Source organism: Mycolicibacterium chlorophenolicum, assembly GCF_001044235.1.
GTDB lineage: Bacteria > Actinomycetota > Actinomycetes > Mycobacteriales > Mycobacteriaceae > Mycobacterium > Mycobacterium chlorophenolicum.
This window is the reverse complement of sequence record NZ_JYNL01000064.1, coordinates 57,672-112,965: the sequence shown is the minus strand read 5'-3', so window position 1 is coordinate 112,965 and position 55,294 is coordinate 57,672. Positions and strand designations below refer to the sequence as shown.

The 55,294-nt window shown below is 69.4% G+C and carries 57 protein-coding genes, 1 tRNA gene and 1 other RNA gene (2 of these 59 only partly in view); 27 read left to right on the top strand and 32 right to left on the bottom strand.

The window, feature by feature from the left end:
• The 3 genes in view from MCHLDSM_RS22780 to MCHLDSM_RS22770 are tightly spaced (at most 46 nt apart) and all read right to left on the bottom strand, a layout consistent with a single transcriptional unit that may run on beyond the window.
• A protein-coding gene (locus tag MCHLDSM_RS22780) for an arylsulfatase (protein ID WP_048472876.1) crosses the window boundary here: on the bottom strand, window positions 1-1,928 show its 5' portion. It extends 433 nt beyond the left edge of the window; only the first 1,928 of its 2,361 coding nucleotides appear in the window; its start codon is at window positions 1,926-1,928; the stop codon falls past the left edge of the window.
• A gap of 46 nt (window positions 1,929-1,974) precedes the next feature.
• On the bottom strand, window positions 1,975-3,045 hold the full coding sequence (locus MCHLDSM_RS22775) for an ATP-dependent DNA ligase (protein ID WP_048472138.1): 1,071 nt from the start codon (window positions 3,043-3,045) through the stop codon (window positions 1,975-1,977).
• A gap of 27 nt (window positions 3,046-3,072) precedes the next feature.
• Window positions 3,073-4,602: an amino acid permease gene (locus tag MCHLDSM_RS22770; RefSeq protein ID WP_048472137.1), complete on the bottom strand. Its 1,530-nt coding sequence runs from the start codon at window positions 4,600-4,602 to the stop codon at window positions 3,073-3,075.
• Between the two features lie 123 nt (window positions 4,603-4,725).
• On the opposite strand from MCHLDSM_RS22770, the gene MCHLDSM_RS22765 reads away from it, so the two are divergent.
• From MCHLDSM_RS22765 to MCHLDSM_RS22745, 5 genes are read left to right on the top strand one after another with little or no spacing between them, the layout of a single operon-like run.
• Window positions 4,726-5,763: a putative nucleotidyltransferase substrate binding domain-containing protein gene (locus tag MCHLDSM_RS22765; protein WP_048472875.1), complete on the top strand. Its 1,038-nt coding sequence runs from the start codon at window positions 4,726-4,728 to the stop codon at window positions 5,761-5,763.
• Window positions 5,764-5,769: 6 nt separating this feature from the next.
• Window positions 5,770-6,549, top strand: coding sequence for a Fic/DOC family protein (locus MCHLDSM_RS22760; RefSeq protein ID WP_048472136.1), 780 nt, complete (start codon window positions 5,770-5,772; stop codon window positions 6,547-6,549).
• 45 nt (window positions 6,550-6,594) lie between these two features.
• Entirely contained in the window at window positions 6,595-8,244 is a 1,650-nt protein-coding gene (locus tag MCHLDSM_RS22755) for an acyl-CoA synthetase (protein ID WP_048472135.1), read from the top strand.
• Window positions 8,245-8,269: 25 nt separating this feature from the next.
• Window positions 8,270-8,605: a hypothetical protein gene (locus MCHLDSM_RS22750; protein WP_048472874.1), complete on the top strand. Its 336-nt coding sequence runs from the start codon at window positions 8,270-8,272 to the stop codon at window positions 8,603-8,605.
• A gap of 47 nt (window positions 8,606-8,652) precedes the next feature.
• Window positions 8,653-9,726 carry an acyltransferase family protein gene (locus MCHLDSM_RS22745; RefSeq protein WP_048472134.1) on the top strand — a complete coding sequence of 358 codons (1,074 nt, stop codon included), beginning with the start codon at window positions 8,653-8,655 and terminating at the stop codon, window positions 9,724-9,726.
• Window positions 9,727-9,728: 2 nt separating this feature from the next.
• On the opposite strand, the gene MCHLDSM_RS22740 is transcribed toward MCHLDSM_RS22745, so the two are convergent.
• Entirely contained in the window at window positions 9,729-11,132 is a 1,404-nt protein-coding gene (locus tag MCHLDSM_RS22740; RefSeq protein ID WP_048472133.1) for an FAD-dependent oxidoreductase, read from the bottom strand.
• Between the two features lie 137 nt (window positions 11,133-11,269).
• Between MCHLDSM_RS22740 and MCHLDSM_RS22735 the strand changes: the two genes are divergently transcribed.
• The 4 genes from MCHLDSM_RS22735 to MCHLDSM_RS22720 all read left to right on the top strand — a co-directional run bounded on the left by MCHLDSM_RS22735 (window position 11,270) and on the right by MCHLDSM_RS22720 (window position 14,871).
• Window positions 11,270-12,310, top strand: coding sequence for an ATP-dependent DNA ligase (locus MCHLDSM_RS22735; RefSeq protein ID WP_048472132.1), 1,041 nt, complete (start codon window positions 11,270-11,272; stop codon window positions 12,308-12,310).
• Window position 12,311: 1 nt separating this feature from the next.
• Window positions 12,312-13,361: a non-homologous end-joining DNA ligase gene (ligD, locus tag MCHLDSM_RS22730; RefSeq protein ID WP_048472131.1), complete on the top strand. Its 1,050-nt coding sequence runs from the start codon at window positions 12,312-12,314 to the stop codon at window positions 13,359-13,361.
• 257 nt (window positions 13,362-13,618) lie between these two features.
• Window positions 13,619-14,122, top strand: a complete 504-nt coding sequence (locus MCHLDSM_RS22725) for a hypothetical protein (protein ID WP_048472130.1) — start codon at window positions 13,619-13,621, stop codon at window positions 14,120-14,122.
• On the top strand, window positions 14,119-14,871 hold the full coding sequence (locus MCHLDSM_RS22720; RefSeq protein ID WP_048472129.1) for a thioesterase II family protein: 753 nt from the start codon (window positions 14,119-14,121) through the stop codon (window positions 14,869-14,871). The genes MCHLDSM_RS22725 and MCHLDSM_RS22720 overlap by 4 nt, the downstream gene beginning before the upstream one ends.
• Here MCHLDSM_RS22720 and MCHLDSM_RS22715 read toward each other — a convergent pair.
• From MCHLDSM_RS22715 to MCHLDSM_RS22695, 5 genes are all read right to left on the bottom strand, one after another.
• Window positions 14,828-15,727, bottom strand: coding sequence for a DMT family transporter (locus MCHLDSM_RS22715; RefSeq protein ID WP_048472128.1), 900 nt, complete (start codon window positions 15,725-15,727; stop codon window positions 14,828-14,830). The genes MCHLDSM_RS22720 and MCHLDSM_RS22715 overlap by 44 nt on opposite strands.
• 55 nt (window positions 15,728-15,782) lie before the next feature.
• Window positions 15,783-16,853, bottom strand: coding sequence for an NAD(P)H-dependent amine dehydrogenase family protein (locus MCHLDSM_RS22710; RefSeq protein ID WP_048472127.1), 1,071 nt, complete (start codon window positions 16,851-16,853; stop codon window positions 15,783-15,785).
• A gap of 15 nt (window positions 16,854-16,868) precedes the next feature.
• A complete protein-coding gene (locus MCHLDSM_RS22705) occupies window positions 16,869-17,882 on the bottom strand; it encodes a S1C family serine protease (protein WP_048472126.1) in 1,014 nt (337 codons plus the stop codon).
• Between the two features lie 53 nt (window positions 17,883-17,935).
• Window positions 17,936-18,706 (bottom strand): lipid uptake coordinator LucA, encoded by a 771-nt coding sequence (locus MCHLDSM_RS22700; protein WP_048472125.1) that lies wholly within the window; start codon window positions 18,704-18,706, stop codon window positions 17,936-17,938.
• Window positions 18,707-18,776: 70 nt separating this feature from the next.
• Window positions 18,777-18,862 (bottom strand) — tRNA-Ser (locus tag MCHLDSM_RS22695).
• A gap of 60 nt (window positions 18,863-18,922) precedes the next feature.
• Here MCHLDSM_RS22695 and ffs point away from each other — a divergent pair.
• The 3 genes from ffs to MCHLDSM_RS22685 all read left to right on the top strand — a co-directional run bounded on the left by ffs (window position 18,923) and on the right by MCHLDSM_RS22685 (window position 22,323).
• Window positions 18,923-19,017: signal recognition particle sRNA small type (gene ffs, locus MCHLDSM_RS35415), an RNA gene on the top strand.
• 39 nt (window positions 19,018-19,056) lie between these two features.
• Entirely contained in the window at window positions 19,057-20,355 is a 1,299-nt protein-coding gene (locus MCHLDSM_RS22690) for an aspartate aminotransferase type Ic (RefSeq protein ID WP_048472124.1), read from the top strand.
• A 27-nt stretch (window positions 20,356-20,382) separates the two neighbouring features.
• The gene (locus MCHLDSM_RS22685; RefSeq protein ID WP_048472123.1) at window positions 20,383-22,323 is read left to right on the top strand and encodes a DNA polymerase III subunits gamma/tau; all 1,941 of its coding nucleotides are present in this window, start codon (window positions 20,383-20,385) and stop codon (window positions 22,321-22,323) included.
• A gap of 8 nt (window positions 22,324-22,331) precedes the next feature.
• Here the strand turns inward: MCHLDSM_RS22685 and MCHLDSM_RS22680 are convergent, their stop codons facing one another.
• The 3 genes from MCHLDSM_RS22680 to MCHLDSM_RS22670 are packed head-to-tail and all read right to left on the bottom strand — an operon-like array spanning window position 22,332 to window position 25,454.
• Window positions 22,332-22,712 carry a phage holin family protein gene (locus MCHLDSM_RS22680; protein ID WP_048472122.1) on the bottom strand — a complete coding sequence of 127 codons (381 nt, stop codon included), beginning with the start codon at window positions 22,710-22,712 and terminating at the stop codon, window positions 22,332-22,334.
• A gap of 31 nt (window positions 22,713-22,743) precedes the next feature.
• On the bottom strand, window positions 22,744-24,066 hold the full coding sequence (locus MCHLDSM_RS22675) for a class I SAM-dependent methyltransferase (RefSeq protein WP_048472121.1): 1,323 nt from the start codon (window positions 24,064-24,066) through the stop codon (window positions 22,744-22,746).
• On the bottom strand, window positions 24,063-25,454 hold the full coding sequence (locus MCHLDSM_RS22670) for an FAD-binding oxidoreductase (protein WP_048472120.1): 1,392 nt from the start codon (window positions 25,452-25,454) through the stop codon (window positions 24,063-24,065). Before MCHLDSM_RS22670 ends, MCHLDSM_RS22675 begins: the two co-directional genes overlap by 4 nt.
• 67 nt (window positions 25,455-25,521) lie before the next feature.
• Here MCHLDSM_RS22670 and MCHLDSM_RS22665 point away from each other — a divergent pair, with 67 nt between their 5' ends.
• On the top strand, window positions 25,522-25,983 hold the full coding sequence (locus tag MCHLDSM_RS22665) for an SRPBCC family protein (RefSeq protein WP_048472873.1): 462 nt from the start codon (window positions 25,522-25,524) through the stop codon (window positions 25,981-25,983).
• Between the two features lie 7 nt (window positions 25,984-25,990).
• Here the strand turns inward: MCHLDSM_RS22665 and MCHLDSM_RS22660 are convergent, their stop codons facing one another.
• Window positions 25,991-26,740 (bottom strand): Rv3717 family N-acetylmuramoyl-L-alanine amidase, encoded by a 750-nt coding sequence (locus MCHLDSM_RS22660; protein ID WP_048472119.1) that lies wholly within the window; start codon window positions 26,738-26,740, stop codon window positions 25,991-25,993.
• Between the two features lie 111 nt (window positions 26,741-26,851).
• Between MCHLDSM_RS22660 and MCHLDSM_RS22655 the strand changes: the two genes are divergently transcribed.
• The 3 genes from MCHLDSM_RS22655 to MCHLDSM_RS22645 all read left to right on the top strand — a co-directional run bounded on the left by MCHLDSM_RS22655 (window position 26,852) and on the right by MCHLDSM_RS22645 (window position 28,826).
• Window positions 26,852-27,193, top strand: coding sequence for a YbaB/EbfC family nucleoid-associated protein (locus tag MCHLDSM_RS22655; RefSeq protein ID WP_048472118.1), 342 nt, complete (start codon window positions 26,852-26,854; stop codon window positions 27,191-27,193).
• A 4-nt stretch (window positions 27,194-27,197) separates the two neighbouring features.
• A complete protein-coding gene (recR, locus tag MCHLDSM_RS22650; protein ID WP_043413292.1) occupies window positions 27,198-27,809 on the top strand; it encodes a recombination mediator RecR in 612 nt (203 codons plus the stop codon).
• Between the two features lie 129 nt (window positions 27,810-27,938).
• The gene (locus MCHLDSM_RS22645) at window positions 27,939-28,826 is read left to right on the top strand and encodes a type IV toxin-antitoxin system AbiEi family antitoxin (RefSeq protein ID WP_048472117.1); all 888 of its coding nucleotides are present in this window, start codon (window positions 27,939-27,941) and stop codon (window positions 28,824-28,826) included.
• Here MCHLDSM_RS22645 and MCHLDSM_RS22640 read toward each other — a convergent pair.
• The gene (locus MCHLDSM_RS22640; RefSeq protein WP_048472116.1) at window positions 28,823-29,539 is read right to left on the bottom strand and encodes a type 1 glutamine amidotransferase; all 717 of its coding nucleotides are present in this window, start codon (window positions 29,537-29,539) and stop codon (window positions 28,823-28,825) included. The two genes, MCHLDSM_RS22645 and MCHLDSM_RS22640, sit on opposite strands and share 4 nt — an antisense overlap.
• A complete protein-coding gene (locus MCHLDSM_RS22635; RefSeq protein ID WP_048472115.1) occupies window positions 29,536-30,759 on the bottom strand; it encodes a Mur ligase family protein in 1,224 nt (407 codons plus the stop codon). The genes MCHLDSM_RS22640 and MCHLDSM_RS22635 overlap by 4 nt, the downstream gene beginning before the upstream one ends.
• Before the next feature lie 77 nt (window positions 30,760-30,836).
• Between MCHLDSM_RS22635 and MCHLDSM_RS22630 the strand changes: the two genes are divergently transcribed.
• A complete protein-coding gene (locus MCHLDSM_RS22630) occupies window positions 30,837-31,838 on the top strand; it encodes a DEDDh family exonuclease (RefSeq protein ID WP_048472114.1) in 1,002 nt (333 codons plus the stop codon).
• A 1-nt stretch (window position 31,839) separates the two neighbouring features.
• On the opposite strand, the gene MCHLDSM_RS22625 is transcribed toward MCHLDSM_RS22630, so the two are convergent.
• The 11 genes from MCHLDSM_RS22625 to MCHLDSM_RS22575 all read right to left on the bottom strand — a co-directional run bounded on the left by MCHLDSM_RS22625 (window position 31,840) and on the right by MCHLDSM_RS22575 (window position 42,773).
• Entirely contained in the window at window positions 31,840-32,094 is a 255-nt protein-coding gene (locus MCHLDSM_RS22625) for a hypothetical protein (RefSeq protein WP_048472113.1), read from the bottom strand.
• 67 nt (window positions 32,095-32,161) lie between these two features.
• Window positions 32,162-32,545: a PLDc N-terminal domain-containing protein gene (locus tag MCHLDSM_RS22620; RefSeq protein ID WP_048421069.1), complete on the bottom strand. Its 384-nt coding sequence runs from the start codon at window positions 32,543-32,545 to the stop codon at window positions 32,162-32,164.
• Window positions 32,546-32,612: 67 nt separating this feature from the next.
• On the bottom strand, window positions 32,613-34,424 hold the full coding sequence (gene leuA, locus MCHLDSM_RS22615) for a 2-isopropylmalate synthase (protein WP_048472112.1): 1,812 nt from the start codon (window positions 34,422-34,424) through the stop codon (window positions 32,613-32,615).
• Between the two features lie 168 nt (window positions 34,425-34,592).
• The gene (locus MCHLDSM_RS22610; RefSeq protein ID WP_048472111.1) at window positions 34,593-35,252 is read right to left on the bottom strand and encodes a helix-turn-helix domain-containing protein; all 660 of its coding nucleotides are present in this window, start codon (window positions 35,250-35,252) and stop codon (window positions 34,593-34,595) included.
• An 11-nt stretch (window positions 35,253-35,263) separates the two neighbouring features.
• Window positions 35,264-36,448: an NAD(P)/FAD-dependent oxidoreductase gene (locus MCHLDSM_RS22605; RefSeq protein ID WP_048472110.1), complete on the bottom strand. Its 1,185-nt coding sequence runs from the start codon at window positions 36,446-36,448 to the stop codon at window positions 35,264-35,266.
• Window positions 36,445-37,773: an FMN-binding glutamate synthase family protein gene (locus MCHLDSM_RS22600; RefSeq protein WP_048472109.1), complete on the bottom strand. Its 1,329-nt coding sequence runs from the start codon at window positions 37,771-37,773 to the stop codon at window positions 36,445-36,447. Before MCHLDSM_RS22600 ends, MCHLDSM_RS22605 begins: the two co-directional genes overlap by 4 nt.
• Window positions 37,770-38,462, bottom strand: coding sequence for a GltB/FmdC/FwdC-like GXGXG domain-containing protein (locus MCHLDSM_RS22595; protein ID WP_048472108.1), 693 nt, complete (start codon window positions 38,460-38,462; stop codon window positions 37,770-37,772). The genes MCHLDSM_RS22600 and MCHLDSM_RS22595 overlap by 4 nt, the downstream gene beginning before the upstream one ends.
• Complete coding sequence (locus MCHLDSM_RS22590; protein ID WP_048472107.1) at window positions 38,450-39,358, bottom strand: class II glutamine amidotransferase domain-containing protein; 909 nt, start codon at window positions 39,356-39,358, stop codon at window positions 38,450-38,452. The genes MCHLDSM_RS22595 and MCHLDSM_RS22590 overlap by 13 nt, the downstream gene beginning before the upstream one ends.
• 29 nt (window positions 39,359-39,387) lie before the next feature.
• Entirely contained in the window at window positions 39,388-40,698 is a 1,311-nt protein-coding gene (gene glnT, locus MCHLDSM_RS22585) for a type III glutamate--ammonia ligase (protein WP_048472106.1), read from the bottom strand.
• A gap of 115 nt (window positions 40,699-40,813) precedes the next feature.
• Window positions 40,814-42,067: an ammonium transporter gene (locus tag MCHLDSM_RS22580; protein ID WP_048472105.1), complete on the bottom strand. Its 1,254-nt coding sequence runs from the start codon at window positions 42,065-42,067 to the stop codon at window positions 40,814-40,816.
• Window positions 42,068-42,176: 109 nt separating this feature from the next.
• Window positions 42,177-42,773, bottom strand: coding sequence for a nitroreductase family protein (locus tag MCHLDSM_RS22575; RefSeq protein WP_048472104.1), 597 nt, complete (start codon window positions 42,771-42,773; stop codon window positions 42,177-42,179).
• Window positions 42,774-42,857: 84 nt separating this feature from the next.
• On the opposite strand from MCHLDSM_RS22575, the gene MCHLDSM_RS22570 reads away from it, so the two are divergent.
• Genes MCHLDSM_RS22570 through MCHLDSM_RS22560 form a run of 3 tightly spaced genes read left to right on the top strand, consistent with a single transcriptional unit; the run spans window position 42,858 to window position 46,271 of the window.
• On the top strand, window positions 42,858-44,123 hold the full coding sequence (locus MCHLDSM_RS22570) for an aspartate kinase (RefSeq protein WP_048472103.1): 1,266 nt from the start codon (window positions 42,858-42,860) through the stop codon (window positions 44,121-44,123).
• Between the two features lie 2 nt (window positions 44,124-44,125).
• A complete protein-coding gene (locus MCHLDSM_RS22565) occupies window positions 44,126-45,157 on the top strand; it encodes an aspartate-semialdehyde dehydrogenase (protein ID WP_048472102.1) in 1,032 nt (343 codons plus the stop codon).
• Between the two features lie 58 nt (window positions 45,158-45,215).
• Window positions 45,216-46,271: a DUF4185 domain-containing protein gene (locus tag MCHLDSM_RS22560; RefSeq protein ID WP_048472872.1), complete on the top strand. Its 1,056-nt coding sequence runs from the start codon at window positions 45,216-45,218 to the stop codon at window positions 46,269-46,271.
• Window positions 46,272-46,289: 18 nt separating this feature from the next.
• Here the strand turns inward: MCHLDSM_RS22560 and MCHLDSM_RS22555 are convergent, their stop codons facing one another.
• Window positions 46,290-46,697: a hypothetical protein gene (locus tag MCHLDSM_RS22555; protein WP_131722681.1), complete on the bottom strand. Its 408-nt coding sequence runs from the start codon at window positions 46,695-46,697 to the stop codon at window positions 46,290-46,292.
• 71 nt (window positions 46,698-46,768) lie between these two features.
• Entirely contained in the window at window positions 46,769-46,939 is a 171-nt protein-coding gene (locus MCHLDSM_RS38205; protein WP_156455015.1) for a hypothetical protein, read from the bottom strand.
• A gap of 294 nt (window positions 46,940-47,233) precedes the next feature.
• On the opposite strand from MCHLDSM_RS38205, the gene MCHLDSM_RS22550 reads away from it, so the two are divergent.
• The 3 genes from MCHLDSM_RS22550 (at window position 47,234) to MCHLDSM_RS22540 (ending at window position 49,908) form a co-directional block, all read left to right on the top strand.
• A complete protein-coding gene (locus MCHLDSM_RS22550; RefSeq protein WP_048472100.1) occupies window positions 47,234-47,869 on the top strand; it encodes a stage II sporulation protein M in 636 nt (211 codons plus the stop codon).
• Window positions 47,870-47,941: 72 nt separating this feature from the next.
• Window positions 47,942-48,376, top strand: a complete 435-nt coding sequence (locus tag MCHLDSM_RS22545) for a hypothetical protein (protein WP_048472871.1) — start codon at window positions 47,942-47,944, stop codon at window positions 48,374-48,376.
• Between the two features lie 83 nt (window positions 48,377-48,459).
• Entirely contained in the window at window positions 48,460-49,908 is a 1,449-nt protein-coding gene (locus MCHLDSM_RS22540) for a catalase (protein ID WP_048472099.1), read from the top strand.
• Between the two features lie 67 nt (window positions 49,909-49,975).
• Here the strand turns inward: MCHLDSM_RS22540 and rpsR are convergent, their stop codons facing one another.
• Genes rpsR through rpmB form a run of 4 tightly spaced genes read right to left on the bottom strand, consistent with a single transcriptional unit; the run spans window position 49,976 to window position 50,920 of the window.
• Window positions 49,976-50,218, bottom strand: a complete 243-nt coding sequence (gene rpsR, locus MCHLDSM_RS22535; RefSeq protein WP_048472098.1) for a 30S ribosomal protein S18 — start codon at window positions 50,216-50,218, stop codon at window positions 49,976-49,978.
• A complete protein-coding gene (gene rpsN, locus MCHLDSM_RS22530) occupies window positions 50,215-50,520 on the bottom strand; it encodes a 30S ribosomal protein S14 (protein ID WP_048472097.1) in 306 nt (101 codons plus the stop codon). The genes rpsR and rpsN overlap by 4 nt, the downstream gene beginning before the upstream one ends.
• Complete coding sequence (rpmG, locus tag MCHLDSM_RS22525) at window positions 50,520-50,684, bottom strand: 50S ribosomal protein L33 (protein WP_048472096.1); 165 nt, start codon at window positions 50,682-50,684, stop codon at window positions 50,520-50,522. Before rpmG ends, rpsN begins: the two co-directional genes overlap by 1 nt.
• Complete coding sequence (gene rpmB, locus MCHLDSM_RS22520; protein ID WP_048472095.1) at window positions 50,684-50,920, bottom strand: 50S ribosomal protein L28; 237 nt, start codon at window positions 50,918-50,920, stop codon at window positions 50,684-50,686. The genes rpmG and rpmB overlap by 1 nt, the downstream gene beginning before the upstream one ends.
• Window positions 50,921-51,018: 98 nt before the next feature.
• Between rpmB and mrf the strand changes: the two genes are divergently transcribed.
• The 4 genes from mrf to egtB form a co-directional block, all read left to right on the top strand.
• Window positions 51,019-52,173 carry a ribosome hibernation factor-recruiting GTPase MRF gene (gene mrf, locus MCHLDSM_RS22515; RefSeq protein WP_048472094.1) on the top strand — a complete coding sequence of 385 codons (1,155 nt, stop codon included), beginning with the start codon at window positions 51,019-51,021 and terminating at the stop codon, window positions 52,171-52,173.
• A gap of 17 nt (window positions 52,174-52,190) precedes the next feature.
• Window positions 52,191-52,841 (top strand): sensor domain-containing protein, encoded by a 651-nt coding sequence (locus tag MCHLDSM_RS22510; protein ID WP_048472093.1) that lies wholly within the window; start codon window positions 52,191-52,193, stop codon window positions 52,839-52,841.
• Window positions 52,842-52,973: 132 nt separating this feature from the next.
• Entirely contained in the window at window positions 52,974-54,248 is a 1,275-nt protein-coding gene (egtA, locus tag MCHLDSM_RS22505; RefSeq protein WP_082169032.1) for an ergothioneine biosynthesis glutamate--cysteine ligase EgtA, read from the top strand.
• Window positions 54,245-55,294: the 5' portion of an ergothioneine biosynthesis protein EgtB gene (gene egtB, locus MCHLDSM_RS22500; protein ID WP_048472092.1), read on the top strand. The gene runs 240 nt beyond the window's last position; 1,050 of the gene's 1,290 nt are visible here — the first part of the coding sequence; its start codon is at window positions 54,245-54,247; its stop codon lies off the right edge, out of view. Before egtA ends, egtB begins: the two co-directional genes overlap by 4 nt.

The following is a 55,294-nucleotide window of genomic DNA, read 5'->3' as shown; positions in this document are numbered from 1 at the left end:
CCCTGGGCGATGATCACCCCCTGCGCCCCGGAATCGGGCACCTCGATCTCCGCGGTCACCGAGTGCGACTTGTTCTTCAAGTTCAGCACGCAGTTCTCCGAGAGATGCCCCATGCCGGCGAACAGCAGCTGGGTGTTGCCCCTGATCAGCACCGGACGCCCGGCCAGATCGGAGTTCATCCGGCTGGCGGTGTCGTCATCGAGCGGCAACACGTTGTAGCGGGTGGCCTCGATCAACCAGAGTCTCTGTAGCTCATGGAGTTTCTCCGGCATCTCTGCGGCCAGATTCCGCGCCTGGCTCCAGTCGGCGGTGGTGTCGTAGAGCTCCCAGACGTCGTCGTCGAACGCAGGCTTGTCCACCCCCACCAAGAGCCACGGCGTGCCGTGTTTCGTCACCGCCGTCCAGCCCTTGTGGTAGATCCCGCGGTTGCCCAGCATCTCGAAGTACTGGGTCTCGTGGCGATCCGCCGCCTCGGCGTCGTCGAACGAGTACATCATGCTCACCCCCTCGATGGGGTGCTGCTGTACACCGTTGACGAACAGCGGCTCGGGCAGTCCGGCGGCCTCCAGGATGGTCGGTGCCACATCGATCACATGGTGGAACTGCCAGCGCATCTCGCCCTTGGCACGAATCGCGTTGGGCCAGTGCACGATCGTGCCGTTGCGGGTGCCGCCCCAGTGGGAGGCCACCTGCTTGGTCCACTGATACGGCGTGTCCATCGCGTGCGCCCAGCCGACGGCGTAGTGGTTGTAGGAGTCGGGTCCGCCGAACTGGTCGATGCGGTCGGCCATGAACTGCGGGGTCTCGATCGCCGCCATGCCGTTGAAGTTGAGCATCTCGTTGTAGGTGCCGTTGATCGTGCCCTCGGCCGATGCGCCGTTGTCGCCGATGATGTAGTAGATCAGCGTGTCGTCGAGCACGCCGAGGCTCTGCAGGCCGTCGACGAGCAGGCCGACGTGATGGTCGGCGTACTCGAGGAAACCGGCGTAGACCTCCATCTGCCGGCGCAGCACCGGCTTGAGCTCGTCGGGCATGTCGTCCCAGGCCGGGATCTCGGCGTGCCGCACGGTCAGCTCACACTCCGGCGGGATCACCCCGAGTTCCTTCTGGCGCGCGAACGTCCTCTCCCGCAGGGCATCCCAACCATCGTCGAAGCGGCCGCGATACTTGTCGGCCCATTCCTTGGGGACGTGGTGCGGGGCGTGGGTCGCGCCCGGGGCGAAGTAGACGAAGAACGGCTTGTCCGCGGCGAGCGCCTTCTGCTGACCGATCCAGGCGAGTGCCTTGTCGGTCATGTCGGCCATGAAGTGATACCCCTCCTCCGGGGTGCCGGTCACCTCGATCGGATTGGTGCCCTCGAACAGCGTCGGATACCACTGGTTGGCCTCGCCGCCGATGAACCCGTAGAAGTACTCGAACCCGCCGCCGCCGGAGGGCCAGGCGTCGAACGGCCCCACCGGGCTGGTCTCCCACACCGGCACCTCGTGGCACTTGCCGAACTGTGCGGTGTTGTAGCCGTTGAGTTTCAGGGTGCGCGCGATCGGCGACATGGTGTTGGGCAGCACCGAGCAGTACCCGGGCGCACCGGTGGCGATCTCGGTGATCCCGCCCATGCCCGCCGAATGGTGGTTACGCCCGGTCAGCAGGGCCTGCCGAGTCGGGGAGCACAGCGCGGTGGTGTGAAAACGGTTGTAGCGCAGTCCGTTCGAGGCCAGCCGCTCCGCGACCGGGGTCGAGCACGGGCCACCGAATGTGCTGGACGCGCCGAAGCCGACGTCGTCGAGCAGGATCACCAGGACGTTCGGGGCGCCGTCGGGCGGGCGGATCGGCTGGATCGGCGGATAGCTGGTGTCGGGGTCTTTGGCGTCATAGGTGATCAGCCCCGTACGGGGCGGTGTCGGGATGGGGAGATGGGTCCGCTGGATCACGCTGTCCTCACTCGTGCCCGCCGGCGACTTCTTCACCGATCGTGCTTCACGCAGACCCTAAACCGGGAACGATGTCCGTGAGCCGGAAAGTGACGGGTCGGTCGAGTTGGTCATAGGTGCAGGAGCGCGGATCGCGGTCGGGTCGCCACCTGTTGAACTGCGCGGTGTGGCGGAATCGGGAGCCCTCCATGTGGTCGTAGCGCACCTCGACGACGCGCTCCGGGCGCAGCGGCACGAACGACAGGTCCTTACCGGCGTTCCACCGGGACCCGCCGCCGTAGCGGCGCACCACGTCCGGGTCCACGTGCGCCGCCCAGTTCCACGGGTGCTCGTCGAACGTCGTCACCAGCGGCTGCAGCTCGGTGAACAGCGCGCGCCGGCGCGCCATCGGGAACGCGCCGATGACGCCGACCGACGCCAGCGATCCGTCGGCGGCGTAGAGCCCCAGCAGCAGCGACCCGATCGCGTCCGGGCCCGACTTGTGCAGGCGGTACCCGGCGACGACGCAGTCCGCGGTGCGCTGATGCTTGATCTTGAACATCACCCGCTTGTCGGGCTGGTAGGGCAGCGTCGGCGGCTTGGCGACGACGCCGTCCAGACCCGCACCCTCGAACTCATCGAACCAGCGATGCGCGGTGGCCAGGTCGGTGGTCGCCGGGGTGACGTGGAACGTCGGCCCGCACCCGGCCAGCGCGTCGACGAGCGCGGCCCGCCGTTCGGCGAACGGCAGCGCCGTCAGGTCACGCTCACCCAGCGCCAGCAGATCGAACGCGATGAACGCCGCCGGGGTCTGCTCGGCCAGCATCCGCACCCGCGACGCGGCCGGATGCAGGCGCAGTTGCAGCGCCTCGAAGTCCAGGCCCGCGCCCGAAGCGATGACGATCTCGCCGTCGATGACGCAGCGCTGCGGCAGTTCGGCCCGGGCCGCGGCCGCGATCTCCGGGAAGTAACGCGTCATCGGCCGAACGTTCCGGCTGCCGAGCTCCACGTCGTCGCCGTCACGGAACAGGATCGACCGGAACCCGTCCCACTTCGGCTCGTACCAGGCATCCGGCGGGATCTCGGTGACCGACTTCGAGAGCATCGGCGACACCGGCGGCATCACGGGGAGTCTCATCGACTCCCATTCTGACCCGGGTGGGTGTCAGCCCTTCCGGCCGACGAGCGCGTCGACGGGGTCCGGGGCGCCGTCGCGGTCCTTGACCACCCGGTAGGCGACGTAGCCGACGACGAGCGTCAGCGCGACGAAGATGACCGCGAAGTACTGCAGGAACAGCGAGTCGCCGGCCGGGTTGTAGACCTCCTGACGCGGCCACCCGATGTTGATCACCAGCAGACCGCCCATCACGACGGCGATCAGGTTGACCGGGATTCCCCACCGGCCCAGGTCCATGATCGGCTTGCCGTAGGACAGGCTGGTCCCGCGCAGCCGGTGCACGAGCGCCGGCACGGTCACCATCAGGTAGGCCAGGTAGACGATCACCACCGACACGGACGCGATCGCGGCGAACACGCTCGACTGCCCGAGGTTGACCAGCAGCACCGCGATGGCCAGGGTGCTGACCGCGATGCCGGTGATGACGGGTGTGCCGGTGCGCTTGTTGACCCGCGCCAGGAACGAGCCGAACGGGAGGCGGTTGTCGCGGGCCATCGAGAACATCACCCGTGAGGCCGACGCCTGGATGGCCAGGGTGGCCGAGAAGATCGCGACCGCGACGAGGCCGAGCAGCGTCTTGCCGAGCCAGGTGTCGAGCTGGCTCTCGATCACCCACGCCATACCGCCGTGGGCCAGATCGTCGCCGAGCTCGGGGGCCGACATCAGGGCGGCGAGGATCATCAGGCCGCCGCCGAGGAACGACACGAGCAGCGCGTTGACGATCGCTTTCGGGGCGGTCTTGCGGGGGTTGCGGGTCTCCTCGCTGAGCTCGGCGGCGCTGTCGAAGCCGTACATCACGTAGGCGGCCATCAGCATCGAGGCCAGGAACGCGGGCAGGTAGCTCACGCCGGTGCCGTGGCCGCCGGTGTCGAGGACGGCCTGGGCCGGGCTGCGTTCGGCGGTCAGGAACATCGCGCCGATGATCAGCACGACGCCGATGATCTCCAGCGTCACGCCGGTGACGGTGATGCGGGCCATGAACCGCACGCCGGCGGCGCTGATGATCGTGCACAGCACGATCGTGACGGCGCCGAGGATGATGCCGTTGGTGGCGCCGTCGACCGACAGCGGGTCCATGTCCTGGCCGACGAGCTGGAAGCCCGACCAGATCGGCGGCAGCACCGTCTGCATGGCGATCGCCAGTGCGGCGATCGACACGATGTAGCCGACCAGCATGAACCAGCCGGCGAACCAGCCGACCGCATTGCCCGCGAGCCGCCGCGACCACTGGTAGATCGCGCCGGCCACCGGGAACTTGCCCGACAGTTCGGCGAACACCAGGCAGACGCAGAACTGGCAGACGAAGACGATCGGCCAGGTGAAGAAGAACGCGGGGCCGCCGAGCGCGAACCCCAGCGGGAAGAACGCGAACACCGTGGTCAGGATCGACACGAACGAGAATCCCGACGCGAACGCCGCGTACCCGCCGATGCCGCGGTGCAGCTCCTGGGTGTAGCCGAGTTCCTCCAGCGTGGAGGCGTCCTCCTGCGACGAGATGGCGGGATCGATGGCGGTCATACTGCGCTCCTGGTGTCGGACATTCCTGTCGTGCGACAGAAAAGTACAAACCGTTCGTGTGCTCGCCGTTTCCTCGATGTCACGACTGTGTGACCAGGCGCCGGTCGGGTGACAATCTCGGTCATGTCGTTGGTGCTGCCGTCCGGGCGCGATCTCGCCGAGACCGTCGCGGCGCTCGACGCCGCCGCCGACGAGGCCGACCTGCGCGCCGGGATGGAGCGGGCGGCCGCGACGGTCACCGGCGAGTCCCGCGCTCACGCGCCGGCGCTGGCGGCGGCGTGGTCGACGGTGCTGCGGCACGGCATGGCCGCCGGGGTTCGGCTGGCCGGACCCGCGGACTGGACATGGTTCGTGTCGGGCAGCGTGGCCCGGGGAGAGGCGGTGCCCGGGTCGGACGTGGAGACGATGATCGTGCTCGACGACGGGGTCGACGACGACGGGAAGGCCGCGCTGCTGTCCCGCGCCGCGGAGGTGCACGCCCTGGTGGAGGGGTGTGGCATCCACGGCGACGCGAACGGTGTGCTGGCCGGCCGGTCCCGGTTCTGCCGGCGGCGGGGCAGCTGGACCGAGGGGATCGAGCGCTGGGCGGCCGAGCCGCAGCAGGACCGCGGCGTCGTGATGACCGGGCTGATGGCCGACGCCGACGGCCTACCGGGTGCGTGCGCCGACGACTTCCTGCGCGCGGCCGCGGTGGCGGCCGCCGGGCGGCACTATCCGGTCCGGCAGGCGATGGTGCAGGACGCCACCGCGGTGCGGGCCACGGTGCCGTCCCGGTTGAAGCTGTTCGTCAGCGGCAGCGACGCCGTCGACGTCAAGCGCGCCGTGATCGACCCGGTGGTGAAGATCGCCCGCTGGGCGGCGCTGTCGACCGGCTCCGCCGCGCTGTCCACCCGGGAGCGGCTCGCCGCCGGCGAGGCCGGCGGTGTGCTGGACGCCGACGACGCCGCCACACTGCGCGACTGCCACCTGTGGTTGATGCGTTTCCGTTGGCGGACACACGTTTCCGCGTTCCTGGCCGGCCGGACCGCGGGGGACGTGATCTCCCTCGGTGAGCTGCCACCGCAGGACCGGGCCGCGCTGCGCAGCGTCGCGCGCGAGGTGTCCGGCGTGATGCGCAAGCTGTCGTACCTGTCGTCGATTTCGGCGTTCGGGGAGCGGTAGGCCGACGTGTCCGGCGATCCCGTACTTCACGCGGTGGCGACGACGGTCGCGGTGCACCGCATCGAGGGGTGGTGCCCCACCGACGATCACGTCGACGCGCTGGGCGCCGTGGCCCGCGGCGACCTGCCGTTCGCCGACTTCCTCGCGACCCACCGCGCCCGCCATCCGCCGCCGGCGCGGCACCGTCGCAGGATCCGGTTGCGCCGGCCCGCGCCGTATCTCGTTCCCGGAACGACGTTGTTGCGCAACGAGTTCGGCGTGACGACGACCGAAGCGCTGGCCGACCTGGAGTATGTGGCGTCGGCGGGCCGGATGGTCGGCTGGCTGTGCGCACCGACGGTCGGGACGCTCGACGCGAGAGCGATGCACCGCCATCTGTTCTCCGACACCTACGGATGGGCAGGCCAGTACCGCATCGTCGAATTGCGCCGCGGCCGGGACGTGTTCGGCTCGGTATCGTCGATCGAGGACAGGATGGCCGACGTGCACCGCACCGCGCGGCGACTGGTCGACGAGCGTGCCGACCACGACGCCCCCCGGCTCGCCTACGAGCTGGCCCGCTGGTACGCGGAGTACAACCAGATCCACCCCTTCCGCGAAGGCAACGGGCGCACCGGCGCGCTGATGCTGCTGGCGATCGCGTCGATGTGCGGCCGCCGGCTCGACCTGACCGGGATCACCCGGCAGGAGTGGTACGCGGCGGCGGCCGACAGCATGCCGGCGCGCCGAGAGGGCCGTGTGAGTTATCGGCCGTTCCTGTACCTGCTGAACCGCGCCGTGAGGTGACCGCAAAGGCGCATCATGACGTCACGACGATCGGAAAGGACACAGATGGCCGACGCACTCACCGACCTTCGCCGACGGATCGACCTCGCCGCCGAAAAGGCCAGGGCGCTCAAGCGTCTGCACGACACCGGGATCCTCGAGTTCAGCGGTGCCACGCTGGCGACGGCGAAGAACGCCGCGGTGTACGGCCCCCAGGCCACGATGGCGATCCAGGGCGGCCGCAAGTATCCGACGCTGCCGGCCATCGCCGACGAGCGAGGGACCCTGACCTACAAGCAGGTCGACGACCAGTCCACCGCTCTGGGCAGAGGGCTGAACCGGCTCGGCGTCCACGAGGGCTCGGTCGTGGGCATCCTGTGCCGCGACCACCGCGGCCTCATCATCGCGATGGCGGCCTGCGGCAAGATCGGTGCACGCCTGGTGTTGATGAACACCGGATTCGCCAAACCGCAGTTCGCGCAGGTGTGTGAACGCGAGCACGTGAAGGTGGTGTTGCACGACAGCGAGTTCCTCGGTCTGCTCGACGCGCTGCCCGCCGAGCTTCCGCGGGTGCTCACCTGGCTCGACGAGGGCACCGACCGGCCCGCGGGCATGCAGACGATCGACGACCTGATCGCGGCCAACTCCGCCGAACCACTGCCCGCGCCCGGCAAGCCCGGCGGCTTCGTGATCCTCACCAGTGGTACCACCGGGTTGCCCAAGGGCGCGCCGCGGGCCACGGTGTCTCCCTTCGCGACGGCCCAGGTGGTGGATCGGATCCCGTTCCCCCGCAAGGGAACCATGGTGATCGTCTCGCCGATCTTCCACAGCACCGGGCTGGCGACCTATCTGGTGGGAGCGGCGCTGGGAAACAAGGTCGTCACCGCACGCCGCTTCAGCCCCGAGGGCACCCTGGCGCTCATCGCCGACCATCGCGCCGACATGCTGGTCGCCGTCCCGACGATGCTGCACCGCATGGTCGAGCTGCCCGCCGAGACCATCGCCAAGTACGACACGTCGTCGCTGAAGGCGATCGTCATCGCGGGGTCGGCGCTGAGCCCGGAGCTGTGCACCCGGGCGCAGGACACCTTCGGCGACGTCCTCTACAACCTCTACGGCTCCACCGAATGTGCGGTGGCGACGGTGGCGACGCCGGAGGAGCTGCGCCGCGCGCCGGGCACCGCCGGACGATCGCCCGTGACGTGTGAGGTGGTGCTGTTCGACGAGAACGACCAGCGGGTGCACGGTGCGGGCAAGCGGGGCCGGATCTTCATCCGCAGCGGGTCGCCGTTCGAGGGGTACACCGACGGCCGGCACAAGCAGGTCATCGACGGCTACATGTCCAGCGGCGACATGGGCCACTTCGACGAGAACGGATTGTTGTTCGTCGACGGGCGCGACGACGACATGATCGTCTCCGGCGGCGAGAACGTCTTCCCGCAGGAAGTCGAGAACCTGCTCGTCGAGCACGAACACGTCTCCGACGTCGCGGTGGTGGGCGTCGACGACGTCGAGTTCGGAAAACGGTTGCGCGCCTTCATCGTTCCCCACCCCGGCACCTCGCCACAGGCCGAGGACATCAAGCAGTACGTGAAGGACAACCTCGCCCGCTACAAGGTGCCGCGCGACGTGGTGTTCGTCGAGGAGTTGCCGCGCAACGCCACCGGCAAGGTGCTGCGACGGATCCTGGTCGACATGGACGTGACGGCGCAGTAGCCGGGTGAGGGCGCATCATGGAGTGATGCCCACCCGATGCGTCCTCGTCGTCGCCTCCGTGGCTGCGGCTGCTCTCGCGTCGGCCGCCCCGGGTGCCGCCGAACCGGGCTCGGGCTCGGCCGCCGCGGTGATCGACGAGCTGAAGGGGCAGGGCTACGACGTCCAGATCAACTGGGTGAGCGGCGTGAGCAGCCGCCCGCTGGGGGAGTGCCAGGTGCTCGGCGTGCACAACCCGGATCTGAACGGACCGCCGCCGGAGACGTTCACGACCGTCTATGTCGACGTCTCCTGCCCCAACCACGACGACGACGTCTGGATCAACGGCGGCCTCGGGGGCGTCGGGATCGGCATCGGATTCTGACGCCGCTGGATCGACTGGTCGCTGCGACCCCCGACTCCCGCGACCGGGTGGTCGACGCCGCCCGCGCCGTCTGCATCGTGGTGGTGGTGCTCTGGCACTGGACGCTGTCGGTGACGCAGCGAACCGCCGACGGCACCCTGGTGATGCCCAACCCGGTGCACACGGTGCCGGGCAGCTGGCTCGCGACGTGGATCCTGCAGGTCATGCCGCTGTTCTTCGTGGTCGGTGGATACGCCAACCTGGCGGCGTGGGAACGCGCCCGGGCCACCGGCACCTCGGGCGTGCGGTTCGTCCGCGGCCGCCTGCGCCGGCTGCTCTGGCCGACCGCCGCGTGGGCGGCCGTCTGGCTCGCAGGTGAGGTGATCGCGGCCGCGCTGCCGGGTCCGCACCGCTGGATGTGGCAGTGGTTTCCCGGCTATCTCATGCCGCTGTGGTTCGTCGGCGTCTACGGCGTGCTGATCGCCCTGGTGCCGCTCACCGCGGCGCTGCACGTCCGCGCCGGCCCGACCGTGCTGGCGGTGTTGGTCGCACTCCTCGCCGGCGGCACGGTCCTGACGCGCGTCGCCGGCCTGGACGCGGCCGCCTGGCCGACCGCCGCGGTGGTGTGGCTGTTCTGCCACCAGCTCGGATACTGGTGGCGCAGCGCCGATCTCGGCCGCCGGCCGCTTCCGGTGCGGGCAGCGATCGCCGCGGTGGGCCTGGCCGGACTGCTGGTCCTGACGCTGGGTGCCGGCTTTCCGCGCTCGATGGTGGCCACCGTGGGCGCCGCCGAGTCGAACCTCCTCCCGACGAACGCCGCGATCGCGGCCCTGGCGGTGTTCCAGCTCGGGCTGCTGGTCCTCGTGGCGCCGGCAGCGAGAAAGCTGCTGGGCCGGCCCGTCCTGTGGAAGCCGGTGGTGGCGGTCAACGCGGTCGCGATGACCGTGTTCGTCTGGCACATGACCGCCTACCTGGTGGTGGTGTGGGTGTACGAGCGCGCGGGCTTCGCATTGCCGGTCGAGCCCACCGCGCAGTGGTGGGCGCAGCGCTGGCTGTGGCTGGTCGGCCCGCTTGCCGTGCTGGTGGTTCTCGTGGCCGTGTTCGGCCGGGTGGAGTCCGCCGCCCGACGACCTTTCCGGTGAACCTAGGGTGCCGTCGGCGTCAGGCTCGTCGGAGTCACCGGTCGCCTGTCCTGTCGCCCTCGCGTCCGGTTCACGCGGGCAACCCGTGACAGGAACCGCGGGTCGAGCAAGCGGGCGGGCGGATCGATGAGCCCTGTCACCTTGAAGAACTGCGTATTGACCGCGGCATCGGTTTCGGCGGCTCCGAGCACCCAGTCGGAGAGCCGGTTGGCGAACCGCATCGACGCCGTCCGCCGCCCCTGCACCTCGGGAAAGGCCAGGTCAGATGATGCCGCGAGCCTCCAGGCCACGCCGATGGGCTTCGCCGCAGAACGGAAGTAGCGCCGCGGCAGGTCGTCCGTGCCGCGCCGCACCGCATCCTGGAGAGCCAACGCCTCCAACGACGCGACCGACATGCCCTGTCCGTAGATCGGGTTGAAGCTGCACATCGCGTCGCCGCACACCACCAGCCCGTCCGGGAAGCTGCGCATCTTGTCGTAGCGTCGCCACTGACTGGACGGCAGACGGTGCCGCACCACAGGGCCCAGAGGTTCGCCGGCCCGCACGGCCGCCAGCAGGTGCGCGGGCGCGTAACCCCGGGCGAAGTCGGTCATGCCCGCCAGGTCGCGAGGCGGTTCCTGACCCGCCATGCCGAACACCGTGAAGATCCACTTGTCGTCTTCGTTGTGGACCAGGAACATGCCGGTCGGCCGACCGGCTGCGGGACCGATGAGGACCAGCATCTCGTTGAGGGTCCCCGGCGGGATCCGCAGAGGCTGACTGACATAGGTGGTGTGGACGACGATGTGGTCCTCCACCGGTCTCCCGTAACCCAGACTGTCCAACAGCGCCGGCGTATGTGCGCCCCGCCCCATCGCGTCGACAACGAGATTCGCCGCCAGGTGTCGATCGGTTCCGCGGTCGCGGTCGACGATGCGAACTCCGTTGATCCGCTTGCGGTCCGCGGTCGCGACGAGGTCGGCGACATCGTGTCCGCCGAGGACCGTCACGTTGTCGAGCCCCTGCACGCGCCGCCGCACATGACACTCGAGAAGGGGCCTGCTCGGCTGGTACATCGCAGCCGCCTTGAAATCGTCGACGGCTGCCTTGCCCGACCTCACCGTCAGGTGCCCGCCGAGGCAGATGTGCAACCGCGACAGGTCTCCGTCGTCCCACACCGGGGCACCGTCGGCAACCAGCTCATCGAGGATTCCGGGGAACATCTCATCGAGCGTCTGCGCGCCGCGCGCCAGCAGTGCGTGCGGCTGCCTGCCCTGCGGTACGCCGCGCCGATCCGCGGGCTCCTCGGACAGCGCGTCGCGTTCGACCACGGTGACGCTCCGGAAGTGGTCGGCGAGCGCTCGCGCCGCCAGCAGGCCGCTGATGCTCGCGCCGAGAACGACCGCATGTTCCCCTGAAATCAGCACTGTCGACCCCTCACGATGTCGTGCGTCTGCCGCCAGACTTGAAGTTATGAGGCCCAGTGGCGAGGTACATCAGTAGTGCGCTACTCAAATCCCTACGTGGGCGATGAGATTGTCTGGGTACTCGGGTCTGCGTGAGTATGGACGCCATGGACCTTCCCGTGCGGCCGCCGCTGGAGCCGATGCTGGCCAAGGCGCAGGCAACCGTGCCCTCCGACGCGGGGGTGTGGTCCTATGAGCCCAAGTGGGACGGGTTCCGGGCGTTGGTCTTCCGGGACGGTGACGACGTGGTGCTGCTGTCGCGCAGCGGCAAGGACCTGGCCCGCTACTTCCCCGAGGTCCTCGACGCCGTGCGCGACGAACTCGCGCCGCGCTGCGTGCTCGACGGCGAGATCGTCGTGCCCCGCGAGATCGGCGGCCGGGTGCGGCTGGACTGGGAGTCGCTCAGCCAGCGCATCCACCCCGCCGAATCGCGGGTCCGGCTGCTGTCCGAGCAGACCCCCGCGCACTTCATCGGCTTCGACGCGCTGGCCGTCGGCGACACCTCGCTGCTCAAGGAACCGTTCCGAACGCGGCGGAAGGCGCTGTCCGAGGCCGTCTTCGAGAAGCAGTGGTGTCACGTCACCCGCACCACCGAGGACGCCGACCTGGCCACCCGGTGGTTGCAGGAATTCGAGGGCGCCGGCCTCGATGGGGTGATCGCCAAGCGGCTCGGCGGCGCCTACCTGCCCGGCAAGCGGGACATGGTGAAGGTCAAACACGCCCGCGACGCCGACTGCGTCGCGATCGGGTACCGAATTCACAAGAGCGGCGAGGGAATCGGCTCGATCCTGCTCGGGCTGTACCGCGGCGACGGGGAGCTGCAGATGGTCGGCGGGGCCGCGTCCTTCACCGCGAAGGCGCGCCTGAGTCTGCTGGCCGACCTGAAGCCGCTGCGCATCGGCGACGACGTGCGCGACGGCGAACCGAGCCGCTGGAATTCTGCGGCCGACAAACGCTGGATCCCCGTCCGCCCGGAGCGGGTGTGCGAGGTCGCCTACGACCAGATGGAGGGCGACCGGTTCCGCCACGCGGTGAAGTTCCTCCGATGGCGGCCCGATCGTGACCCCGCCAGCTGCACCTTCGATCAACTCGACGTACCGATCACCTACGACCTCTACGACGTGCTGGAGAGTTCCTGACATGGCAACGCCCGCAACTGAACTCGACGTCGACGGGGTGAAGGTTCGGTTGACCAACCCCGACAAGCCGTACTTCCCGGAGCTGGGCAAGGACGGCACCAAGGGCAAGCTGGTCGAGTACTACCTGTCCGTGGCCGAACCGATGGTGACGCTGCTGCGGGACCGGCCGGTGCATCTGCAGCGCTTCCCCGACGGCATCACCGGCGAGGAGATCTACCAGAAGCGGGTGCCGCAGAAGCATCCCGACTACCTCGAGACCTGCACCGTCACCTTCCCGTCCGGACGCACGGCCGACGCGCTGAAGATCACCCATCCCTCGGCGATCGTGTGGGCGGCGCAGATGGGCACGGTGACGCTGCACCCGTGGCAGGTGCGCTGCCCGGACACCGAACATCCCGACGAGCTGCGCGTCGACCTGGACCCCCAGCCGGGCACCGGCTTCGCCGAGGCCCGCACGGTCGCCGTCGACGTGCTCAAGCCGCTGCTCGACGAGCTCGGCCTGGTCGGCTACCCGAAGACCTCCGGCGGGCGCGGCGTGCACGTGTTCCTGCGGATCGCCACCGACTGGGACTTCATCGCGGTGCGACGGGCCGGGATCGCGCTGGCCCGCGAGGTCGAACGGCGCGCACCCGATGCGGTGACGACGTCGTGGTGGAAGGAGGAGAGGGGGGAGCGGTTGTTCATCGACTACAACCAGAACGCGCGCGACCGCACGTTCGCCTCGCCCTACTCGGTGCGCAAGACGCCGATCGCCACCGTCTCGACCCCGTTGACATGGGAGGAACTGCGCACCGCGGATCCCGACGATTACACGATCCGCACTGTGCCCGAGTTCGTCGCCGGTCGGCCCGATCCGTGGGCCGGCATCGACGACACGGCCCAGTCGATCGAGGGCCTGCTGGAGATGGTCGCCGCCGACGAGGAGCGGGGCCTCGGGGACCTGCCGTACCCGCCGAGCTACCCGAAGATGCCGGGCGAGCCGCCGCGGGTGCAGCCGTCGAAGAAGGTCGCGGAGCACTGGGACGACGAGGGCAACCGGGTGGGGGACTGACCGTCCGCCCGAGAAGGTGAACTGCGTCTGTGCACACAGTAGATGCGACGGCGGCCAGTCTGATGCTGACTGCTTAACACCACAGTTGCACCAACTGCCGTCTGACGTGGAGTAGTGAACGCAACCAACTCTCTGTTCTCCATCGCTTCTACCGGACTACCCATCCCCTGGCCGACTAATCGGGTTGCGCGGTCACGATTCGATGCACGACGAGGGCGATCGCGTGGGACGCGGCGGTGACTCGCTACCCTGCCCAGGTGACCTTCCGCAAGCTGCTCGCCGCCCTGGCGATCGTCGGGGTGCTGGCCAGCGGCGTGGGCATCGCGTCACTGGTCCTGGTCTCCCGATCCGACCAGCAGGCCAGCGCGCCACGGCGCGAACCGCCGGCTCCGCCGCCGCCGTCGGTGCCGACGGTCAAGGAGTTCCTCATCGGGGTGACCGTCACCGCCCAGACCTGCGACCCGGCCGGCCCGTGCGTCTATACCTACACGATCGAGCCCAAATACGTTGGGCTGCATCCTTTCCCGGAGACACCCTTCACCGTGGAGTACGAGGTCACCGGTGGCAGCCAGCCGCAGCCGGGCAAGTTCACCGTCCAGGGCGAGAAGGCGGAGATCTACAAAGACGTCCAGATCGAGGGTCCGCCGGGTGCGCGGCTGTCGGCGAACGTGCTGCGCGTCGTCGAGGAGCCGCCGCCACCACCGCCACCGCCGGGCGCACCGCCACCACCGCCGCCTCCCGCGGAGCCGCCGCAACCATGACCGGTCCCCAGCGCAGCCCCTGGATCCGCAACTTCACCCCCGCGCCCACCGCGCGCCTGCGCCTGGTGTGCTTCCCGCATGCCGGCGGCTCGGCGAGCTACTACTTCCCGCTGTCGCGGGCGCTCTCGCCGGAATTCGACGTCTACGCCGTGCAGTACCCCGGGCGGCAGGACCGCTACAAGGAGCCGTTCGTCGAAACCATCGACGACCTGGCCGATCAGGTGCACGCCGAACTCGGCGCCGTCCCTGCCGGGCCGGTCGCCTTCTTCGGTCACAGCATGGGCGCGGTGCTGGCCTTCGAGGTGGCCCGCCGGATGGAGACCCGGACCGGCCGCACACCGGTGACCGTCTTCGCCTCCGGCGCACGCGCACCCAGCCGGTACGGCGACGAGCGCGACCACAAGGACGACCGTGAACTGGTCGACGTGATGCGCCAACTCGGCGGCACCGATCCGCGGGTGCTGGAGAACCGGGAGATGCTCGAGACGTTCCTGCCCGCGTTCCGCAACGACTACCGGGCGCTGCAGGCCTACCACCGCGGCACCGACGTCGGCATCTCCGCGCCGATCGTCGTGATGACCGCGACCGACGACCCGAAGACCACCGTGGCCGACGCCTCGGCCTGGCACGAGCACACGTCCGGCGGTGGCACCGTGCACACGTTCACCGGTGGCCACTTCTACCTGGAGAAGCAGCCCCAGGGCGTCATCGAGGTGATCGCGCAGACGCTGCGGGCGGTACCGGACTGACCGCGGGACCGCGCCGCGTCGCCAGCACCGACCCGGTCAGGATCAGCGCCAGCCCGGCGAGATTCCACGCCGTCAACGGCTCGCCCAGCACCAGCACCCCGGCCGCCAGCGCCACCGCCGGGTTGACGTAGGTGAACACCAGCGCCCGGGCGGCGCCCACCTCCCGGATCAGCGCGAAGAACACCAGGAACGCCGTCGCGGTGCAGATCACCGCGAGCGCCGCGATCGCGATCAGCACCCGTGGCGCCGGGACGGCCTCGGGCCACGTGGCCGCCGCCGGCGCGGCGTACACGAGCGCCGCGAGCGTCAGGCACGCCGCCGTCATCGGAAGCGCCGGGACGTCGGCCAGGTAGCGGGCGGCGACCAGCGGCGCGATCGCGTAACAGACCGACACCATCAGCACCTCGGTCACCGACCACGCACTGCCGCCGGTGAGTTCGGGGCCGGCCAGCGCCGCCACCCCGGCCAGCCCGACGCCGAGCCCCGCCAGCCGGACAGGGGTCAGCCGGTGCTCGCCGCCGGTGAGCCGGTCCAGCAGCGCCGCCACGATCGGCGACGCCGCGATCAGCAGCCCGGTCAGCGAGCTCGACAGGTGCCGCTCGGCATCGGAGAGCAGCAGCCAGGCCGCGATGATCTCGAAGAACGCGAACACGGCGACCGGTTTCCAGTGCGCGAGCACCGGTGCCCACGCCTGCCGGCGCAGCGTCAGCGGAAGGAGCACCAGAGCGCCGACCGCGGTCCGTGCGAGCACCAGCACCGGGACCGAAACCCCCTCCACCGCAACCTTGATGAGCAGGTAGGGGATGCCCCAGATGAGGCTCATCGCGGCGAACAGCACCCAGCCGCGCACGCTCATACCCCCCATGCCACCGCATCAGCGGCCGCCGACGCAACCGAATTGCGCCGGGCGCTCAGCCGGTGGGCACCACCCCGCGCGGCATCGGCAGCGGCAGATCGGTGTAGGTCGCGATGCCCGGCGCAGCCGCCACCACCGCAGGGATGGCATGGATGGGCGGCATCGCGGTCATGATGTGCCCGAGCACGAAGAAGTCCTCGATCGACGTGGCGCTCTCGATCATGTCCTGCGGCGGCAGGAAGCCGACGCTCATGGTGACCGTCGGCCGGCCGTCGATCGTGATCTTCCAGCCGTCACCGTCGAGCTTCCAGTCCGGGTCGAGCGTCTGCCCCTTCTTCCACCGGACGTTGATGTCGATGACCGTCCTGCCGTTCACCCTGCCCTGCCAGCTGGCGAACACGCCCGCGACATGGCCGGCGGGGATCGTCCACGAGGCCATCGGCAGGTCCTCGGTGGTCTGGGCGTACTCGGAGACACAGGTGATGTCGTCGAGTTCGATGCCGAGGGCGTCGGCGACCAGCGCGACGGCCTCGGCGAACACGGCCGTGCCGGTCGCGGCCATCGGCGGCAGATTCGGATCGTCGATCGCGGCGCCGAAGCCGACGGGACGTTCGGTGTCCGGAGAGTCGTAGAGCGTGGTGTCGGCGGATTCGGCGATCGTGATCTTGTCGATGCGGTCACATGCCGTGCCCGCCACGATCGCGAGCAGTTCGGCGAACCCGGGACTGACGCCCGACCCGAACAACGTGGCTCCGCCGCGTCGGCACGCCTCGGCCAGCCGGGCCCGTCCGTCGCCGAGATTGTGCCCGGTGATGAACGACGCGGACGCGACCACATTGATCCCCGCCTCGAGGATCCGCACGAGTTCGTCCACGTCGATCCACATCGGGTTGTAGACGACGACGTCGGGTTTCAGCGCCAGCAGCGCGTCGACGTCGTCGGTGGCGCTCACCCCGAGGGGTGCGATCCCGGCGAGGTCGCCGACATCGCGGCCCACCTTGTCGGCCGACCACGCGTAGCAGCCGACGAGTTCCAGCTGCGGATTCGCGGCGATCGCGGCGACGGCGCTCTTGCCGACGTTCCCGGTCGTCCACTGGACGACGCGGTGGGGAGCGGTGTTGTGCACTCGCTCAGCATAGGGCTACGGGCCGGGCGTGAGCACCGCTTTGCCGGTCCGGGTGGCGCCGCTGCGATCGATCCACGTCAGCTCGATGACGTCTCCGGCGTAGTGGCGATCCAGCACCGCCGGCAACGACTTCGACGAATCCAGCCGTACCCCGTCGACCGCGACGAGGAGATCGCCGTTGGCCAGTCCCGCCTGTTCAGCCGGGCCGCCGCGCAGCACCTCGTGGATGACCACGCCGGGCTCGTTCTGCGGCGCCGTCCGGATCCCGACCCCCAGCAGGACCGGCGGGCCGATGTGGACACTGTCGGACGCGGCGCCCGCGCGGATCTGGTTGGCGATCGCCATCGCATCATTGATCGGGATCGCGAAGCCCTTGCCGCCCGGACCCATCTTGAAGTTCACCGACGCCGCCGTGGTGATCCCGACGACCTGCCCGGCGCTGTTGACGACGGGCCCGCCGGAGTCGCCCGCGCGCACGGGCGCCGCGAACTCGATCAGTCCGGTGATCTCGTCGCTGGCGCCGGTGAGCGAGTCCTCCGCGGTGACGGTCTGATTGAACGCGGTGAACGTCCCCACCTCACGCGTCAACGGGCTGTCGGTGCCCGACGCGTTGCCCAGCGCGACCACCGGTTCACCGGGCACGAGGACGTTGGAGTCACCGATGTTGGCCGGAGGCAGCCCGCCCGCACCCTGCAGTTGGATCACCGCGACGTCGCGTTTGCGGTCGTAGCCGACGAGGACGGCCGGATAGGGGCGGCCGTTGACGGTCCCCGTGATGCGGTCGGCGCCCTGGACGACGTGGAAGTTGGTCACCACCTGGCCGGCCGGGTCGATGACGAACCCCGTCCCGGCCCCGAGGACGCCCTGGTAGTCCACCTGGGTGTCGATCCGCACGACGGACGGCTCCACCTGCCCGGAGGCGGCCAGCAGATCAGTGGGAGCCGCGTGCGCAGGCGCCACCGGCGCGACCAGCGCGAGCATCGCGGCCAGTGCGACCAGGAGAAGCCGAAGCGGGAGTAACGGGCCCATAACCATCAATAGTGGCCGTGCGAAGGGCTGCTGTCGAACGAGATGGCGGTAGCTCAGTCCTCGACCGCGACGCCGCCGCGGGTGCGTCTGCGGCGGCTCAGCAGCGTTCCCTTGCCGGTCGGGCGCCTGTTCTGCAGCTTGCCACCGGCGTCGGAATCGGGCTCCGCATCGTCCTCGGAGTCGTCCTCGGTGTCGTCTTCGGTGTCCGCCTCGGCCGTCGGCGTCACGGTCTCGTCGGCCTGGGTGGTCTCATCCGCCCCGGTGGTCTCGTCGACCTCGGTGGTCGCGGCCGACTCGGTGGTCTCCGTCTCCTCGGCAGCGGTCTCGTCGTCGTCGGCGGCTTTCCGGCCGCGCCGGCGCGACGTGCGCTTCTTGACCTTGAGCGGCTTGGGCGGCGGGGGCGGCAGTTCGGCCACGAACGCCAGGTAGAACGCCAGGATTCCGAGCAGCGCGATCGCCGCGGCAGCGCCGTAGATGCCGAACAGCCATGGCCCGACGCTGTCGAGCGACAGCCAGATCTCGGCGATCGCGGCGCCGATGATCAGCGCACCGGCGAGCGCATGGAGCGCGATCGACGTGGTCCGCAGCCGCAGCGCCAGCCGGGGCACGCCGAATTCGGGTCGGCGGGTGCGCAGCAGCGTGAACACCACCGGCAGCGCGGCGAGCCCGATCAGCGCGCCGGTGACGATGCGCACCACCGTGCCCAGCGTGTGCGAGGTGTCGCCCAGCAGCTCGGGGGTGCGGGGGAGGACGAAAAAGAAGTAGAGAACACCGGCGGCGACGGAGAACGACGCGTGCCAAACCACCGCGACGGTGCGGCCCATACTCCTCCTCGATTCTGTGCCCGGGGTGCGACCGTGCGAGTCGTCAGCCGATCGCACCCCGGGCCGAGTGCGGAGGATAGGGGATTTGAACCCCTGAGGGCTGTTAACCCAACCCGCGTTCCAGGCGAGCGCCATAGGCCACTAGGCGAATCCTCCGCGGGCCATGGTAGCCGACCCACATGGTGACTCCCCACATCTCCCACCGGCTAGACTCTCCGTGGACCCCGCGCGGCGTCCATCCTGTGAACTCCCCCAGGGCCGGAAGGCAGCAAGGGTCAACGGGCTCTGGCGGGTGCGCGGGGTCCCCTGTTTCTCCGGGACTCCCACCCCACGACGGTGAAAGGCGAGCGGTGTCGTTTCAGTCGCTGGGCCGCGACGAACTCGTCGGCCAGCACGAGCTGCAGCAGCGCAATTACGCCGAGCTGCAAGCCAAGAACCTGCACCTGGACCTGACCCGTGGCAAGCCCTCGCCGGCGCAACTCGACCTGTCCAACGGCCTGCTCGACCTGCCGGGCAGCGGCCTCGACGCGTACCGGGACGGCGAGGGCACCGACACCCGCAACTACGGCGGCCTGCACGGGCTGCCGGAGCTGCGGGCGATCTTCGGTGAGCTGCTCGGCATCGGGGTGCCCAACCTCATCGCCGGCAACAACGCGAGCCTGGAGTTCATGCACGACGTGGTCGTGTACTCGCTGCTGCACGGCGGCGTCGACTCGCCGCGGCCGTGGATCGACGACCTGCGCGACGGCACCGGTGTGAAGTTCCTGTGTCCTTCCCCCGGATACGACCGACACTTCGCGATCACCGAGACCCTCGGCATCGAGATGATCACCGTGCCGATGCGCGAGGACGGCCCCGACGTCGACCTGATCGAAGAGCTGGTCGCCGCCGATCCGGCGATCAAGGGCATGTGGTGCGTACCGGTGTACTCGAACCCGACCGGCACCACCTACTCCTGGGAGACGGTCCGTCGCCTGGTCCAGATGCCCACGGCGGCAACCGATTTCCGACTGATGTGGGACAACGCGTACGCGGTGCACACGCTGACGCACGACTTCGCCAAACAGGTCGACGTGCTGGGCCTGGCCGCGGCGGCCAACCACCCCAACCGGCCGATGGTGTTCGCGTCCACGTCGAAGATCACCTTCGCCGGGGGCGGTGTCAGCTTCTTCGGCGGCTCGCTGGGCACCATCGCGTGGTACCTGCAGCACGCGGGCAAGAAGTCCATCGGCCCGGACAAGATCAACCAGCTGCGGCATCTGCGCTTCTTCGGCGACGCCGACGGCGTGCGGGTGCACATGCGCCGCCACCAGGAGCTGCTCGCGCCGAAGTTCGCGCTCGTGCTCGAGATCCTCGACCAGCGGTTGGGCGAGTCGAAGATCGCGTCGTGGACCGAGCCCAAGGGCGGTTACTTCATCAGCCTCGACGTGCTGCCCGGCACGGCCAAGCGCACCGTGGCCCTGGCCAAGGACGCGGGCATCGCGGTGACAGAGGCCGGCGCGTCGTTCCCCTACCGAAAAGACCCGGACGACAAGAACATCCGCATCGCGCCCACGTTCCCCGGGATGTCCGATCTGCGGGAGGCCATCGACGGGCTCGCCACGTGCGCGCTGCTCTCGGCCACCGAGTCGTTGCTGGCCGACAAGTAGTCGGTCGGGGTCGGTAGCCTCTTCGGCGTGGCTCTCTACCGTAAGTACCGACCGGCGACGTTCGCAGAGGTCGTCGGCCAGGAACACGTCACCGAGCCACTGTCTGTGGCGCTGAACTCCGGGCGCATCAACCACGCCTACCTGTTCTCCGGGCCGCGGGGGTGCGGCAAGACCTCGTCGGCGCGGATCCTGGCGCGGTCGCTGAACTGCGCGCAGGGGCCCACCGCGACGCCGTGCGGGGTCTGCGATTCGTGCGTCGCGCTGGCCCCCAACGGTCCCGGCAACGTCGACGTCGTCGAACTCGACGCCGCCAGCCACGGCGGCGTGGACGACACCCGTGAGCTGCGCGACCGCGCGTTCTACGCGCCGGCCCAGTCGCGGTACCGCATCTTCATCGTCGACGAAGCGCACATGGTGACCACCGCGGGCTTCAACGCGCTGCTCAAGATCGTCGAGGAGCCACCCGACCACCTGATCTTCGTGTTCGCGACCACCGAGCCGGAGAAGGTGCTGCCGACCATCCGGTCCCGCACCCACCACTATCCGTTCCGGCTGCTGGCTCCCCGCACGATGCGCACGCTGATCGAGAAGATCGTCGCGTCGGAGAGCGTGGACGTCGACGACGCGGTCTACCCGTTGGTCATCCGCGCCGGCGGCGGCTCCCCGCGCGACACGCTGTCGGTACTCGATCAGCTGCTCGCCGGCGCTCACACCGACTCGGCAGGCTCGAGCCACGTCGCCTACCAGCGGGCGCTGGCACTGCTCGGCGCCACGGACGTGGCGCTGATCGACGACGCGATCGACGCGCTGGCGGCCGGGGACGCCGCCGCGCTGTTCGGTGCGGTCGAGGGTGTGGTGGACGCCGGCCACGATCCGCGCCGCTTCGCCACCGACCTGCTGGAGCGGTTCCGGGACCTGATCGTGCTGCAGGCCGTGCCCGATGCGGTCGCGCGCGGTGTGGTCGACGGAGCGCAGGACGAGCTGGAGCGGATGCGTGAGCAGGCTGCGCGGATCGGCACCGCCACGCTGACGCGCTACGCCGAGGTGGTGCACGCCGGGCTGGGGGAGATGCGCGGTGCGACGGCGCCGCGGCTGCTGCTCGAGGTGGTGTGCGCGCGGCTGCTGCTGCCCTCGGCCAGCGACACCGAGGCCGCGCTGCTACAGCGCATCGAGCGCATCGAGACGCGGCTGGACATGTCGATCCCCGCCGACGAGAACGGCGCCGCGCGGCCTGCCGCCCCGGTCAAGCAGTACGTCCGCAAGACCAGGGCCGCCGAGCCGGCCGCCGAACCCACGCGCGCGGCCGCGCCTGAGCCGACGCCCGCGCCCCCGCCGGCGCCCGAGCCGCCTGCTCCGGCACCGGCTCCCACTCCGACGCCGGCACCGCCGCCTGCTCCGGCGCCCAAACCCGTTGCCGCAGAACCGACCCCGTCACCGCCGCCGGTGCGGCCGCCCGCCGCCCCCGCGGTCGAGGCGCCCCCGGTCACCCCCGCCGCCGCGGTCGCCGCCGGCGAGCCGAACGCCGCGGCGGTGCGCAGCATGTGGACGACCGTCCGGGAGAAGGTCCGCGAGCGCAGCCGCACCACCGAGGTCATGCTCGCCGGTGCGATCGTGCGGGCCGTCGAGGGCAACACCCTGGTGCTGAGCCACGAATCGGCGCCGTTGGCCAAGCGGCTCACCGAGGCGCGCAACGCCGACGTCATCCGCGAGGCCCTCAAGGATGCGCTCGGGGTGAACTGGAACATCCGCTGCGAGACCGGCACCGCGCCCGCGGCAGCAGCGCCCACAGCGGCCGAGCCGCGGCGCCTCCCCGATGAACCGCCCCCGCCCCCCGACGGCGACGACGAGGAGAGCATGCTCGCCGAGGCCGGCAACGTCGACCCGGCCGCGCCCCGGCGCGACCCGGAAGAGGCTGCGCTGGAACTGCTGCAGAGCGAGCTGGGAGCGCGCCGCATCGACGGCGGATAGCCCGTGACCTAGGCGGCGGTCTTCTTCTCCCGCAGCACCAGCAGCGGCAGCACCACCGTCGCGACCGCGGTGACCAACCACACCACCACGGTCGCGCCGATCCAGGACCCGACGCCGCGGATGCTCAAGCCGTGCGACAGAAGCGACGCCAGTAACAGGGCCGCAAACGTCGACACCAGGCCGATGCCGCCGAGGAAGGCCGACGCATACCGGCTGGCCATCTTCAGGAAGAACGGCGACAAGATCGCCTGCGCCACCGTGAAGATCACCACCGCGGCGACGAATCCCCACGCCGACAACGTCACCCCCGGCACCAGCCACGCGGCCACCAGCAGCCCGATGGCCGACGACCCGAGAAAGATCGCGACGCGCAGCAGGAAGCGGACCATGCCGGGATCGTAGCTCCCGTCGTGGCTGGAATCAGGCGGTCCACCAAGGCCGCAACGGCAGGCCACCGTCACGGCCGCGCTCGTCGAGCTTGACCGCCAGCACCTGATGCAGCTGGATCGCGTTCTGCTCGAAGCCGACCCGCGAGCCGGCCATGTACAGGCCCCACACCTTCGCGGTCGCGAGCCCGACCTCGGCCACCGCCTCGTCCCAGTGCTCGACGAGGTTGCGGTTCCAGTCGCGCAGCGTCATCGCGTAGTGGTTGCGCAGGTTCTCCTCGTGCACCACCTCGAGCCCGACGTCCTGGACCTCGGTGATGATCCGGCCGGAACCGGTCAGCTCCCCGTCGGGGAACACGTACCGGTCGATGAACCCGCCGGCCGCGGCGCCGTGCCGGTTGTCGTGGCGGGTGATGCAGTGGTTGAGCAGCAGCCCGCCCGTGCGCAGCTTGGACTTGAGGAACCGGAAATAGGCCGGGTAGTTGGCCACCCCGATGTGCTCGGTCAGACCGATGGACGACACCGCGTCGAACTGGGACTCCCGCACGTCGCGGTAGTCGCTGTGGCGCACCTCGGCGAGGTCGCCCAGCCCCTCCTCCGCGATCGCCTTCTGCGCCCACTCGGCCTGCTGCTTGGACAGCGTGACGCCGATCGCCGTCACGCCGTGCCGGGCGGCGTAGCGCACCATGCCGCCCCAGCCGCACCCGACGTCGAGCAGTCGATCGCCCGGCTGGAGGCGCAACTTCTCGAACACCAGCCGGTACTTGTTGTCCTGCGCTTCCTCCAGCGTCGCCTCGGGATGCTGGTAGCACGCGCAGGTGTAGGTCATCGACGGGCCGAGCACCCACTCGTAGAAGGTGTTCGAGACGTCGTAGTGATGGTGGATCGCCTCGGCGTCACGAGTTTTGCTGTGCCGCAGACCTTCTGCGAACCGGCGCCAGCGCGGCAGCGCCTCCTGCGGCGGCGGCGAGATCGGCTTCAGATGTTCGATGCCGATCGAGCGGATGACCTGGGCCAGCACCCGCGCCGACGGGCGCTTGAAGTCGAGCTTCTCGGTCAGCGCGTTGAGCAACTCGTACGGATCACCCGGGTGCACCCCGTGCGCCTCGAGATTGCCCGAGATGTAGGCGCGAGCCAGCCCCAGGTCGCCGGGCGCGGTCGCCAGATACGTGGTGCCGCGCGGCGTCAGCAGGTCCAGACCCAAAGCGGCGTCATCCGGTCCGGCGCTGCTGCCGTCATAGGCCGTGAACTTCAGCGGCCGGGTGCCGGAGGCGAAGATCTCCAGGATCTCCGCCAGCGTCAGGCGGCCATCGGCCGGGTTGGCCGCGTCCGTCGGTCGTTCCCGAAAAGTCGTCATTGTCGCCGTACCGCCTTCGCATACAGGTCGAGGAACCGGGAATCCGGGTCGTAGATCTTCTTCACCGTCGTGTACACCTCGCCGCCGTAGAGTTCGTCGAACTCCTCCGGCGAATAGAAGGCATCGGAGTACAGCGATTTGTGTCCGTCGAGGTCGCTGACCTTCCGCTCGATCATCCGGTTCGTGTACCCCTCCTCGGGTCCGACAGGCACCGAGGACCAGAATCCGACGTTGACGTAGCTGTGATGCGGCCGGATCGGATACAGCGGCCAACCGCCGGTGGAATTCGGCGCGTCGCGAAGCCGCAACGGGCACAGCCAGATCGGCTCGATCGGAACGGTGGCCAGGAACCACTCGACGAATTCGGCGGTCCGCTCGATGGGCACCTCGACGTCCTGCACCACCCGTTCCCGCGGTGGGCGGCCGTTCCGCTTCTCGATACGGTCGGCGATGTCGAACCGCTGGTCGTACCCGATGAGCTTCCAGTAGAAGCTGGACCGCCGCAGGCGCCGCGGCCAGAACCGCCGGATCCGCGGGTCCTGCGCGCCGAAAGCCCGTGAGCACCAGAACCAGTCGGTGTCCCAGCGCCACAGGTAGTCGTGGATGGTCAAGCGGTCGTGCTTCTCCCCGGAGGGATGTTGGATCGACCGGTAGTAGATCTGCTGACCGGTGTAATCGCTGACCGGGCCCGGCGTCGCCGACTGGACGCCCAGACACAGGTAGCTCTCGTCGGCACTGAAGACGACGCCGTCGAGGTAGTCGACCCGCTCGCCGTTCCAGCCGCCCGTCTCGATGATCCGGTCCATCGCCTCGATCAGGGCGTCGATCGCATGGAATCGCACGTGCCGCAACGCGACGAACGGCTTCACCGGTTCGAGCTCGATCTTCAATCGCACCGAATAGCCGAGCGTCCCATAGGAATTCGGAAACGCATGGAAGAGATCGGGATTCTCCGTGGGCGACGCGCGCACGACATCGCCGGTGCCGGTGAGGATGTCCATCTCGAGCACGGATTCATGGGGCAGACCGTTGCGGAACGACGCCGACTCGATGCCGAGGCCGGTGACCGCGCCCCCGAGCGTGATCGTCTTGAGCTGCGGGACCACCAGTGGTGAGAGCCCGTGCGGCAGCGTCGCGGCGACGAGATCCTCGTAGGTGCACATGCCGGCGACGTCGGCGGTCCGCGCCACCGGATCGACGGAGATGACATCGGTCAGGCCCGAGACGTCGAGGCCGGGGGCGGTGCTCTTCGCGCGGGCACGAAAGAGATTGGACGTGGGTTTGGCCAGACGCACGGTGGCACCGGGCGGAATCGCCCGATAGCTGGCCAGAAGCCGCTCCACACCGTCGGCGTGAGCTGCACGTGCGTCGGTTGCGGGAACAGACACACATATACGCTAGTCCGCGGTGGCACCCGATGCGACCGCACCCGAGCCAGATGAGGAGTTCGCACCGATGGGACAGGTCAGCGCGTCCAGCACGGTATTGATCGACGCCGACCCGGCGACAGTGCTCGGCGCCGTCGCCGACTACCAGGCGATGCGGCCGAAGATCCTCTCGGAGCACTACAGCGGCTACCGAGTGCTCGAGGGCGGTCAGGGCGCCGGCACCGTCGCCACCTGGAAGCTGCAGGCCACCAAGTCGCGCTCCCGCGACGTCAAGGCCACCGTCGACGTCGCCGGTCACACCGTCATCGAGAAGGACGCCAACTCGTCGATGGTCACCAATTGGACCGTGGCACCTGCCGGTCCGGCGGGGTCGTCGGTGACCCTCAAGACGTCGTGGCAGGGCGCCGGCGGCGTCGGCGGCTTCTTCGAGAAGACGTTCGCGCCGATCGGGCTGCGCAAGATCCAGGCCCAGGTGCTGGGCAACCTCAAGCGCGAGGTGGAAGGCACCGAGGCCGTCCAGGACGTGTAGCGGGCGGCTAGCCGCGCTGGGCGCTCAGGAAGGCCACGATCCCGCGGACCACGGCGTCGGCGTACTTCTGCCGGCCCTCGGCGGTCGTCATCAGGCCCGAGTCGATCGGGTTCTTCATGTTGCCGCACTCGACGAGGATCGACGGATACTGCGCCAGGTTGAGCCCGGCGATGTCGGATCGCGGGTTCAGCCCCGACGAACCGATGTAGGTCGACGGGGGGATGCCCGAGCCGGCCATCTGGTCGCGCATCACCTGGGCGAACTGCACGGCCGGACCCGCCTGCGCAGCGTTGAGCGGCGGCGACGAGTACAGCACGTGGAAGCCGCGTCCGGTGGGCGGACCGCCGTCGGCGTGGATCGAGACGACCGCGTTGGGCCGGATCGCGTTGGCCATCGCGGCGCGCTCGTCGACGCAGGGTCCGGGTCCGCTGTCGTCGCCCCGCGACATCGCCGTCCGCACGCCCAGCCCGGTCAGGGCCTGCCGGACCCGCAGCGTGGTGTCCCAGGTGAACGTGTGCTCGGGGAAGCCGTCCGCGGTGGAGGTGCCGCTGGCCTGGCAGTCCTTGGTGCCGCCGCGGCCGGTGGGCACCTGACGGCCCATGTCGGGCATCGACGCCTGATGGCCGGGGTCGAGGAACACGATCATGCCCGCGATGTTGGTCGGCGCGGCCTGCGCGGGGGCGGCCAGCGTGGAGGCGGCGACGAGCAGCCCGGCGGCGAGGGTGGCGCCGACACGCACGGCAGCTCGGAATGGCACGGCGCCACGGTAGCCCGCCCGCCGACTAGGCTGAAACCCCGAAGCGTCGCTTTCGACGTGAGCGCAACCAAGTCGAGACCGACACGCAATCAACACCCCAGAGGAACAGCTATGCAGCCCGGTGGCCAGCCCGACATGTCAGCACTCCTCGCGCAGGCCCAGCAGGTGCAACAGCAGCTGATGGAGGCGCAGGAGGCGCTGGCGAACTCCGAGGTGCACGGCCAGGCCGGCGGCGGGCTGGTGCAGGTCACGATGCGCGGCAGCGGTGAGGTGGTGGGACTGTCGATCGACCCGAAGGTCGTCGACCCGTCCGACGTGGAGACGCTGCAGGACCTGATCGTCGGCGCGATCGCCGACGCCGCCAAGCAGGTCACCATCCTCGCCCACGACCGGCTGGGCCCGCTGGCGGGAGGGCTGGGCGGTCAAGGATTCCCCAGCCTGCCGGGGATGTGACTCTTTGTTCGAAGGACCCGTCCAGGATCTGATCGACGAGCTCGGCAAGCTGCCCGGGATCGGGCCCAAGAGCGCCCAGCGCATCGCGTTCCACCTGCTGTCGGTCGAGCCGCCGGACATCGACCGGCTGACCGCCGTGCTGAACAAGGTCCGCGACGGGGTGACGTTCTGCGCGGTGTGCGGCAACGTCAGCGACGAGGAACGCTGCCGCATCTGCTCCGACCCGCGCCGCGACGCGTCGCTGGTGTGCGTGGTCGAGGAGCCCAAGGACGTGCAGGCGGTGGAACGCACCCGCGAGTTCCGCGGGCGCTATCACGTGCTGGGCGGGGCGCTGGATCCGCTGTCCGGCATCGGCCCCGATCAGCTGCGGATCCGCGAACTGCTGAACAGGATCGGCGAACGCGTCGACGGCGTCGAGGTGGCCGAGGTGATCATCGCGACGGACCCGAACACCGAGGGCGAGGCGACCGCCACGTATCTGGTGCGGATGCTGCGGGACATCCCGGGGCTCTCCGTGACGCGGATCGCGTCGGGGCTGCCGATGGGCGGGGACCTGGAGTTCGCCGACGAGCTGACGCTGGGCCGCGCGCTGGCGGGCCGTCGCGCGATGGCCTGATTCGCGGGGCCGGGCCGGCTGGGGTCACGCGTCACGCGTTGAGATCCACGTTTTGCAGCGGGCTACTCGAACTTTCGTTGCAGAACGTGGATTTCGTGGGATGTCGGTGGCGGTTGACAGCATGGCGGCATGAACAGGGTTGTCCTCGGTGGCGAGGCTGTGCAGGCGGGCGTGGCGACCAGGCACGAACTGGCGCGTGACTACACGAAGCTCTACCGCGGGGTGTTCGTCCGCAAGGGTGGCGAGATCACGCTGCGTGACCGGGCGATCGGTGCCTGGCTGGCGACTGGCCGCAGGGGCGTGATCTCCGGAGTGACGGCAGCCGCGCTGCACGGCGCGCCGTGGGTGGATTCGACGCTTCCCGTGGAGGTGACCGGCGTGAAGGGCAGACCGCAGGAGGGGCTGACGCTGCGGACCGAGCTCCTGGCCCCCGATGAGGTCACCCGCGTCGGCGGACTCCCCGTCACCACCCGGGTCCGGACGGCCTTCGACCTCGGGCGCCACCTCGACAGGGCTGACGCGCTCGCCCGACTCGATGCGCTGATGTGGAATCAGCGCTTCGATATCGCCGAGGTCGCCGCGCTCGCCGAGCAGCGCCCCCGGGCCCGCGGAGTGATTCAGCTGCGCGAGCTGTTGCCGCTCATCGATGGCGGTGCCGCGTCGCCGCGGGAGAGTGCTCTGCGACTGCATCTGCACGACAACGGGTTTCCGCGACCCGAGACCCAGATTCCGGTGGTCGACGGTTCACGGCCCGTCGCGTTCCTCGACCTGGGGTGGCCGGAGTACGGCGTCGCGGTCGAGTACGACGGTGATCACCACCGGAAGGACCGCTCTCAGTACGTCAAGGACATCGGACGGTTGCGGATGCTCGAACAGATGGGCTGGATCGTCATACGGGTGATCGCCGAGGAGCGGCCGGCAGTGTGGCTGGACCGCGTCGAGGCCGCGCTGCGTAGTCGTGGCTGTGCACTCGACCCGAGCGACAGCCAGCGTGTCGTGCGGAATCTGGCCGCCTAGACCCGGCGCGGGGCAGCCAGCCGCTCCCGGCGCAACTGGTCGACCTCCGGAAGGTCGAGCGGCGCAAGGGGTCCCACCACCTTGGCGAGAAGGTAGTCGGCGAGTTCGGGGTTGCGGGCCAGGCAGCAGCCGTGCAGATAGGTGGCGACGACGCTGCCCTGCACCGCGCCGTCGACGCCGCCGCCTGCCCGGTTGCCCGCTCCCTTGGTCACGGCGGCCAGTGGTCGCGCGTCGGCGCCCAGATCGGTTCCGCCGCGGTGGTTCTCGAACCCGGTGAGGGATTGGGTGAGACCGTCGATCAACGGTGTCGACGCCACCTCCCCGATGGTCCTCTCGGCCTGCGGGGAGGTCGTCACGTCGAGCAGTCCGACGCCTTCCACGCGCTCGCCCGCCGACGTCTCGTACCAGTGGCCGAGAACCTGGATCGCCGCACAGATCGCCAGCACCGGCGCACCCCGCGACACCGCCTGCTGCAGACCGGGATAGCGGATCAGATGCTTGGTCGCGAGTCGCTGCGCGTAGTCCTCGGCGCCGCCGAGTGTGTACAGATCGAGTTCGCCGGGCACTGGATCGTCGAGGGTGATCTCGACGATCTCCGCGTCGATTCCCCGCAGCCGCAACCGTTGTCGCAGCACCACGGAGTTGCCGCCGTCGCCGTAGGTGCCCATCACGTCGGGCAGCACCAGCCCGATCCGCACCGCCGATTGGCTCATCCCAGCGCCCGATTCAGTTGCAGGAACGCCGTGTAGTTGGCCAGCACCTCGACGTGTCCCGGCGGGCAGGACCGGATCGCGGCCATCGTGTCGTGCACCAGCGTGTGGCCGACGCCGGCGTAGCCGAGGCGGACGGCCAGATCGGTGCCGCGTTCCCCGGCGGCCACCACCGGAACCGACTCGAAGTGTTCGAACTTCACGTCCCACAACCAGGACAGGTCCTCGCCGTCGGGCACCTGGCCGTTGACCGAGATCACCACGCCCGCGGCATCCCGATCGACCATGGACAGCGCCTCCTGCCACCCGGCCGGGTTCTTCGCCAGCAGGATCCGTGCGGTGTGCGCCGATCCGACAGGGACCGTGCGATAACGGCCGGCGACCTCGTCGACGGCGGACACGGCCGCCACCGCGGCGGCGGGGTCGGCGCCCAGCGTCACCGCCGCGGCCACCGCCTGAGTCGCGTTACCCCGGTTGACGGTGCCGGGCAGGGTGAGCGCCATCGGGAGCGACAGCCCGCCGGGACCGTGGATGTGGGTGTCGTCGAACCACCAGTCCGGGTTCGGCCGCTGGAAATCGATGCCGGTCGAGTACCAGTGGGCGCCCTCGCGCACGATGACCTCGCCCGAGCGGGGACAGCTCACCGAGTCGCTGGCCCAGCCGCCCCCGGCGGCCACCCAGACCACGTGCGGGCTGTCGTAGGCCGCGGACGTCATCAGCACGTCGTCGCAGTTGGCGACCACCACCGCGGCCGGATGGCGGGCCAGCCCGGCGCGCAGGGTGCGCTCGATGTGGTTGATCTCACCCACCCGGTCGAGTTGATCGCGGGAGAGGTTCAGCAGCACGATCACCGACGGGGAGACCGCGTCGCTCACATGCGGCACATGCATCTCGTCGACCTCGAGTGCGGCCAGCGTCGCGTCGGGCGCGGCGGCGAGCGCGGCCACCAAGCCGGCGTCCATGTTGGCGCCTTCGGCGTTGGTGGCGACCGGGCCCAGGGTGGCCAGCGCGGCCGCCGTCATCCGGGTGGTGGTCGACTTGCCGTTGGTGCCGGTGACGACGACGGCGCGACGGCCCTGACCGAGCTGGCCGAGGATCGAGCGATCCAGCGTCATCGCGACCAGGCCGCCGATCATCGCGCCGGCGCCCCGGCCGGTGACCCGGGACGCCCAGCGCGCGCCAGCGCCTGCCGCAAGCGCGACTCGTCCGCGTGGGGTGACCATTCCCGGCAGTTTAGAGAAGCGGCCGACACGCGGCGTGGGGAGCGGGGCTTGTCGGGGCTGCGTGCCATCCTCGGTGTGTGAGCTCAACCGACGCCAGATCCTGGGGCAGGCCCGCCGATCAGGCGGGCTCCGGATGGGCGGTCGTCGACGTCGAGACCTCGGGCTTCCGCCCCGGGCAGGCCCGGATCGTGAGCGTCGCGGCGCTGGCTCTCAGCGACGACGGCAACGTCGAGAAGAGCCTGTACAGCCTGCTCAACCCCGGTGTGGATCCCGGCCCGACGCACGTGCACGGACTCACCGCGGAGATGCTGGAGGGCCAGCCCACGTTCGGAGATGTGGTCGGCGATCTGATCGAGGTGCTGCGCGGCCGCACGCTGGTCGCCCACAACGTGGGCTTCGACTACGCGTTCCTGACCGCCGAGGCGGAGCTGGTGCAGGCCGAACTGCCGGTGGAGACCGTGATGTGCACCGTCGAACTCGCCCGCCGTCTGGATCTCGGTCTGGAGAACCTGCGGCTCGAGACGCTGGCGGCGCACTGGGGCGTCACGCAGATGCGGCCCCACGACGCACTCGACGACGCGATGGTGCTGGCCCAGATACTCAAGCCCGTCCTGGTCCGGGCGCAGGAGCACCGCAAGTGGTTGCCGGTGCACCCGGTGTCCCGGCGCACCTGGCCCAACGGCCGGGTCACGCATGAGGAACTGCGACCGCTCAAAGTGGTGGCTGCCCGGCTGCCGTCCCGCTACGCCAACCCCGGCCGATTCGTCCCTGGCCGGCCGCTGGTGCAGGGGATGCGCGTGGCGGTGGCCGCCGAGGTGAACCACACCCACGAGGAACTCATCGAGCGCATCCTGCAGGCAGGCCTGGCCTACGCCGAATCGGTCGACGCGCACACGTCGCTGGTCGTCTGCGACGCTGCCGCGCCGGAGCAGGGCAAAGGTTTCCAAGCCGGGGAACTCGGGGTGCCGCTGATCGGCGGCACCGACTTCCTGCGCCTGCTGGGCGTCGTGGTCGGGGGGACCGCCGTCGAGGAGTTCACCGACCCCGACGACCCCGACGATCAGCTGGCGCTGTTCTGAATCAGTCGCAGATCCGGCCGGGGTAGCACCCGGCGACGTCCGGCACACCATCCGTGCCGGGCGGTAACTCGCCGACGAGTGCGGGCGGGCCTTCGGCGCCGTCGGGTTCGCAGGGTGTGCCCTCCGTGGCGCTGCCGGGAGGATCGGTGCAGGGAACAGGCTGTGCGGCGGCGACCGGAGCCAGCGAGATCAACGTCGCCATCAACGTCGTCGAAGCCCCGGTCAGCACCGCCGATCCGAGAGTGATGAGTTTCATAGTGCTGGCATTGCCAGCGCGCTCAGGTTCGAAACAGTTCTCTGACAGGACTTTTCAAGATCAGTGCTCAGCGCAGCGCCTTGGCCTTCAGCGCGTCGAACTCGCCCTGGCTGATGGTCCCGCCATCGAGAAGTGCCTTGGCGTCGGCGATCTCCTGCGCCGGGCTGCGGCCCGCCGCGGTCTTGATGTAGTCGTCGGTCTCCTTCTTGGCCTGCATCGCCTGCTCGCGGGCGCGTTCCGCCATGCCCGTGCCCCGGACGATGAGGTAAGCCAGCGCGGTCAGGTAGGGGACCAGGATCAGGAAGATCACCCAGATGGCCTTGACCCACCCCGAGGTCTTGTGGTCACGCCAGAACAGGTCGACCAGGATGTTGAACAGGATCATCAGGTACGCGATGAACGCGAAGATGACGATCGTTGACCACAGGAAATGCCAGAACGTATCCCACATGAGGCCAGTCCAGCACGCGCGCGGTGGCGCGTTGAGGGCCGAAAGACCTCATGGGGGAGGCCGGCTGTCAGTTCCGGGCGGCGCGATTCACCGCGGAGACCACCGCGCGCAGTGATGCCGTCGTGATCGATGTCGCGATGCCGACGCCCCACACGGTCTTGCCGCCGATCGACGCTTCCACGTAGGCGGCGGCCTGGGCCTCTTCGCCCGAGGACATCGCGTGCTCGGAGTAGTCCAGCACGTTGACGTCGTAACCGATCGCCCCCAGCGCATCACAGAACGCGGCGAGCGGTCCGTTTCCGGCGCCGACGATCTCGCGTTCCTCACCGTCGACCTTGACGACCGCGGTGACGGTGTCGGTGCCGCCGTCGACCTCGGCGGCGTCGACCCGCTGCCGCATCCGCTCCAGTGGGCGCACCGGCGCCAGGTACTCCTCGTAGAACGCGTCCCACATCTCCTTGGGGGACACCTCGCCGCCCTCACCGTCGGTGATCGCCTGGATCGCTTGGGAGAACTCGATCTGCAGCCGCCGCGGCAACGCCAGCCCGTGGTCGGCCTTCATGATGTAGGCGACGCCGCCCTTGCCCGACTGCGAGTTGACCCGGATCACGGCCTCGTACGTGCGGCCGACGTCCTTCGGGTCGATCGGCAGGTAGGGGACCTGCCACAGGATGTCGTCGACATCCGAATCCGCTTCGTCTGCAGCCACTTTCATGGCGTCCAGACCCTTGTTGATGGCGTCCTGGTGGCTTCCGGAGAAGGCCGTGTAGACCAGATCGCCGCCGTAGGGATGACGTTCGTGGACCGGCAGCTGGTTGCAGTACTCGACGGTGCGGCGGATCTCGTCGATGTTGGAGAAGTCGATCTGCGGGTCCACGCCGCGGCTGAACAGGTTGAGCCCCAGCGTCACCAGGCATACGTTGCCGGTGCGCTCGCCGTTGCCGAACAGGCAGCCCTCGATGCGGTCCGCCCCGGCGGCATAGCCCAATTCGGCTGCGGCGACCGCGGTTCCGCGATCGTTGTGCGGGTGCAGGCTCAGGATGATCGACTCGCGGCGGGCCAGGTTGCGGCTCATCCACTCGATGGAGTCGGCGTAGACGTTGGGGGTGGCCATCTCGACGGTGGCCGGCAGGTTGACGATCAGCGGGACGTCGGGGGTGGGCTCGACGATGTCGGCGACAGCGTTGCAGACCTCGACGGCGTACTCCAGTTCGGTCCCGGTGTAGGACTCCGGCGAGTACTCGAACCGCCACTGCGTCTCGGGGTACTTGCGGGCCTCGTCGACACACATGCGCGCGCCGTCGGTGGCGATCTTCTTGACGGCGTCGCGGTCGGCGCGGAACACCACCCGGCGCTGCAGGATCGACGTCGAGTTGTAGAAGTGCACGATCGCCCGTGGGGCACCCTGGCAGGCCAGGAACGTGCGTTCGATCAGCTCGGGGCGGCACTGCGTCAGCACCTGGATGGTGACGTCCTCGGGGATGGCGCCCTGCTCGATGATCTCCCGGACGAAGTCGAAGTCGGTCTGGCTGGCCGACGGGAAACCGACCTCGATCTCCTTGTAGCCCATCCGCACCAGCAGATCGAACATGCGGCGCTTGCGGGCCGGGCTCATCGGGTCGATCAGCGCCTGGTTGCCGTCGCGCAGGTCGACCGCGCACCACATCGGTGCGGTGTCGATGGCCTTGTCCGGCCACGTGCGGTCCGGCAGCCGGATGGGCTCGACCTCGTCGGCGAAACTGCGATAGCGGCTGACCGGCATCGACGAGCCGCGCTGGGTGTTCCAGGCGGGCTGGCCGGGATGGGGTTCGCCGGCGGGCGTGGTGATGGTGCGTACCGAGCTGAAGGCGTCGGCGCTGGGAGTGAAGTTCTCGGTCATGTCGGTGCTCCGGATAGGTCTAGGGGAATTCAGACCGGCGCATCGCGAACACCCGCGACGGGAGGCCGGTCTGGATCAGACCCCGTCGCGGCGTCCGAGAAGGAGCACCCGCTGCACGGGAAAGACTGTACTCCTGGGCCGCCGGGGAGCAAAACCCCGCCGGGGGCCTCAGACCTGGGAGTCGGGGAACGCGATCACCGACAGGAACCGGATGGGCACCTCGACCAGATCGACCGGTCCGTGGGCGCCCTCGCCGTCGAACTGCAGCGAGTCGCCGGGGTGCAGCCGGTACACCGAGCGGCTGTGGCTGTAGTCCATGACGCCTTCGAGCATGTAGATGAACTCGGTGCCCGGATGCTGGAACAGCGGATAGGTCTGGCTCTTCTCGGACAGCGTGACCTGCAGGCATTCCAGCCGCTTGTGCTCGCCGCGCAGCGAGCCGAGCAGTTCGTACTCGTGGCCCTCGCGGGTGCCTTCGCGCACGATCCGCGCCCCGGTGCCCGACCGGACGAACGCCGCCGGGCGCTCCACGTCCGCGCCGCGGAACAGGCTCGTCACCGGCACGTCGAAGCCCTTGGCCAGCAGCGCCAGCGTGGACAGGCTGCATGACGTCTGAGCGTTCTCGATCTTGCTCATCATCGCCTTGGAGATGCCGACACGCGCCGCCGTCTCGGCGACCGTGAGGCCCTGCTGCAGCCGCAGCAGCCGCACGTTGCGCCCGATCGCGGACTCGATCTCGAGTTCGTCGACGGGCTCGGCGGGATCGCGGTCCCGGGCCGTGCCCGACTTGTTGCGCAGCAGGGGGACGTGATCGTCAGCAGAGGCCACAGCTCACCTGTCTAGCGCATCTCGCCCGCGCCGACGTACGGGTACGGCGTCCTGAGCGGATCGCCCTCGGCGAACCGTGACAGCCGGAAGTCCGAGGCCGGGATGCGCGGGTCGCCGCTGTGACCGTCGACGACCAGATCGGCGACCAGCCTGCCGACCGCGGGCGCGATCTTGAAGCCGTGGCCGCTGAAGCCGGCCGCGACCACCAGCCCGTCGAGATCGGTCCGCGAGATCACCGGGTTCCAGTCCGGCGTCACGTCGTAGCACCCCGCGTAGCTGCCGGTGATCGCCGCGTCGGGGAAGCCGGGGAACCGTGTCCCGACCTTGTCGACGGTGATGTCGACGAACTCCTCGGTGGCCCGGTTGAGGTAGTCGTCCGGGTCGGCGGTGCGCGCGTCGGCGAGATCGCTGTTGCCGAACAGGATGTCGCCGCCCACCTCGGGCCGGACGTACTGCAGCGAGACCAGATCGGAGAACACCGGCACCGGGCCGGTGGGAACGCCGGGATCGATCATCACGATCTGCTCGCGGATCACCCGGATCGGCACGTCGACGCCGTGCGGCGCGAGCAACGCGGGCGTCCACACCCCGGTCGCGGCGACGACGGTGCCCGCCGAGATCTCGGTGCCGTCGGCGAGAGCCACACCGGTCACCCGGTCGCCGCCGACGGTCAATCCCGTTGCCGCGCAACCCTGCCTGATCCGAACACCGGCAGCGCGCGCCGAGATCGCCAGCGCCTGCGCGGTTTGGTAGGCGTCCCCGTACCCGCCGCGGGGCTCCCACCCGAACGCCGCGAACGGGGTCAGGTCGGCGAACGGCCACAGCTTCGCGACCTCGGTGTGGTCGATCTCCTCGGTGTCCACCCCGACCGCGCGCTGGGCGGCGAGACTCTTGCGCAACGCGTCCACGTTCGGTTCCCCGACGCCGACGACGTAACCGGTCTGCCGGAACCCGATGTCGGTGCCGAAGAGGTCGTCCGCGTGTTCGAAGACCTCCAGCCCGACCGTGGCCATCGCGGCCAGCGAGCTCACCCCGTAGTGGCAGCGCACGATCCCGCTGCTCTTGCCGGTCATGCCGGAGCCGACGGTGTGGCGTTCCACCACGACGACATCGGTCACCCCGCGCTCGGCCAGCGCCCAGGCCGCGGCGCATCCCTCGATGCCGCCGCCGACGATGACGACGTCGGCGGTGCTCACGTGCCCGGAATCCAGCTGGTGCCGGCCAGCGGCACCCGCGCCATCGCTGCGGCCTCGATACTGACCGCGACGAGATCGTCGGGCTCGAGATGGCACACGTGGGATTTGCCGCACGCCCGCGCGATGGTCTGGGCCTCCATGGTCAGCACCCGCAGGTAGTTGGCCAGCCGCCGGCCCGCGGCGACCGGATCGAGCCGGGCGGCGAGTTCGGGATCCTGCGTGCTGATGCCCGCCGGGTCGTTGCCGTCCTGATAGTCGTCGTAGAAACCTGCTGCGCTGCCGAGCTTCTCGTACTCGGCGGCGTATCGGGGGTGGTTGTCGCCCAGCGCGATCAGCGCCGCGGTGCCGATCGCGACCGCGTCGGCGCCCAGCGCCAGCGCCTTGGCGACGTCGGCGCCGTTGCGGATGCCGCCCGACACGATCAACTGGACTTTGCGATGAACCCCCAGCTCCTGCAGCGCCCGCACCGCCTCGGGGATCGCCGCGAGCGTCGGGATGCCGACGTGTTCGATGAACACCTCCTGCGTGGCGGCGGTGCCGCCCTGCATGCCGTCGACCACGACGACGTCCGCGCCGGCGTGCACCGCGAGCTTGACGTCGTAGTAGGTGCGGGTGGCGCCGACCTTGACGTAGATCGGCTTCTCCCAGTCGGTGATCTCCCGCAGCTCGTTGATCTTGATGGCGAGATCGTCGGGTCCGGTCCAGTCGGGATGGCGGCAGGCCGAGCGCTGGTCGATGCCCTGGGGCAGCGTCCGCATCGCGGCGACGCGTTCGGAGATCTTCTGCCCCAGCAGCATTCCGCCGCCGCCAGGCTTGGCGCCCTGTCCGAGCACCACCTCGATCGCATCGGCCTTGCGCAGGTCGTCGGGGTTCATCCCGTAGCGCGATGGCAGGTACTGGTACACCAGGTGCTTGCTCTGGCCCCGCTCCTCGGGTGTCATGCCGCCGTCGCCGGTGGTCGTCGACGTGCCGACCTCGCTGGCGCCGCGGCCCAGCGCCTCTTTGGCCGGACCGGACAGGGCGCCGAAGCTCATGCCGGCGATGGTCACCGGGATGGCCAGGTGCAGAGGATGTTTGGCGTTGCGGTCGCCGAGCACCACGTCGGTGGCGCACCGTTCGCGGTACCCCTCGAGCGGATAGCGCGACATCGAGGCGCCCAGGAACAGCAGATCGTCGAAGTGGGGGAGCCGGCGCTTGGCGCCCCAGCCGCGGATATCGTAGACGCCGGTGTCGGCGGCGCGCTGGATCGCGGCGATGGTGGCGCGGTCGAAGGTCGCGGACTCGCGCAGGCCGAGGCGGGCGCGGTCGTCGGTGGAGGAGGTCATGAGTAGCTCGCAGCGTTGTCGACGTGGAAGTGGTAGAGCGAGCGCGCCGATCCATAGCGCGTGTAGGCGCCGAGGTCGTCACCCTCGAATCCCGCTGCCTTGAGCAGCTCTTCGAGTTCGCGCAGGTGTTCGGCGCGCATCGGTTTGGCCACGCAGTCCGCTCCCAGTGACGCCACGTCGCCGCGCACGTAGATGCGGGCCTCGTACAGGGAGTCGCCGAGCGCCTCACCGGCGTCGCCGCGCACGACGAGCCGCCCCGCCTGCGCCATGAAAGCGCTCATGTGGCCGACGTCGCCGCCCACGACGATGTCCACGCCCTTCATCGAGATACCGCACCGGGCGGCGGCGTTGCCCTCGATCACCAGCAGGCCGCCGTGCGCGGTGGCGCCGGCGGACTGCGACGCGTTGCCCTTGACCCACACCGAGCCGCTCATCATGTTCTCGGCGACCCCGGTGCCGGCGTTGCCGTTGATCACGACATCGGCGTGCTGGTTCATGCCCGCGGCGTAGTAGCCGACGTGGCCGTCGATCGTGACGGTGAGCGGGGCGTTCAGGCCGACAGCGACGTTGTGCGCGCCGGCGGGATGTTCGATGACGAACTCGCCGTGGACATCCGGTGCGTGCAGCGCCGCGTTGACGTCGCGCAGGGCGGTGGTGCGCAGGTCGTACCGGGTCACTATCTGCTCCATGCGTAGACGACCTCCGGTTCGGGTTCCCAGATGCGGGCGTTCTCGACGCCGGGCAGGCCGGCGAGGGCGCGGTATTCGCTGCCCATCGCCACCCAGTCGTCGGTCTCGGCGATGACGGCCGGCTTGCACGCGATCGCGTCGCGCACGACGGCGAACGAGTCACGGTCGGAGACCAGCAGGGTGTAGAAGCCGTCGAACGTGCGGCAGAGCTCCTTGAGGGAACTCTCGACGTCGCGGCCCTCGGCCAGCAGCGCGGCGATGAAGCGGGCGCCGACCTCGGTGTCGTTCTCGCTGTCGAACACCACACCGCGCGCGCGTAACTCGCGGCGGATCGTCGCGTGGTTGGCGAACGATCCGTTGTGCACCATGCACTGTCCCGGACCGACGGCGTACGGATGGCAGCCCGACGGTGTCACCGCGGACTCTGTCGCCATCCGGGTGTGGCCGACGCCCTGCCAGCCCTGCGCGTCGGCCAGCCCCCAGCTCTCGGTGAGCACGCGCGGATGACCGACTCCCTTGAGAACCGCCACGTCCGCACCGAATCCGGCGATGATCGCCTCGGGATAGGCCGCCCGGACCGCCGCGAGCAGCGCCTCCGACGACGCGTCCGACGACAACAGGTGGCTGTCGGCGACTGCGACGCCCTCGACGTCGTCGTCCAGTGCGGTGGCGACCGTGCGCGCCACCAGATCGATGTCCTCGCGCCGGCCGGTGCCCAGGTCGGCCACCGACACACAGCCCTGTCCGGGCGGCGACCACGTCACGTCACCGTAGACGGCGACGCCGGCCGAATCGCTTCCCCTGTCGCCCATTTCGCAGAGCATGCCGGACAGCAGCGTGCCCAGCCGCGGATAGAGCTCGGGTGTGCGCAGGTGCAACCCGACGATGCCACACATGGATTCCTCCGGTTCGGATGATGGCGGTGTCAGAAGGCGGTCAGGTACTGGTCGATCTCCCACGGGCTGACCGCGCTGTGGTAATTGAAGAACTCCTCGCGCTTCACGCCGGCGAAGTAGGCGGCGACACCGTCACCGGCGGCGTCGAGCACGCCGGTGATCACGGGGTCGCCCTCGAACTCCTCGACCGCGTGCAGCAGCGTCGGCGGCAGCGGCCGCGTGCTGACCCCTGCGCCGACGGCGCCCGGATCGGTGCTGCGTTTGATGCCGTCGATCCCGGCGCCCAGCGCGGCCGCGATCGCGAGATACGGGTTGGCCGAGCCGTCGCCGCCGCGCAGTTCGATGCGGTCGGAGTCGGGCACCCGGATGTAGTGGGTGCGGTCGTTGCCGCCGTAGGTGGGCAGCCGCGGCGCCCAGGAGGCCCCCGACGCGGTGGCGACTGCCCCGGTCCGCTTGTAGGAGTTGACCGTCGGGGCGATGACGGCCTGCAGCGCGCAGGCGTGTTCGAGGATTCCCCCGATGAACCCGTACGCCGTGTCGGACAGGCCGAGTCCCCGGGCGTCGTCGGTCTGGGTGGGGAACACCGCGTTGCCGGCACTGGTCAGGGACAGGTGCAGGTGCAGTCCGCTGCCCGTCTTGTCGGCGAACGGCTTGGGCATGAACGTCGCGATCATGCCGCGCTCGGCGGCGATCATCGACAGCAGGTAGCGCAACGTGACCACGCGGTCGGCGGTGGTCAGCGCGTCGGCGAAGGTGAAGTTCTGTTCGAACTGGCCGTTGCCGTCCTCGTGGTCGTTGGCGTAGTTGGACCAGCCGAGCCCGTTCATCGCGGCCGACACGGCGGTCAGGTGGTCGTACATCCGGGTGACACCGCGCGCGTCGTAACAGGGCTGGGCGGCGGTGTCGGCGGCGTCGGCCACCGCGACGCCGCCGTCTCCGGTGCGGCGCAGCAGGAAGTACTCCACCTCGGCGCCCACCCACGGCTCGAATCCCGCGTCACCGCAACGCTGGATGAGGTTCTTCAGGATCACCCGCGGCGCGTACGGCCACGGCGCCCCCTCCACGTGGGGGTCGCAATGCACGATCGCGAGGCCCTCTTTGAGGAACGGGATCGGGGTGAACGACGCCGGATCCGGGATCGCCATCATGTCCGGGTCCTTGGGCTCCTGGCCCATGGCGCCCACGGCGTAGCCCGCGAAGCCGACGCCCTCGGTGGCGAGCATGTCCACCGCCTCGACGGGAACCAGTTTGGCGCAGGGCTTTCCGCGCAGGTCGACGAACAGCGCGAGGATGAACTTCGTGCCGGATCGCTCTGCTGCGACCGCGAGGTCCTGGGTCATATCGGCCACCTAGTGTCTCTTGTTAGGAATCAACGTATCATTTCGTGAAACACCCCGCACATCGAACGGCCGGTGCGGCAGTCGCGCTCTCCGCACCGGCCGGTCGAGTACCGCGCTAGGCGGAGGCGAGCTCGTAGGACGCCTCGCGGTGGAACGCCGCGTCGATGCCCTTCTCCTCGTCATCGGGCGAAATGCGAATGCCGACAGTCTTCTTCAGGGCGAAAGCGATGATGAACGCGACCGTGAAGGAGAACGCCATCACCGCGCCCGCCGCGACCGCCTGACGCCACAGCTGGTCGAAACCGCCGCCGTAGAACAGGCCGTTGGTGGCGTTGGGCATCGTGTCGCTGGCCAGGAAACCGATCAGCAGGGTGCCGATGACGCCACCGACGAGGTGCACACCCACCACATCGAGGGAGTCGTCGTAGCCGAAGCGGGCCTTCAGGCCCACCGCGTACACGCACACCGCACCGGCGATGGCGCCGAGGATGATCGCGCCCACCGGCGTGACCGCGCCACAGGCCGGGGTGATCGCGACCAGGCCGGTGATGGCGCCCGACGCCGCACCGACACCCGTCACGTGACCGTCCTTGATCTTCTCCACGGCGATCCAGGCAAGTGTGGCCGCGCAGGTGGCGACGAACGTGGTGACCATGACGATTGCGGCCGAATTGCCCGCTGCCAGAGCCGAACCGCCGTTGAACGCATACCAGCCGGCCCACAGCAGGCCGGCGCCGAGCAGCGTCAGCGGCACGTTGTGCGGCTTGCGCAGCTGGCCCCAGCTGGCCGACTTGCCGAGCACGATCGCGACGGCGAGTGCGGCCGCGCCGGCGTTGATGTGCACCGCGGTACCACCGGCGAAGTCGATGGCCTTGAGCTTGTTGGCGATCCAGCCGCCGGTGGAGTTCTCGGTGACCACACCGTCGAAGGCGAACACCCAGTGCGCGACCGGGAAGTACACCAGCACCGCCCACAGCGTCGCGAAGCCCATCCACGCACCGAACTTCATCCGGTCGGCGACCGCGCCGGAGATCAGCGCCACCGTGATGGCCGCGAAGAGCGCCTGGAACAACGAGAACAGACTGATCGGCAGCCCGTCGATGGTCGTCATCGGCTCGGTCAGGTTCTTCATGCCCGCGAATTCGGTGAAGCTGCCGACGAACCCGCCGTAGGAGGTGCCGAAGGTCATTGAGAAGCCGAACAGCACCCACAGCACGCCGACGATCGCCACGGCGCCGAACGTCATCATCATCATGTTCGTCGAGCTCTTGACGGACACCATGCCGCCGTAGAACAACGCGAGGCCGGGGATCATCAGCGTGAGGCCGATGATGCAACACAGCATGAACGCGGTCGTCCCTGTATCCATAGAATCTCCTGCGATGGGCGGCTCCGCTGCGGAGCCGTTCACCGACAGTTACCGACGTCTCTGTTACGTGGACGGTTTCGGCAGGTTTCGGCCACGTAACGATCGCGGCTCAGGTTTGCCAGTTCAGCACGATCTCGTTCAGCGGGAGCCGCTCGCGCGGCAGCCGGTCACGCTCGGCGATCGCCGCGTCGACATCGGCGTAGTCGCCGAGCCGGCCCACCGCGATCATCACCAGTGGGCGCAGGGTCGCGGGTAGTCCGAACGTCTCGACGGCGCCCTCGGCGGAGAAACCGGCCATCGGATGGGTGATCAGACCGCGCGACACCGCCTCGATACCGATCAGGGCCATCGCAGCGCCCCCGTCGACCCCGGAGTACAGCGCGGTCTTCTCGTCGTCGCCCTCGTCCGCGCAGAGCAGGATCAGCGCGCCGGCGGCCCGGGCGTAGCTGTTGCCGCGGCGCAGCAGATCCGCGAGCGCCACGAAGGTGTCGTCGCCGCGACGGCCCACCACGAACCGGACCGGCTGGCGCCGGCCCCACGTCGGCGCCCAGCGGGCCGCCTCGATCAGCGCGACCAGATCGTCGTCGCCCAGCTCGGCCGCGGGGTCGAACGCACGCGGACTCCAGCGCGCGGCGATCGGCGGATGCAGCGGGACGGAGGTGTCGGCCAACCGATCGGTCGGGGCGGGATCGGGGGACGGAGCCACCCCCTCGACGCTACCGGCGGGAAAAAACAGGTGCGCGCAGCCTTTATCCTTATCGGGGTCTCCCCCGTTCGAAAGGTTCCTGCAGTGGCGCTCGTCGTACAGAAGTACGGCGGATCCTCGGTGTCCGACGCCGAGCGGATCCGCCGTGTGGCCGAGCGCATCGTCGAGACCAAAAAGGCAGGTAACGACGTCGTCGTCGTCGTCTCGGCGATGGGCGACACCACCGACGAACTGCTCGACCTGGCCAAACAGGTGTCCCCGGCCCCGCCGCCGCGCGAACTGGACATGCTGCTGACCGCCGGCGAACGGATCTCCAACGCGCTGGTCGCGATGGCGATCGAGTCGCTCGGCGCGCAGGCGCGCTCGTTCACCGGCTCGCAGGCCGGCGTCGTCACCACCGGCACACACGGCAACGCCAAGATCATCGACGTCACCCCCACCCGGCTGCGCTCGGCGCTCGACGACGGCCAGATCGTGCTCGTCGCCGGGTTCCAGGGCGTCAGCCAGGACACCAAGGACGTCACCACGCTGGGCCGCGGCGGGTCCGACACCACCGCCGTGGCCGTCGCCGCCGCCCTGAAGGCCGACGTCTGCGAGATCTACACCGACGTCGACGGCATCTTCACCGCCGATCCGCGCATCGTGCCCAACGCGCGGCGCCTCGACGCAGTCTCCTTCGAGGAGATGCTCGAGATGGCCGCCGCCGGCGCCAAGGTGCTGATGCTGCGCTGCGTCGAGTACGCGCGCCGCTTCGACCTGCCCATCCACGTCCGCTCGTCGTACTCCGACAAGCCGGGCACCATCGTCAAAGGATCGATCGAGGACATCCCCATGGAAGACGCCATCCTGACCGGAGTAGCCCACGACCGCGGCGAGGCCAAGGTCACCGTCGTCGGGGTCCCCGACGTCCCCGGCTACGCCGCCCAGGTGTTCCGCGCGGTCGCCGACGCCGACGTCAACATCGACATGGTGCTGCAGAACATCTCCAAGGTCGAGGACGGCAAGACCGACATCACGTTCACCTGCTCGCGCGACAGCGGCCCCGGCGCCGTGGAGAAGCTGACCTCGCTGCAGGACGAGATCGGTTTCACCCGGGTGCTGTACGACGACCACATCGGCAAGGTGTCGCTGATCGGCGCCGGCATGCGGTCGCATCCCGGCGTGACGGCGACGTTCTGCGAGGCGCTGGCCAACGCGGGCATCAACATCGACCTGATCTCCACCTCCGAGATCCGGATCTCGGTGCTGATCAAGGACACCGAACTCGACCGTGCCGTCGAGGCGCTACACAAGGCCTTCGGGCTCGGCGGCGACGAGGAAGCTGTGGTCTACGCGGGAACGGGGCGCTAGCAATGGTGAGCATCGGAGTGGTGGGAGCCACCGGCCAGGTCGGCCAGGTGATGCGGAAACTGTTGGCGGACAGAGACTTCCCCGCCACCGAGGTGAGGTTCTTCGCCTCGGCGCGCTCGGCGGGCAAGAAGCTGGAATTCCGCGGGCAGGAGATCGAGGTCGAGGACTCCGAGACCGCCGACCCGTCCGGGCTGGACATCGCGTTGTTCTCCGCCGGCGCCACGATGTCGCGGGTGCAGGCGCCGCGCTTCGCCGCCGCCGGCGCGGTGGTGATCGACAACTCCTCGGCGTGGCGCAAGGACCCCGAGGTGCCGCTGGTGGTCGCCGAGGTGAACTTCACCCGCGATGCCGGCAACCGCCCGAAGGGCATCATCGCCAACCCGAACTGCACCACCATGGCCGCGATGCCGGTGCTCAAGCCGCTGCACGACGAGGCCGGGCTGGTGCGGATGATCGCCTCGACCTACCAGGCGGTGTCGGGCAGCGGGCTGGCCGGGGTCGAGGAGCTGTTCGGCCAGGCGAGCGCGGTGGTCTCCGAGAGCCGCGAACTCGTGCATGACGGTGGCGCACTGGATTTCCCGGCGCCGAACAAGTACGTCGCTCCGATCGCGTTCAATGTGGTGCCGCTGGCCGGCTCCCTGGTCGACGACGGCTCGGGGGAGACCGACGAGGACCAGAAGCTGCGCAACGAGAGCCGCAAGATCCTCGGCATCCCCGACCTGGCGGTGTCCGGCACATGCGTGCGCGTGCCGGTGTACACCGGCCACTCGCTGTCACTGAACGTCGAGTTCGCAGAGCCGTTGTCGGTCGAGCGGGCCACCGAGATCCTGTCCTCGGCGCCCGGTGTCACGCTGGTCGACGTGCCCACGCCGCTGGCCGCCGCGGGTGTCGACGACTCCCTGGTGGGCCGGATCAGGCAGGATCCCGGCGTGCCGGACGGTCGCGGCCTGGCGCTGTTCGTCTCCGGAGACAATCTCCGAAAGGGCGCGGCGCTCAACACGATTCAGATCGCCGAGCTGCTGGCCCGAGGCTGATTTGCGCCGAAACTGCATTCCAGCAGGCCTCTTCTCGGCCTTTCTCTGCTGGAATGCAATTTCGGCGGGGTCGGTGGCGCATGCGACGCCGATCGAGTTGCCGCCGCTGCAGCCCGGACAGGTGATCCGCGTCGGGCCGGTGGCCGGAACAGGAACGCCGACAGTGGATTACGGCATCGGCGCGACGGACCTCTGCGAGTTCATGGAGTTCCCGAGCGGCATCCTGCAGGTGTGCGGCGACAGCTTCGCCGGCGAGGGCGTGGGTTTCGGCGGCTGGTACTCACCGATCGCGCTGCACGTGGTCGACGGGTCGCTCGACGACCCGGCCGGGGTGCGCTACGACGGGGTGACCGGGGTCGACACCCCGCTGCTCGCCGACCCGACGCCACCGGGATCCTCGCAGCTGCCGGCAGGCATCGTCGAGATCAACCGTGAGAACTACCTGCTGGTCACCACCACCAAAGACCTCCGTCCGCAATCCTCCCGGCTGGTGAAAGCCGAAGCAGGAAAAGGGAACTGGGCCACGGTGCCCGGGTCGCGACGCGATGCCGCCTACGCCGGCGGCGACCAGTCCCAGATCAGCGGCTACTACGACCCGATCCCGACGCCCGAGTCGCCGCGAGGCTGGGTCTACATCGTCGCCAACAACTTCGACCGCACCGGACCGGTCCGCCTCTACCGCGCGACACCGCAGAGTTTCACCGACCGGTCCACCTGGCAGGGCTGGGCGCCCACCGGGTGGGGTGGCGAGCCGGTACCGCTGTGGAACGACCGGGTGGGGGAGATGAGCGTGCGCCAGATCGACGGCCGCACCGTGCTGTCCTACTTCAACGCCACCACCGGCAACATGGAGATCCGGGTCGCCGACGGCCCGACGGGCCTGGGCACCGCGCCGGTGACGACGGTCGTGGTCGCGGCGCCGTGGCCCGACCGCGCCGAGGATCTGCCGCCGCCGCAGGACAACCGGCTCGCCCAGCCTTACGGCGGCTACCTCTCGCCGGGCTCCACCCCGGACGCGGTGCGCGTGTTCGTCAGCCAGTGGAACACCACGCCGCGCGGCGGCAGCCCGTACCGGGTGATCCAGTTCGCGGTGAACCCGCTGAAACCGGAGTGATCCCGGGTGCACGACCGGTCACGGCGACCCGATGTTCGGAACAGTGTCCGCCGGTACCGCATTGCGGTAGCTCGGGCAGCTCGTCTCGATCGTGAATGAGTGCCAGTCTCTTTCACCGTCAGCAGGTGGCATCCGCCCACGCACGGTGAAGTTGTCGTCCACCTTGCTGCCCGTCATCTGCTCGGGATCGCCGACGAACCCACTCAACTCGTCGTACCGGAACCCCGCCTTCAGGACGGCGATGTGCCCCCGCTGACTCAGGTGGATGCGAACGGTGCGCGCCGTCTTCTCGACGACGAGAACGACGAGGCTCTCGTCGGGTTGCCTCGTACATGTGACATTCGCCGTCGTGATGGTGCGGCGCTCGCCATCGAAGGTGATGAGGGTGTCGATCGCGGTGCCTCGTCCACACGCAGTGAATGCCACCGCCGCGACGGTCCAGATCGTGCAGGCGTACCGGCCACGCACGATCCTCGGGTCAGCGGCGACCGTTCGACTCAACTCCAGCTACCGAGGCCCGGGCATGGCCCTTCCCGTCCCTCGGCTTCCCACTGGGCGCGCATCAGGTCGAGTTTGCGTTGGCTGGCCTGATCAACCCGCACCATCCAGACGACGACCACGGCGATCATCATCACTCCGCCGACAGCCAGAATCACCAATCCGGTCATCGCGTCCCCCCACCGTTGGGCCGAATTCTACAACCGGGGCCCGTGTGTGCTGCGGCTTTTCAAGATCGCAGGAGTCTCCGTCGAGGAGCGCGAGGAAGCTGTTGCCGGCTGACGACAGGACCGCGTCGACCGCGATGGAGAAAGTCCCCACCTGTCGCGGCGATCATCTCCACCGCCGCCTTCAGGATTCTCTCCCGCGTCTCCACCCTCCTGGCCGTCGCCCACTAGTACACCGTGTTAGCGTGGGACTAACACACTGTACTAGCGAGTCGTACACGGAAGTGAGGCAGACACGTGGTCCGATCCTGGCGGCCGTTGCGCATCATCGCGGAGAACTCCCGCGCCTATCTCGCGGCGAATGCGGTGGTGTACGGGCTGTTCCTGGTGGGCTTCGCCGCCGGGCTCGCCTTCCCGCAGCTCACCGAGGCGCGCCGGAAGGTCCTGGATGCCAACGGCACGACGGAACTCGTGCAGTCGGTGTTCGACAACCCCTGGCTGTTCGCCCTGGTGATTCTCGGCGTCAACGTGATCCGCATGGGTGCGTTGACCATCGTCGCGCCGTCGATGATCGTGCCCTTCGCCGGACTTCCGCTGTTCGGCTACTGGGTGGTGACGACGGGAGTGGCCCTGGTCCCCCCGAACGACATCGGCTGGGTGGCGCTGATCCCGCATTCGGTGACGCTGATCATCGAACTGCAGGCCTACCTCGTGCTGCTGCTGGGTGCCTACCTGCTCGGCAGATACTGGATCCGTCCCGACCTCGCGGGCGTCGACACCCGCAGGGCCGCCTACCGTCGAGGGCTCCAGAACCTCGGGTCGCTGGCACTGCTGGCCGCCGTGCTGCTCGTCGTCGGCGCGGTCTACGAGGCCTTCTCGCTGCGCTACGCCGTGCATCCACTGGCCGAATTGCTGTTGGCGGGCCCGGGCTGAGCCGCACGTTCTTAGGCGATTCACAGCGGACGTCTAACCGGCGCTGTGCCTAGCAAGAGCAGGATCATGCCCATGAGCGACACAACACCGCCGCCGCACGATCAGACCGATCCCGCGACCGGTCCCGTCCTGACGCCACCCGCGGCCTATCAGGGACCGACGCCGGTTCCGCCCCAGCCCGTCTACGTCGAGCGGTCCAGCCGGCTCAACAAGGCCGCCGCATGGGTCGGCATCGTCGCCGGGTCGCTGTTCATCGTCGTCGTCATCTTCGGCGCCGGGTTCCTCACCGGCAAGGCGATGAGCAACGGTCACCGCGGGGACTACGACCGCGGCCACGAAATGATGATGCGACCCGGACCGGCCATGTTCCCGATGGGTCCACCCGGAGGCATGCAGCGCGGACCGTCCTTTCCCGGACCTTTCGGCCCCGGACAGATCATCGAGATCCCGCGCCCGCCCGGTGGTGCGCCGACGGCTCCCGACACCCCCACGCCGGCGCGTCCGTGAGGGATTGATCGAGCCGCTTCCGGGTACCCGCTGGCTTTGGACGGCGGCACAGCCCGACATCCGCCCAGCCCCGAGGAGAACAGATGTCTGAGAAGTACGCGACGACCGATGCCGGGGCACCCGTTCCCAGCGTCGAGCACTCGCTGACCGTCGGTCCCGACGGCCCCATCCTGCTGCAGGACCACTACCTGCTCGAGCAGATGGCCAACTTCAACCGGGAGCGGATCCCGGAGCGGCAGCCGCACGCCAAGGGCGGTGGCGCGTTCGGCGAGTTCGAGGTCACCCACGACGTCAGCGCCTTCACCAAGGCGGCGTTCCTGCAGCAGGGCGTGAAAACCGAGATGGTCGCCCGGTTCTCGACGGTGGCCGGCGAGCGCGGCAGCCCAGACACCTGGCGGGATCCGCGCGGGTTCTCGCTGAAGTTCTACACGTCGGAGGGCAACTTCGACATGGTCGGCAACAACACACCGGTGTTCTTCATCCGCGACCCCATGAAGTTCCAGAACTTCATCCGCAGCCAGAAGCGGATGCAGGCCAACAATCTTCGCGACCACCACATGCAGTGGGACTTCTGGACGCTGTCACCCGAGTCGGCACATCAGGTCACCTGGCTGATGGGTGACCGCGGTATCCCGAAGACGTGGCGGCACATGAACGGCTACTCCAGCCACACCTACAGCTGGCTCAACGCCGACGACGAGATGTTCTGGGTCAAGTACCACTTCAAGACCGATCAGGGCGTCGATTTCCTCACCCAGGAAGACGGCGACCGGCTCGCCGGCGAGGACGGCGACTACCACCAGCGCGACCTGTTCACGTCGATCGAGGACGGCAACTTCCCGTCCTGGACGCTGCACGTGCAGATCATGCCGTTCGAGGACGCGAAGACCTACCGCATCAACCCGTTCGACCTGACGAAGGTGTGGCCGCACAGCGACTACCCGCTCCAGCAGGTCGGAAAGATGACGCTCAACCGCAACGTCGTCGACTACCACGCGCAGATCGAGCAGGCCGCGTTCGAGCCGAACAACATCGTGCCCGGCACCGGACTGTCGCCGGACAAGATGCTGCTCGCGCGCGGCTTCTCCTACGCCGACGCGCATCGGCACCGGCTCGGCGTGAACTACAAGCAGATCCCGGTCAACGAGCCCAAGGTGGAGGTGCGGGCCTACTCCAAGGACGGGGCCATGCGGATCCGCAACGCGACCGACCCGGTGTACGCGCCCAATTCCATGGGCGGTCCGGAAGCCGATCCGCGCCGCGCGTCGGAGGTGCACTGGTCCTCCGACGGGGACATGGTGCGTTCGGCGTACGCACTGCGCGCCGAGGACGACGACTGGAGCCAGGCCGGCACACTGGTGCGCGAGGTGCTCGACGACGCGGCGCGCGACCGGCTGGTCAGCAACATCGTCGGACATGTCTCCGACGGCGTGAAGGAACCGGTGTTGTCGCGGGTGTTCGAGTACTGGCGCAACGTCGATCCCGACCTCGGCAAGAAGGTCGAGGAGGGCGTGCGGGGCGCCGGTTCCTAGCCGCGAATGCACGGTTTCTGACGGAGATCAGCAGACGACCGTCAGAAACCGTGCACTCGGCGCGCGATCACCGCTGCCCGGGGTACGGGAGCAGTGCCATTTCGCGGGCCGTTTTGATCGCCGCGGAGACCTGTCGCTGCTGCTGGACGGTCACCCCCGTCACCGCTCGGGAACGGATCTTGCCGCGCTCGGACAGGAACTGTCGCAGCGTGGCGGTGTCCTTGTAATCGACGCGCTCGATCCCCAACGCTGACAACAGGTTTCGCCGCTTCTTGGGGGCGGCGAGTGGGTCCCGCCTGCCGCGTTTCACCAGCTCGACTTCCGGACGCCGGGCAGCTGACCGCGGTGTGCCAACTCGCGGACCCGCACCCGCGACAGGCCGAACTTGCGCAGATGCCCCCGCGGCCGTCCGTCGACCGCGTCGCGATTGCGCACCCGCACCGGGCTGGCGTCGCGCGGCTGGCGGTTGAGCGCCTGTTGCGCGGCCGCCTTCTCCTCGGGGGTGGACGAGGTGGACCGGATGGTCGCCTTGAGGGCGGCCCGGCGATCGGCGTGGCGGGCGACCGTCTCGCGGCGCCGCTCGTTGGCGACCACCTTCGATTTCTTCGCCATCAGCGCTCCTCGCGGAAGTCGACGTGCCGACGCACGACCGGGTCGTACTTGCGCAGCACGATCCGATCGGGATCGTTGCGCCTGTTCTTGCGGGTGATGTAGGTGTAGCCGGTGCCCGCGGTCGAGCGCAGCTTCACGAGTGGGCGAATGTCGTTGCGTGCCATCAGATCTTCCGCCCTTCCCGGCGCAGGCGCGCCACCACCGACTCGATGCCGTCGCGGTCGATGACCTTGATGCCTTTGGCGCTGACGCGCAGCGTGATCCGTCGGCCCTCGGAGGGCAGGTAGTACGTCTTGCGCTGGATGTTCGGATCCCAGCGGCGACGGGTTCGACGGTGCGAGTGAGACACCGCGTTGCCGAAGCCGGGTCGGCGACCGGTGACCTGGCAGTGGGCGGACATCGGATCCCTCCTTATTGAAAATGATTTTCGACAAGCTGCGGTCGAAACTGTAGCGTGAACGCACGCTTATTGAAAATCATTCCCATTAAAGGAGGGCGATGCGCACCCCCGTCGTGATCGTGACCGGCCAGCACCACACCGACGACATTGCTCGGATATTGCTCGACAGGCCGGGTACGGCGCTGGTGCAGCACCACTTCGACGGCCACGTCGTGCACTGCACCACCGCACTCGTGCAACGGGGAATCACCGTCGTCGCGGACACGGTCCTCGAGCTGACGAATTGCTGTGTCTCCTGCACCGTGCGCAAGGATCTGCTTCAGCACCTGGGTGACCTGCACCGCCGGCCCGATGTCGACCGCATCGTGGTCCGGCTCGGTCCCTGGATGGAGCCCGAACCCGTCGCGGTCGCGATCACCCGCTCGCCAGTGGCGCGCGACGTCGCGCTGTCGGCCGTCGTCGCCACCGTCGACAGCGCCACCTGGTTGCCCCAGGCTCTCGGGGAAGAGGAGCTCCACGATGGCCGCACCGTGGCCCAAGTGGTCGTCGGGCAGGTCGAGTTCGCCGATGTGGCCGTCCTGACCATCCCGGATCCGGAGACGCTCGCCGTCGTGCGCAGGCTGGCGCCGCGCGCCCGTGTCACCGTCGGCACCGATCGCCTCGAACTCGCGCTGGCGCACCTCGAACCCGATGCGCGGCGGGGTCGCAGCGACGACCCGCACGCGTCGCTGCTGTGCGGTCAACCCCCACTGGATTCGGACGGCCGCGTCGGACTCGTCGAGTTCACGTCGCGGCGGCCGTTCCATCCCGGTCGCCTGCACGACGCACTCGATGTCCTGCTCGACGGCGTGGTCCGCAGCCGCGGCCGGCTATGGCTGGCCGGCCGGCCCGACCGGGTGATGTGGCTGGAGTCCGCGGGAGGCGGACTGCGTGTGACCAACGCGGGAAAGTGGTTGGCGGCCATGACGGCTCGCGAGGTCGCCTACGTCAACCCGGAACGACGCGCGATGGCCGGGCTGATGTGGAACCACCGCCACGGCGATCGGCACACCTCCCTGGCGGTGCTGACCTGTGGTGCGACGGCACGCGAGATCCGGGACGTGCTGGCCGGCGCCCTGCTGACCGACGCGGAGATGGATCGTCCCCACGAATGGCCCGGGTATGGAAACCCTTTCGGTGACTGGCACGCCGACCCGTGCGACGACGCGGTCCCGGCGCTGCAGACGGAGCGCGAAGGCCGCGCCGAGGACTGACCGCCGCACCGGCTGGCATGATCGGTCAGGTGAAAGCCGTCGCCCTGGGTTGTGTCGCCGCCGCAGGACTGGCCCTCGCCGTGCCCGCGGCAGCGCGGCCCTCCGATCCCGGAGTGGTCAACTACGCCGTGCTGAACAAGGGCTCGGTGGGCAACATCGTCGGAACGCGGCTGGGGTTCGAGTCGACGTTCTCCGAGCCGTTCCAGGCCTATTACGTGGACAACCCGATCTGCAACAACTGGGCCGACATCGGGCTGCCCGAGGTCTACCTCGACCCCGATCTGGCCGCGTTCAACGGCGCCACCGCCCAGGAGTCGCCGACCGACACGACCCACCTGGTCAAGCAGGCCGTCGGGGTGTTCGCGACGCCGGAGGCGGCCGGGCGTGCCTACCGCCGCGTGGTGGATCGGACCGTCGGCTGCAGCGGGCAGACCACCGCGATGCACCTGGAGGACTTCACCACGCAGGTGTGGTCGTTCACCGGTGGTCCCGCCGGTGCCGCCGACGCCGACTGGGTCAAGCAGGAGGCCGGCACCGACCGGCGCTGCTTCGTCACGACCCGGCTGCGGGAGAACGTGCTGCTGCAGGCCAAGGTGTGTCAGTCGGGCAACGGCGGCCCCGCGGTCAACGTGCTGGCCGGGGCGATGCAGAACACGCTCGGCCAGTAACGCCGCGGCCGTGGGCGGACACGTCATCCATGTGTCACCCGCCGACGGCCGGAAATTGTCGGTGCGCTCTGGAAGATAAAGGGGAAGACTCGTCAGGCAGCGAGCGTCAACGATCGAAAGAGGACGGCTGATATGGGCCGCACGATGCCGTGTGACGGGGTCACCGGCTGCGCCGACAACGCGCTGACCAGCGCTGAAGCCGCCGGCGAACACCTTGTCGAACGATGTCTCACCGACGGTCCGGTCGGTGGGGTGGGGCTGGAGATCGAGGCGCACTGCTTCGCGCTGGCCGATCCGGGACGCCGGCCCGGATGGGACGAGCTGACCTCGGTGATCGCCGCGCTGCCCGCCCTTCCGGGCGGAAGCATGGTCACCGTCGAACCGGGCGGCGCGGTGGAACTGTCCGGGCCGCCGGCGGCCGGACCGGACGCCGCGATCGCGGCGATGACGTCTGACCGGACGGCGCTGCGCACCGCGTTCCACCAGGCGGGTTTCGGCCTGGTCCTGCTCGGCGCCGACCCGTTGCGGCCGGCACGGCGGGTGAACCCGGGCGGGCGCTACCTCGCGATGGAGCAATTCTTCGAAGCCAGCGGCACCGCCGACGCCGGCGCGGCGATGATGACGTCCACGGCCTCGATCCAGGTCAACGTCGAATCGGGCCCGCGCACCCAGTGGGCCGACCGGGTGCGGCTGGCCCACGCGCTGGGACCCACGATGATCGCCGTCGCCGCGAACTCGCCGATGCTCGGCGGTGGCTTCACCGGCTGGCAGTCCACCCGCCAGCGCGTGTGGGGCCAGCTCGACTCGGCGCGGTGCGGGCCCGTCCTGGGGGCCAGCGGCGACGACCCGGCCAGCGACTGGGCGCGCTACGCGCTGCGGGCGCCCGTCATGCTCGTGCACAACCCCGACCCCGAACCGGTCACCGAGTGGGTGCCGTTCGCGGACTGGGCCGACGGGCGGGTGCTGCTCGGCGGTCGGCGGCCCACCATCGCGGATCTGGAATACCACCTGACCACGCTCTTCCCGCCCGTGCGGCCGCGCGGGTTCCTCGAGATCCGCTACCTGGACAGCGTGTCGGACGCGCTGTGGCCCGCCGTGGCGTGGACGCTCAGCACGCTGCTCGACGATCCGGTGGCCGCCGATGTCGCCGCCGAGGCCACCGAGCACGTCGACACGGCGTGGGACCGGGCGGCGCGGGAGGGGCTGGCCGACCGGCACCTGCACGAGGCCGCGGTGACGTGCGTGACCGCGGCGGCCGAGCGCGCCCCGGCGGCACTGACGGAATCGATCGAACAGCTGGTGCGTTCCGTCGAACGCGGACGCTGCCCGGCCGACGACTTCGCCGACCGGGTGGTCTCCTACGGGATCGCGGAGGCGGTCACCCAACTGGCAGAAGGGGAACTGTGACGTCACGCGAGGTGCTGGCCGAGGAACTGACCAAAGCCAGGGACCGCACCCTGCGCCTGGTCGACTTCGACGACGCCGAGGTGCGCCGGCAGTACGACCCGCTGATGAGCCCGCTGGTGTGGGATCTCGCGCACATCGGTCAGCAAGAGGAGCTGTGGCTGCTGCGCGGCGGCAACCCCGACCGTCCGGGGCTGTTGTCCCGGCAGGTCGATCAGCTCTACGACGCGTTCGTCCACTCCCGGACCGCCAGGGTCGACCTGCCGCTGCTGCCGCCTGCCGACGCCCGCGCGTACTGCGCGACCGTGCGCGGCAAGGTGCTCGACGCGCTCGACGCGCTGCCCGAAGGACACCCCGACGCGTTCACGTTCGGCATGGTCGTCAGCCATGAGAACCAGCACGACGAGACGATGCTGCAGGCGCTGAACCTGCGCTCGGGCGCACCGCTTCTCGACCGGGGCGCGGCGCTGCCGGCGGGTCGGGCCGGGCTGGCCGGCACGTCGGTCGAGGTACCGGCGGGCACGTTCGTGCTCGGCGTCGACCCCGTCGCCGAGCCCTTCTCGCTGGACAACGAACGCCCCGCCCACGTCGCCGACGTCCCTGCCTTCCGCATCGGCCGGGTGCCCGTCACCAACGGCGAATGGCGCGCGTTCATCGACGACGGCGGCTACGACCAGCCGCGCTGGTGGTCCGAGGCGGGCTGGGCGCACCGGCAGCAGGCCGGGCTGACCGCGCCCCTGTTCTGGAACGGTGACGGCACGCGCACCCGCTTCGGGCACGTCGAGGACATCCCGGCCGACGAACCGGTGCAGCACGTCGACTTCTTCGAAGCCGAGGCGTACGCGGCGTGGGCCGGGGCGCGGCTGCCCACCGAGATCGAGTGGGAGAAGGCGTGCGCGTGGGATCCCGCCGCCGGCGTCCGCCGCCGCTTCCCGTGGGGCGGAGCCGAACCGACGTCCGAGCGGGCGAACCTCGGTGGGAGCGCGCTGCGCCCCGCGCCGGTCGGGGCGTATCCGGGCGGGGCGTCGGCGTACGGCGCCGAACAGATG

What these genes read in the sequence shown, in the direction of transcription:
- MCHLDSM_RS22775 (WP_048472138.1), bottom strand. Translation starts at nt 3,045, where the DNA reads ATGAGACTCCCCGTGATGCCGCCGGTGTCGCCGATGCTCTCGAAGTCG.
- MCHLDSM_RS22770 (WP_048472137.1), bottom strand. Translation starts at nt 4,602, where the DNA reads ATGACCGCCATCGATCCCGCCATCTCGTCGCAGGAGGACGCCTCCACG.
- MCHLDSM_RS22765 (WP_048472875.1), top strand. Translation starts at nt 4,726, where the DNA reads ATGTCGTTGGTGCTGCCGTCCGGGCGCGATCTCGCCGAGACCGTCGCG.
- MCHLDSM_RS22755 (WP_048472135.1), top strand. Translation starts at nt 6,595, where the DNA reads ATGGCCGACGCACTCACCGACCTTCGCCGACGGATCGACCTCGCCGCC.
- MCHLDSM_RS22750 (WP_048472874.1), top strand. Translation starts at nt 8,270, where the DNA reads ATGCCCACCCGATGCGTCCTCGTCGTCGCCTCCGTGGCTGCGGCTGCT.
- MCHLDSM_RS22735 (WP_048472132.1), top strand. Translation starts at nt 11,270, where the DNA reads ATGGACGCCATGGACCTTCCCGTGCGGCCGCCGCTGGAGCCGATGCTG.
- ligD (WP_048472131.1), top strand. Translation starts at nt 12,312, where the DNA reads ATGGCAACGCCCGCAACTGAACTCGACGTCGACGGGGTGAAGGTTCGG.
- MCHLDSM_RS22720 (WP_048472129.1), top strand. Translation starts at nt 14,119, where the DNA reads ATGACCGGTCCCCAGCGCAGCCCCTGGATCCGCAACTTCACCCCCGCG.
- MCHLDSM_RS22715 (WP_048472128.1), bottom strand. Translation starts at nt 15,727, where the DNA reads ATGAGCGTGCGCGGCTGGGTGCTGTTCGCCGCGATGAGCCTCATCTGG.
- MCHLDSM_RS22705 (WP_048472126.1), bottom strand. Translation starts at nt 17,882, where the DNA reads ATGGGCCCGTTACTCCCGCTTCGGCTTCTCCTGGTCGCACTGGCCGCG.
- MCHLDSM_RS22700 (WP_048472125.1), bottom strand. Translation starts at nt 18,706, where the DNA reads ATGGGCCGCACCGTCGCGGTGGTTTGGCACGCGTCGTTCTCCGTCGCC.
- MCHLDSM_RS22680 (WP_048472122.1), bottom strand. Translation starts at nt 22,712, where the DNA reads ATGGTCCGCTTCCTGCTGCGCGTCGCGATCTTTCTCGGGTCGTCGGCC.
- MCHLDSM_RS22675 (WP_048472121.1), bottom strand. Translation starts at nt 24,066, where the DNA reads ATGACGACTTTTCGGGAACGACCGACGGACGCGGCCAACCCGGCCGAT.
- MCHLDSM_RS22665 (WP_048472873.1), top strand. Translation starts at nt 25,522, where the DNA reads ATGGGACAGGTCAGCGCGTCCAGCACGGTATTGATCGACGCCGACCCG.
- MCHLDSM_RS22655 (WP_048472118.1), top strand. Translation starts at nt 26,852, where the DNA reads ATGCAGCCCGGTGGCCAGCCCGACATGTCAGCACTCCTCGCGCAGGCC.
- MCHLDSM_RS22645 (WP_048472117.1), top strand. Translation starts at nt 27,939, where the DNA reads ATGAACAGGGTTGTCCTCGGTGGCGAGGCTGTGCAGGCGGGCGTGGCG.
- MCHLDSM_RS22640 (WP_048472116.1), bottom strand. Translation starts at nt 29,539, where the DNA reads ATGAGCCAATCGGCGGTGCGGATCGGGCTGGTGCTGCCCGACGTGATG.
- MCHLDSM_RS22635 (WP_048472115.1), bottom strand. Translation starts at nt 30,759, where the DNA reads ATGGTCACCCCACGCGGACGAGTCGCGCTTGCGGCAGGCGCTGGCGCG.
- MCHLDSM_RS22625 (WP_048472113.1), bottom strand. Translation starts at nt 32,094, where the DNA reads ATGAAACTCATCACTCTCGGATCGGCGGTGCTGACCGGGGCTTCGACG.
- MCHLDSM_RS22620 (WP_048421069.1), bottom strand. Translation starts at nt 32,545, where the DNA reads ATGTGGGATACGTTCTGGCATTTCCTGTGGTCAACGATCGTCATCTTC.
- leuA (WP_048472112.1), bottom strand. Translation starts at nt 34,424, where the DNA reads ATGACCGAGAACTTCACTCCCAGCGCCGACGCCTTCAGCTCGGTACGC.
- MCHLDSM_RS22600 (WP_048472109.1), bottom strand. Translation starts at nt 37,773, where the DNA reads ATGACCTCCTCCACCGACGACCGCGCCCGCCTCGGCCTGCGCGAGTCC.
- MCHLDSM_RS22595 (WP_048472108.1), bottom strand. Translation starts at nt 38,462, where the DNA reads ATGGAGCAGATAGTGACCCGGTACGACCTGCGCACCACCGCCCTGCGC.
- MCHLDSM_RS22590 (WP_048472107.1), bottom strand. Translation starts at nt 39,358, where the DNA reads ATGTGTGGCATCGTCGGGTTGCACCTGCGCACACCCGAGCTCTATCCG.
- glnT (WP_048472106.1), bottom strand. Translation starts at nt 40,698, where the DNA reads ATGACCCAGGACCTCGCGGTCGCAGCAGAGCGATCCGGCACGAAGTTC.
- MCHLDSM_RS22580 (WP_048472105.1), bottom strand. Translation starts at nt 42,067, where the DNA reads ATGGATACAGGGACGACCGCGTTCATGCTGTGTTGCATCATCGGCCTC.
- MCHLDSM_RS22565 (WP_048472102.1), top strand. Translation starts at nt 44,126, where the DNA reads ATGGTGAGCATCGGAGTGGTGGGAGCCACCGGCCAGGTCGGCCAGGTG.
- MCHLDSM_RS38205 (WP_156455015.1), bottom strand. Translation starts at nt 46,939, where the DNA reads ATGACCGGATTGGTGATTCTGGCTGTCGGCGGAGTGATGATGATCGCC.
- MCHLDSM_RS22545 (WP_048472871.1), top strand. Translation starts at nt 47,942, where the DNA reads ATGAGCGACACAACACCGCCGCCGCACGATCAGACCGATCCCGCGACC.
- MCHLDSM_RS22540 (WP_048472099.1), top strand. Translation starts at nt 48,460, where the DNA reads ATGTCTGAGAAGTACGCGACGACCGATGCCGGGGCACCCGTTCCCAGC.
- rpsN (WP_048472097.1), bottom strand. Translation starts at nt 50,520, where the DNA reads ATGGCGAAGAAATCGAAGGTGGTCGCCAACGAGCGGCGCCGCGAGACG.
- rpmG (WP_048472096.1), bottom strand. Translation starts at nt 50,684, where the DNA reads ATGGCACGCAACGACATTCGCCCACTCGTGAAGCTGCGCTCGACCGCG.
- rpmB (WP_048472095.1), bottom strand. Translation starts at nt 50,920, where the DNA reads ATGTCCGCCCACTGCCAGGTCACCGGTCGCCGACCCGGCTTCGGCAAC.
- mrf (WP_048472094.1), top strand. Translation starts at nt 51,019, where the DNA reads ATGCGCACCCCCGTCGTGATCGTGACCGGCCAGCACCACACCGACGAC.
- MCHLDSM_RS22510 (WP_048472093.1), top strand. Translation starts at nt 52,191, where the DNA reads ATGATCGGTCAGGTGAAAGCCGTCGCCCTGGGTTGTGTCGCCGCCGCA.
- egtA (WP_082169032.1), top strand. Translation starts at nt 52,974, where the DNA reads ATGGGCCGCACGATGCCGTGTGACGGGGTCACCGGCTGCGCCGACAAC.